Annotated in this window: 57 protein-coding genes (2 of these 57 cut by a window edge); 29 read left to right on the forward strand and 28 right to left on the reverse strand. The window is 61.2% G+C overall.

All coding sequences use genetic code 11. From position 1 onward, the window contains the following. On the forward strand, positions 1 to 155 hold the 3' end of the coding sequence (locus RLEG4DRAFT_RS25450) for a GrpB family protein (protein ID WP_037094143.1). 361 nt of this gene lie to the left of the window's left edge; the window shows 155 of its 516 coding nt (coding positions 362-516); its start codon lies off the left edge, out of view; it ends in the stop codon at positions 153 to 155. Positions 156 to 157: 2 nt separating this feature from the next. Here the strand turns inward: RLEG4DRAFT_RS25450 and RLEG4DRAFT_RS25455 are convergent, their stop codons facing one another. Next, a complete protein-coding gene (locus RLEG4DRAFT_RS25455) occupies positions 158 to 439 on the reverse strand; it encodes a DUF2188 domain-containing protein (RefSeq protein ID WP_003581099.1) in 282 nt (93 codons plus the stop codon). A 231-nt stretch (positions 440 to 670) separates the two neighbouring features. On the opposite strand from RLEG4DRAFT_RS25455, the gene RLEG4DRAFT_RS25460 reads away from it, so the two are divergent. Continuing rightward, on the forward strand, positions 671 to 1,768 hold the full coding sequence (locus RLEG4DRAFT_RS25460) for a calcium:proton antiporter (protein WP_003581100.1): 1,098 nt from the start codon (positions 671 to 673) through the stop codon (positions 1,766 to 1,768). A 63-nt stretch (positions 1,769 to 1,831) separates the two neighbouring features. Here RLEG4DRAFT_RS25460 and RLEG4DRAFT_RS25465 read toward each other — a convergent pair whose 3' ends face one another. The 6 genes from RLEG4DRAFT_RS25465 to RLEG4DRAFT_RS25490 form a co-directional block, all read right to left on the reverse strand. After that, positions 1,832 to 2,521: a hypothetical protein gene (locus RLEG4DRAFT_RS25465; protein ID WP_003581102.1), complete on the reverse strand. Its 690-nt coding sequence runs from the start codon at positions 2,519 to 2,521 to the stop codon at positions 1,832 to 1,834. A 68-nt stretch (positions 2,522 to 2,589) separates the two neighbouring features. Further along, positions 2,590 to 3,447: a hypothetical protein gene (locus RLEG4DRAFT_RS25470; protein ID WP_003581103.1), complete on the reverse strand. Its 858-nt coding sequence runs from the start codon at positions 3,445 to 3,447 to the stop codon at positions 2,590 to 2,592. 47 nt (positions 3,448 to 3,494) lie between these two features. Further along, a complete protein-coding gene (locus RLEG4DRAFT_RS25475) occupies positions 3,495 to 4,400 on the reverse strand; it encodes a glycosyltransferase (protein ID WP_085061939.1) in 906 nt (301 codons plus the stop codon). Positions 4,401 to 4,579: 179 nt separating this feature from the next. Further along, positions 4,580 to 4,966 (reverse strand): type II toxin-antitoxin system VapC family toxin, encoded by a 387-nt coding sequence (locus RLEG4DRAFT_RS25480; protein WP_003581106.1) that lies wholly within the window; start codon positions 4,964 to 4,966, stop codon positions 4,580 to 4,582. Between the two features lie 2 nt (positions 4,967 to 4,968). Continuing rightward, the gene (locus tag RLEG4DRAFT_RS25485; RefSeq protein ID WP_037094794.1) at positions 4,969 to 5,229 is read right to left on the reverse strand and encodes a type II toxin-antitoxin system Phd/YefM family antitoxin; all 261 of its coding nucleotides are present in this window, start codon (positions 5,227 to 5,229) and stop codon (positions 4,969 to 4,971) included. A gap of 98 nt (positions 5,230 to 5,327) precedes the next feature. Beyond that, positions 5,328 to 6,530: a pyridoxal phosphate-dependent aminotransferase gene (locus tag RLEG4DRAFT_RS25490; RefSeq protein WP_003581110.1), complete on the reverse strand. Its 1,203-nt coding sequence runs from the start codon at positions 6,528 to 6,530 to the stop codon at positions 5,328 to 5,330. A gap of 384 nt (positions 6,531 to 6,914) precedes the next feature. On the opposite strand from RLEG4DRAFT_RS25490, the gene RLEG4DRAFT_RS25495 reads away from it, so the two are divergent. Genes RLEG4DRAFT_RS25495 through RLEG4DRAFT_RS25505 form a run of 3 tightly spaced genes read left to right on the forward strand, consistent with a single transcriptional unit; the run spans position 6,915 to position 11,264 of the window. Next, the gene (locus RLEG4DRAFT_RS25495) at positions 6,915 to 9,299 is read left to right on the forward strand and encodes a marine proteobacterial sortase target protein (RefSeq protein WP_003581111.1); all 2,385 of its coding nucleotides are present in this window, start codon (positions 6,915 to 6,917) and stop codon (positions 9,297 to 9,299) included. Continuing rightward, positions 9,289 to 10,062, forward strand: a complete 774-nt coding sequence (locus tag RLEG4DRAFT_RS25500) for a class GN sortase (RefSeq protein WP_003581113.1) — start codon at positions 9,289 to 9,291, stop codon at positions 10,060 to 10,062. The genes RLEG4DRAFT_RS25495 and RLEG4DRAFT_RS25500 overlap by 11 nt, the downstream gene beginning before the upstream one ends. Before the next feature lie 59 nt (positions 10,063 to 10,121). Beyond that, positions 10,122 to 11,264 (forward strand): PQQ-dependent sugar dehydrogenase, encoded by a 1,143-nt coding sequence (locus RLEG4DRAFT_RS25505; RefSeq protein WP_003581114.1) that lies wholly within the window; start codon positions 10,122 to 10,124, stop codon positions 11,262 to 11,264. Positions 11,265 to 11,266: 2 nt separating this feature from the next. Here the strand turns inward: RLEG4DRAFT_RS25505 and RLEG4DRAFT_RS25510 are convergent, their stop codons facing one another. Beyond that, on the reverse strand, positions 11,267 to 11,737 hold the full coding sequence (locus tag RLEG4DRAFT_RS25510; protein WP_003581116.1) for a hypothetical protein: 471 nt from the start codon (positions 11,735 to 11,737) through the stop codon (positions 11,267 to 11,269). 102 nt (positions 11,738 to 11,839) lie between these two features. On the opposite strand from RLEG4DRAFT_RS25510, the gene RLEG4DRAFT_RS25515 reads away from it, so the two are divergent. The 3 genes from RLEG4DRAFT_RS25515 to RLEG4DRAFT_RS25525 all read left to right on the forward strand — a co-directional run bounded on the left by RLEG4DRAFT_RS25515 (position 11,840) and on the right by RLEG4DRAFT_RS25525 (position 14,050). After that, a complete protein-coding gene (locus tag RLEG4DRAFT_RS25515; RefSeq protein ID WP_003581118.1) occupies positions 11,840 to 12,730 on the forward strand; it encodes a DMT family transporter in 891 nt (296 codons plus the stop codon). 486 nt (positions 12,731 to 13,216) lie between these two features. Then, on the forward strand, positions 13,217 to 13,432 hold the full coding sequence (locus RLEG4DRAFT_RS25520) for a cold-shock protein (RefSeq protein ID WP_003581120.1): 216 nt from the start codon (positions 13,217 to 13,219) through the stop codon (positions 13,430 to 13,432). A gap of 141 nt (positions 13,433 to 13,573) precedes the next feature. Next, on the forward strand, positions 13,574 to 14,050 hold the full coding sequence (locus RLEG4DRAFT_RS25525; RefSeq protein WP_171898238.1) for a BA14K family protein: 477 nt from the start codon (positions 13,574 to 13,576) through the stop codon (positions 14,048 to 14,050). A gap of 62 nt (positions 14,051 to 14,112) precedes the next feature. Here RLEG4DRAFT_RS25525 and RLEG4DRAFT_RS25530 read toward each other — a convergent pair whose 3' ends face one another. Beyond that, the gene (locus tag RLEG4DRAFT_RS25530) at positions 14,113 to 14,985 is read right to left on the reverse strand and encodes an oxidoreductase (protein WP_003581124.1); all 873 of its coding nucleotides are present in this window, start codon (positions 14,983 to 14,985) and stop codon (positions 14,113 to 14,115) included. A 35-nt stretch (positions 14,986 to 15,020) separates the two neighbouring features. Between RLEG4DRAFT_RS25530 and RLEG4DRAFT_RS25535 the strand changes: the two genes are divergently transcribed. Continuing rightward, a complete protein-coding gene (locus RLEG4DRAFT_RS25535; protein WP_003581125.1) occupies positions 15,021 to 15,479 on the forward strand; it encodes a winged helix-turn-helix transcriptional regulator in 459 nt (152 codons plus the stop codon). On the opposite strand, the gene RLEG4DRAFT_RS25540 is transcribed toward RLEG4DRAFT_RS25535, so the two are convergent. From RLEG4DRAFT_RS25540 to RLEG4DRAFT_RS25560, 5 genes are all read right to left on the reverse strand, one after another. Next, positions 15,476 to 16,852: an ATP-binding protein gene (locus tag RLEG4DRAFT_RS25540; RefSeq protein WP_003581127.1), complete on the reverse strand. Its 1,377-nt coding sequence runs from the start codon at positions 16,850 to 16,852 to the stop codon at positions 15,476 to 15,478. The two genes, RLEG4DRAFT_RS25535 and RLEG4DRAFT_RS25540, sit on opposite strands and share 4 nt — an antisense overlap. 30 nt (positions 16,853 to 16,882) lie before the next feature. Continuing rightward, positions 16,883 to 17,584, reverse strand: coding sequence for a response regulator (locus RLEG4DRAFT_RS25545; protein WP_003581129.1), 702 nt, complete (start codon positions 17,582 to 17,584; stop codon positions 16,883 to 16,885). Continuing rightward, positions 17,585 to 18,076: a MarR family winged helix-turn-helix transcriptional regulator gene (locus RLEG4DRAFT_RS25550; RefSeq protein ID WP_003581131.1), complete on the reverse strand. Its 492-nt coding sequence runs from the start codon at positions 18,074 to 18,076 to the stop codon at positions 17,585 to 17,587. A 420-nt stretch (positions 18,077 to 18,496) separates the two neighbouring features. Continuing rightward, positions 18,497 to 18,766 carry a hypothetical protein gene (locus RLEG4DRAFT_RS25555; protein ID WP_003581133.1) on the reverse strand — a complete coding sequence of 90 codons (270 nt, stop codon included), beginning with the start codon at positions 18,764 to 18,766 and terminating at the stop codon, positions 18,497 to 18,499. A gap of 184 nt (positions 18,767 to 18,950) precedes the next feature. After that, a complete protein-coding gene (locus tag RLEG4DRAFT_RS25560) occupies positions 18,951 to 19,568 on the reverse strand; it encodes a DUF1236 domain-containing protein (protein WP_003581135.1) in 618 nt (205 codons plus the stop codon). A gap of 287 nt (positions 19,569 to 19,855) precedes the next feature. On the opposite strand from RLEG4DRAFT_RS25560, the gene RLEG4DRAFT_RS25565 reads away from it, so the two are divergent. After that, positions 19,856 to 20,557, forward strand: coding sequence for an MBL fold metallo-hydrolase (locus RLEG4DRAFT_RS25565; RefSeq protein WP_003581137.1), 702 nt, complete (start codon positions 19,856 to 19,858; stop codon positions 20,555 to 20,557). A gap of 8 nt (positions 20,558 to 20,565) precedes the next feature. Here the strand turns inward: RLEG4DRAFT_RS25565 and RLEG4DRAFT_RS25570 are convergent, their stop codons facing one another. The 4 genes from RLEG4DRAFT_RS25570 to RLEG4DRAFT_RS25585 all read right to left on the reverse strand — a co-directional run bounded on the left by RLEG4DRAFT_RS25570 (position 20,566) and on the right by RLEG4DRAFT_RS25585 (position 22,995). Further along, complete coding sequence (locus RLEG4DRAFT_RS25570) at positions 20,566 to 20,907, reverse strand: tRNA-binding protein (protein ID WP_003581139.1); 342 nt, start codon at positions 20,905 to 20,907, stop codon at positions 20,566 to 20,568. Between the two features lie 10 nt (positions 20,908 to 20,917). Then, positions 20,918 to 21,745, reverse strand: coding sequence for a pyrroline-5-carboxylate reductase (proC, locus tag RLEG4DRAFT_RS25575; protein ID WP_003581140.1), 828 nt, complete (start codon positions 21,743 to 21,745; stop codon positions 20,918 to 20,920). Between the two features lies 1 nt (position 21,746). Continuing rightward, positions 21,747 to 22,247: a YbjN domain-containing protein gene (locus tag RLEG4DRAFT_RS25580; RefSeq protein WP_003581141.1), complete on the reverse strand. Its 501-nt coding sequence runs from the start codon at positions 22,245 to 22,247 to the stop codon at positions 21,747 to 21,749. Between the two features lie 487 nt (positions 22,248 to 22,734). Next, positions 22,735 to 22,995 (reverse strand): accessory factor UbiK family protein, encoded by a 261-nt coding sequence (locus tag RLEG4DRAFT_RS25585; protein ID WP_003581142.1) that lies wholly within the window; start codon positions 22,993 to 22,995, stop codon positions 22,735 to 22,737. A gap of 203 nt (positions 22,996 to 23,198) precedes the next feature. Between RLEG4DRAFT_RS25585 and lgt the strand changes: the two genes are divergently transcribed. The 6 genes from lgt (at position 23,199) to RLEG4DRAFT_RS25615 (ending at position 29,179) form a co-directional block, all read left to right on the forward strand. Then, positions 23,199 to 24,047: a prolipoprotein diacylglyceryl transferase gene (gene lgt, locus RLEG4DRAFT_RS25590; protein ID WP_003581144.1), complete on the forward strand. Its 849-nt coding sequence runs from the start codon at positions 23,199 to 23,201 to the stop codon at positions 24,045 to 24,047. A 19-nt stretch (positions 24,048 to 24,066) separates the two neighbouring features. After that, positions 24,067 to 25,167 (forward strand): class I SAM-dependent methyltransferase, encoded by a 1,101-nt coding sequence (locus RLEG4DRAFT_RS25595; protein ID WP_003581146.1) that lies wholly within the window; start codon positions 24,067 to 24,069, stop codon positions 25,165 to 25,167. Between the two features lie 110 nt (positions 25,168 to 25,277). Then, positions 25,278 to 26,072 (forward strand): peptidoglycan editing factor PgeF, encoded by a 795-nt coding sequence (pgeF, locus tag RLEG4DRAFT_RS25600; protein ID WP_003581147.1) that lies wholly within the window; start codon positions 25,278 to 25,280, stop codon positions 26,070 to 26,072. A gap of 5 nt (positions 26,073 to 26,077) precedes the next feature. After that, positions 26,078 to 27,229, forward strand: coding sequence for a M24 family metallopeptidase (locus tag RLEG4DRAFT_RS25605; RefSeq protein ID WP_003581149.1), 1,152 nt, complete (start codon positions 26,078 to 26,080; stop codon positions 27,227 to 27,229). Between the two features lie 90 nt (positions 27,230 to 27,319). Beyond that, positions 27,320 to 28,141, forward strand: a complete 822-nt coding sequence (locus tag RLEG4DRAFT_RS25610) for a hypothetical protein (protein WP_003581150.1) — start codon at positions 27,320 to 27,322, stop codon at positions 28,139 to 28,141. Positions 28,142 to 28,246: 105 nt separating this feature from the next. Then, positions 28,247 to 29,179 (forward strand): ribose-phosphate pyrophosphokinase, encoded by a 933-nt coding sequence (locus RLEG4DRAFT_RS25615; protein ID WP_003581151.1) that lies wholly within the window; start codon positions 28,247 to 28,249, stop codon positions 29,177 to 29,179. A 209-nt stretch (positions 29,180 to 29,388) separates the two neighbouring features. Here the strand turns inward: RLEG4DRAFT_RS25615 and RLEG4DRAFT_RS25620 are convergent, their stop codons facing one another. Beyond that, positions 29,389 to 30,933, reverse strand: coding sequence for a hypothetical protein (locus RLEG4DRAFT_RS25620; RefSeq protein WP_003581152.1), 1,545 nt, complete (start codon positions 30,931 to 30,933; stop codon positions 29,389 to 29,391). A 413-nt stretch (positions 30,934 to 31,346) separates the two neighbouring features. On the opposite strand from RLEG4DRAFT_RS25620, the gene RLEG4DRAFT_RS25625 reads away from it, so the two are divergent. The 5 genes from RLEG4DRAFT_RS25625 to RLEG4DRAFT_RS25645 all read left to right on the forward strand — a co-directional run bounded on the left by RLEG4DRAFT_RS25625 (position 31,347) and on the right by RLEG4DRAFT_RS25645 (position 36,506). Next, complete coding sequence (locus RLEG4DRAFT_RS25625) at positions 31,347 to 31,955, forward strand: 50S ribosomal protein L25/general stress protein Ctc (protein WP_003581154.1); 609 nt, start codon at positions 31,347 to 31,349, stop codon at positions 31,953 to 31,955. Positions 31,956 to 32,146: 191 nt separating this feature from the next. Continuing rightward, the gene (locus tag RLEG4DRAFT_RS25630; RefSeq protein WP_003581155.1) at positions 32,147 to 34,498 is read left to right on the forward strand and encodes an EAL domain-containing protein; all 2,352 of its coding nucleotides are present in this window, start codon (positions 32,147 to 32,149) and stop codon (positions 34,496 to 34,498) included. 17 nt (positions 34,499 to 34,515) lie between these two features. After that, complete coding sequence (locus tag RLEG4DRAFT_RS25635) at positions 34,516 to 35,229, forward strand: substrate-binding periplasmic protein (protein ID WP_037094795.1); 714 nt, start codon at positions 34,516 to 34,518, stop codon at positions 35,227 to 35,229. An 87-nt stretch (positions 35,230 to 35,316) separates the two neighbouring features. Next, positions 35,317 to 36,048: an aminoacyl-tRNA hydrolase gene (pth, locus tag RLEG4DRAFT_RS25640; RefSeq protein ID WP_003581157.1), complete on the forward strand. Its 732-nt coding sequence runs from the start codon at positions 35,317 to 35,319 to the stop codon at positions 36,046 to 36,048. Next, entirely contained in the window at positions 36,045 to 36,506 is a 462-nt protein-coding gene (locus RLEG4DRAFT_RS25645) for a GNAT family N-acetyltransferase (RefSeq protein WP_003581158.1), read from the forward strand. The genes pth and RLEG4DRAFT_RS25645 overlap by 4 nt, the downstream gene beginning before the upstream one ends. Before the next feature lie 12 nt (positions 36,507 to 36,518). Here RLEG4DRAFT_RS25645 and clpS read toward each other — a convergent pair whose 3' ends face one another. Beyond that, a complete protein-coding gene (gene clpS, locus RLEG4DRAFT_RS25650) occupies positions 36,519 to 36,830 on the reverse strand; it encodes an ATP-dependent Clp protease adapter ClpS (protein ID WP_003581159.1) in 312 nt (103 codons plus the stop codon). A 320-nt stretch (positions 36,831 to 37,150) separates the two neighbouring features. On the opposite strand from clpS, the gene ychF reads away from it, so the two are divergent. Beyond that, entirely contained in the window at positions 37,151 to 38,254 is a 1,104-nt protein-coding gene (ychF, locus tag RLEG4DRAFT_RS25655) for a redox-regulated ATPase YchF (RefSeq protein WP_003581160.1), read from the forward strand. Between the two features lie 18 nt (positions 38,255 to 38,272). Here ychF and RLEG4DRAFT_RS25660 read toward each other — a convergent pair whose 3' ends face one another. After that, complete coding sequence (locus RLEG4DRAFT_RS25660; RefSeq protein ID WP_003581161.1) at positions 38,273 to 39,343, reverse strand: hypothetical protein; 1,071 nt, start codon at positions 39,341 to 39,343, stop codon at positions 38,273 to 38,275. Positions 39,344 to 39,534: 191 nt separating this feature from the next. Between RLEG4DRAFT_RS25660 and RLEG4DRAFT_RS25665 the strand changes: the two genes are divergently transcribed. After that, positions 39,535 to 39,999, forward strand: coding sequence for a MaoC family dehydratase (locus RLEG4DRAFT_RS25665; protein WP_003581162.1), 465 nt, complete (start codon positions 39,535 to 39,537; stop codon positions 39,997 to 39,999). Next, positions 39,996 to 40,463: a MaoC family dehydratase gene (locus RLEG4DRAFT_RS25670; RefSeq protein WP_003581164.1), complete on the forward strand. Its 468-nt coding sequence runs from the start codon at positions 39,996 to 39,998 to the stop codon at positions 40,461 to 40,463. Before RLEG4DRAFT_RS25665 ends, RLEG4DRAFT_RS25670 begins: the two co-directional genes overlap by 4 nt. An 18-nt stretch (positions 40,464 to 40,481) precedes the next feature. Here the strand turns inward: RLEG4DRAFT_RS25670 and RLEG4DRAFT_RS25675 are convergent, their stop codons facing one another. From RLEG4DRAFT_RS25675 to petA, 4 genes are all read right to left on the reverse strand, one after another. After that, positions 40,482 to 41,027 (reverse strand): adenine phosphoribosyltransferase, encoded by a 546-nt coding sequence (locus tag RLEG4DRAFT_RS25675; protein WP_003581166.1) that lies wholly within the window; start codon positions 41,025 to 41,027, stop codon positions 40,482 to 40,484. Positions 41,028 to 41,214: 187 nt separating this feature from the next. Further along, positions 41,215 to 42,099 (reverse strand): cytochrome c1, encoded by an 885-nt coding sequence (locus RLEG4DRAFT_RS25680; RefSeq protein ID WP_003581168.1) that lies wholly within the window; start codon positions 42,097 to 42,099, stop codon positions 41,215 to 41,217. A 25-nt stretch (positions 42,100 to 42,124) separates the two neighbouring features. Beyond that, positions 42,125 to 43,405, reverse strand: a complete 1,281-nt coding sequence (locus RLEG4DRAFT_RS25685; protein WP_003565522.1) for a cytochrome b — start codon at positions 43,403 to 43,405, stop codon at positions 42,125 to 42,127. A 14-nt stretch (positions 43,406 to 43,419) separates the two neighbouring features. Beyond that, positions 43,420 to 43,998 carry a ubiquinol-cytochrome c reductase iron-sulfur subunit gene (gene petA, locus RLEG4DRAFT_RS25690; RefSeq protein WP_003565524.1) on the reverse strand — a complete coding sequence of 193 codons (579 nt, stop codon included), beginning with the start codon at positions 43,996 to 43,998 and terminating at the stop codon, positions 43,420 to 43,422. 285 nt (positions 43,999 to 44,283) lie between these two features. Here petA and RLEG4DRAFT_RS25695 point away from each other — a divergent pair, with 285 nt between their 5' ends. Further along, positions 44,284 to 45,216, forward strand: a complete 933-nt coding sequence (locus RLEG4DRAFT_RS25695; protein WP_003581170.1) for an endonuclease/exonuclease/phosphatase family protein — start codon at positions 44,284 to 44,286, stop codon at positions 45,214 to 45,216. Here RLEG4DRAFT_RS25695 and RLEG4DRAFT_RS25700 read toward each other — a convergent pair. Beyond that, positions 45,172 to 47,085: an ABC transporter ATP-binding protein gene (locus tag RLEG4DRAFT_RS25700; protein WP_003581171.1), complete on the reverse strand. Its 1,914-nt coding sequence runs from the start codon at positions 47,083 to 47,085 to the stop codon at positions 45,172 to 45,174. The two genes, RLEG4DRAFT_RS25695 and RLEG4DRAFT_RS25700, sit on opposite strands and share 45 nt — an antisense overlap. 160 nt (positions 47,086 to 47,245) lie before the next feature. Between RLEG4DRAFT_RS25700 and RLEG4DRAFT_RS25705 the strand changes: the two genes are divergently transcribed. Further along, positions 47,246 to 47,476: a CopG family ribbon-helix-helix protein gene (locus RLEG4DRAFT_RS25705; protein WP_003581172.1), complete on the forward strand. Its 231-nt coding sequence runs from the start codon at positions 47,246 to 47,248 to the stop codon at positions 47,474 to 47,476. Between the two features lie 111 nt (positions 47,477 to 47,587). Here the strand turns inward: RLEG4DRAFT_RS25705 and RLEG4DRAFT_RS25710 are convergent, their stop codons facing one another. Next, positions 47,588 to 49,444: an ABC transporter ATP-binding protein gene (locus tag RLEG4DRAFT_RS25710; protein WP_003581173.1), complete on the reverse strand. Its 1,857-nt coding sequence runs from the start codon at positions 49,442 to 49,444 to the stop codon at positions 47,588 to 47,590. 385 nt (positions 49,445 to 49,829) lie between these two features. Between RLEG4DRAFT_RS25710 and RLEG4DRAFT_RS25715 the strand changes: the two genes are divergently transcribed. Both RLEG4DRAFT_RS25715 and RLEG4DRAFT_RS25720 read left to right on the forward strand, forming a co-directional pair. After that, entirely contained in the window at positions 49,830 to 50,291 is a 462-nt protein-coding gene (locus tag RLEG4DRAFT_RS25715) for a tRNA (cytidine(34)-2'-O)-methyltransferase (protein WP_003581174.1), read from the forward strand. A gap of 208 nt (positions 50,292 to 50,499) precedes the next feature. Next, positions 50,500 to 52,146: a Na/Pi cotransporter family protein gene (locus tag RLEG4DRAFT_RS25720; RefSeq protein ID WP_003581175.1), complete on the forward strand. Its 1,647-nt coding sequence runs from the start codon at positions 50,500 to 50,502 to the stop codon at positions 52,144 to 52,146. A gap of 3 nt (positions 52,147 to 52,149) precedes the next feature. On the opposite strand, the gene RLEG4DRAFT_RS25725 is transcribed toward RLEG4DRAFT_RS25720, so the two are convergent. Next, positions 52,150 to 52,410: a hypothetical protein gene (locus RLEG4DRAFT_RS25725; protein WP_003581176.1), complete on the reverse strand. Its 261-nt coding sequence runs from the start codon at positions 52,408 to 52,410 to the stop codon at positions 52,150 to 52,152. Between the two features lie 176 nt (positions 52,411 to 52,586). Here RLEG4DRAFT_RS25725 and hemF point away from each other — a divergent pair, with 176 nt between their 5' ends. Beyond that, positions 52,587 to 53,497: the 5' portion of an oxygen-dependent coproporphyrinogen oxidase gene (gene hemF / locus RLEG4DRAFT_RS25730; RefSeq protein WP_003581177.1), read on the forward strand. It continues 1 nt past the right edge of the window; the window shows 911 of its 912 coding nt (coding positions 1-911); its start codon is at positions 52,587 to 52,589; its stop codon straddles the right edge of the window (only 2 of its three bases are visible, at positions 53,496 to 53,497).

The following is a 53,497-nucleotide window of genomic DNA, read 5'->3' on the forward strand; positions in this document are numbered from 1 at the left end:
ACCATCTCATCGCGCATCCCGAGGCTGCGGCCGAATATGCCGCACTCAAACGCAGGCTGGCAGGCGAATTCAGGATGGATGGCGACGGCTATACCGCGCATAAGCGCGAGTTCGTCGACACGATCGTCGCGCGGGCATTGGCAGACGATCGTTAACTTCAAATGCCTGGCGAGGCCCCGGCCGCGCGATCCTTCCACTGGCCGTCTACCACCTCGGTTTCCGGCCGGTCGCCGCCCTCGGCATATTCCTCATGCCATTTGCCGTTCTCGTCCTGCCAGCTGATCTCGGCGGAATCGCCGCCGACCTGCTGTTCGGCCGCGACGATGCGCGCAGCTTCGAGCGCCTCGGCGTGGGTCGGGAATGCCTCGGAGTAGACGCCTCCCAGCCTGTAGGCCCAGCCGCCGTCATGCGGCACGACTTCATAGACCACCTTGATCATGCATCCGTCTCCTCATCTTCTTGTTGCGCATTCGCATGCTTCCGGACAGGGTCCGGGTCATCGCGGCCGCGTGACGAGAATTCGAGGACGCCGCGATCTGCTTTCCGGCCCCGATGGTGTTCAGTATTCCATTAAACGCCGAAGACTGCAAATGGCACCAGATCACGGCTTCCTTGATATGCGAAATCAGTGGCTTAGATAAAACGCATGAATCGGGACAGGAGCTGAAACTTGGCGATTGCGTCACGCTTAAAAGAAGAGAAGTTTCTGGTCGTCGCACTTGCCGTTGCGGCGATCGCCTATCTCTTGGAACATGCGGTGATCGAGATGGGGCGCGGCGTCGCGCTGATCGCCGCCGCCGCCCTGGTCGGCACCATCGTTCTCGCCTCGATCCGCGTAGCCCATCATGCCGAACTGCTCGCCGTCAAGGTCGGCGACCCCTATGGCACGATGATCCTGACGCTGTCGGCCGTCGCCGTCGAGGTCATCATCCTCGCCATCATGATGAGCGGAGAAAGTTCGCCGACACTGGTGCGCGACACGATCTATTCCGCCCTGATGCTCGATATCAACGGCATTCTGGGTCTCGCCGCCCTGCTCGGCGGCCTCAAGCATGGAGAACAGCCCTACAACGACAATTCAGGCAAGACCTACGGGGTGATGATCCTCACTGCCATGGGCATCTCGATGATCGTGCCGGAATTCGTGCCGCATGATAAATGGCACTATTATTCCGCTTTCACCATCGTCGCGATGATTGCGCTCTACGGCCTCTTCCTGCGCATGCAAGTCGGCCAGCACAGCTATTTCTTCAGCTACAGCTACCCGCGCTCCGAACGGAAGAAAGAAAGTCCGGGCGAGCATGGCTCAGACGAGCCGACCGCGCTGTCGATCGCCACCATTCTCGTCGGCGTCGTCATCATCGGCTTGCTGGCCGAGTTCATGGCCGCCTTCATGTCCGAGGGTCTGCGTGACAGCGGCGCGCCGATCGCGGTGACCGCCGTCGTCGTCGCGGCGATTTCAGCCGCCCCCGAGATCCTGACCGCCTTGAGGGCAGCGCTCAGGAACCGGATGCAGGCGACCGTCAACATCGCCATGGGCGCCTCGCTGTCGACGGTGATCCTGACGGTGCCGGTCATGGAGGCGATCGCGCTCTATACCGGCCAGCCCTTCATCATGGCGATGACCCCGGTGCAGACGGTGATGGTGACGATCACGCTGATTGCCGCGGCGATCAACCTCAACGACGGCGAGACCAACGCCATCGAAGGCATGACGCATTTCATCCTCTTCGCCACTTTCGTCATGCTGACGGCGCTGAGCCTTTGAGGGCCTCGCTCCCCTGCGGGAAGGAAAGGACAGTGTCCAGAGAGCAAAAGTGCGCAGCGGTTTCTAGGCGCGCTGTTGGACGAAAAGCAGGCGTTCGCGGGTTGCGAACCACTCCTCGGCGTAATCGTCGTTCTTGTATTCCTCGAAATACGGCCCGCCATCGGTGAAATGGACGATCTTGGCGTCTTCGCGGTAGTCGTATTCATTGACCAGGTAGTTCCAGGTCACCGGCAATTCGCCGATGAGGTCTTCGTTCTCCAGCCACTTGAACTGATGCAGTTGCAGCCCGGTCGCCGTATTGACGTAGTCGGGCGTCAGCGCGCGGCATTCGTCATTGTTGAAGAGGATGAAGCTCGACCAGTTCTTCTTTTCGTACTTGGTTTGCGTCTGGCCGAGGAACTTGGTTTCGACCTTCGGCTGGTAGTCGTGCTTGACGCACATCACGGCGTAACGATGGTCGCGCAATGCCCAAAGCTCGGCGATATCGGCACGCATCAGCATGTCGCAATCCATGAAGATGCTCCAGCCCTGGTAGTCGCTGAGATAGGGCGTCAGGAAGCGCGAGAAGGAGAACTCCGTCGATTGCAGCGTATTGCGCTCGCGGGTGAAAATCCCGCCAAGATTGGAAAGCGCAATGGGCGAGAACTCGACCGGGATTGACGACTTCTCGATGATGCTCTGCACGAGAACGTGGTAGGCGACCACCTCCTTGGGATCAAATCCGACGAAAATTCGAACGTTCTGTTGTTCCATTGTCCACTCGATCGCCAGTATTGAGCAACGTTTTCTTGGCCACGCCTGTCGGCAACGCCTTGCGACAGTCACTCCTTCGATTTTTCAAGAAAACGCTCCTTGCGGGTTTTTGGTTTGAACCGCCGAAAGAAATTGTCGACGGAGCGGATGAATTTAGTAACTGACATCAGTCTGTCGATCTGCGTATTCGTATTGTCGAGCCGCTCCGACAAGACCTCTGCCGCGGTCATCGCGATCTCGATCGGCGGCACGTCGGGAAACCGTTTGGCGAGCGCCGAATAGGGGCTGGCATCGACACCGCCCATCATCGAGATCGAACCCATGCGCGCAAAGAGACGCAGGAAGATTTGCTCGAACGTCCAGTCGTGAACGTCGAAGACCTTCCACTTCTCGCTCCGTTTTGCGGAGAAGCCGGAAAGCAGTATCTTAGCCGGCAGTTGCAGATCGGCCAGCCACAGCGCTACCGCAAAGCCGCTCGTCGCGATCTTGCCGATCGGATAGACACCGACGAGCATCTGCGCAAGATCAAGGTGACGGACCTGAGCGCCTTCGAAGCGGCCGCTTTCGCTGAGATTTTCCTCCACGGACACCCGGATGTTGACGACGCCGAGGAAATCGTCGCCGCTAAAGAAGCGCAAGACATCCGCCACCTCGCGCCGGTGGACGATATGGGCGCCCATCACGTCACTGCGGGCAACCAGCATCGAATGGCCGACAAAGGGCTCGTCGAGCACCTTGTAGACCTTGTTGAAGAAAACGTAGAGTGCCGTCTCCGGCAATTCGCTCCGCAGCCACTCGAGATCGACCGCCTCGCTGTTTGCCACCAACACGATGTGGGAATACCGCGACAGCAGCGCCTTCCACGCGTCCGGGGTCAGGAAATTGAAGCCGGTCAAAGCTTTGTTATCGCTGGGGATTGCTTCCATATCGCCTCACATGCACTTTCCAAGGACGATGCGCTCTGACCGCCCGACTAGCTGTTGCTGAAATAGGCGCGCATCCGTCCAAGCCGCGTCAGCCCGCCGATCTGCTTTCCCACATGCGAAAGGAAGCCCGTCACCCGGCCCGTCATCGACGGCTGCCTGCAGAAGGAAGCCCAGGGCGTGTTACGAAGATCTTCGGCATAGCGCTTGGCCATCCGCCGGTGCACCCAGGGCACGGTTGCCTGCCAGGGCTTCTTCCGGCCGGTGAAATGGAAGATGGCCGGTCGGGCGACAAAAGGCAGGAGCCCCGTCTGCGTATTCCAGCGTGGATCGAGCACCAGCCAGTCGCCATCGAAAGTGACGTTCAGGGCATCCTGGTCGTTGTTCTCGAACAGATGCGACCGCTCCTCGAAGACTTCCCGGGTCCTGGCAAACAGCCCTTTCGCCCGACAGGCCGACCAGTCGAACAGCAGTACGCCGGCATTGAAGTAGCGGCCGCCCTCGCCCATGCCGATCTTGCGCTGCCGTGCGCCGGCCTTCTCGGGAAAGGCCATGACATAATCGTCGACAGCGGCGAGCGCTTTGCCCTGGAGATCTCTCGTAAAGAGTTCATCGACGGGCGCCACCGCAAGCACATCGGCATCGAGGTAAAGCAGGCGCTCGATATAATCTGGGATATCCCGATCCATATAGAGCCGCGCCAGCGTCGCGGCGGACCAACGGCCCCGCGCCTGGAGACCGGTATCCGGCGTGTTATAGGGCAGCACCCTGATCGCCATACCGTGAAGCCGCCCAAAATTGTCGACCTCGGCGACCTCGTTCGGCTTGAGGTCGATGCCGAGAAGCAGGAACTCGACAGCGGAATCGCCGAGATTGCGTTTGACGGAAAGCAGGGTGCAACAGGCGGCCGGGAGCATGTTGACATCCGAACATACGATGACGGCACTCTGTTGCAAAATCCGGCTCCCGAAGCGGCAAATTGAACTTGATGCCGGATATCTAGTTGGTTTGGCGTCCGCCCGCAACCGCAGACCACCCTCCCCAGCGGCACTCGTCCTCACCTTTTGAATCGAAATTCAACGACTTGCGAGGCGAAGCGGATTCAATGGGGCAACGCGTTGAATCGGGATATGAACTATAGCCTCAGCGCCAGCGGATGGCCGACAAGCAGCCGGTCGACCGTGGCAAGCTGCAGGTCCTCGACCTTGCACTGCGCCAGCAGCAGGCGATCGAAGGGATCGCGTGTCTCTGGCTCGGGGTCTGCGGCGGTGATGACGTGCGGGATGTCGATGGCCAGGATCGTCAGGCCGATCACCCTGAGATAATTGGGAATGGTCTCAAGGGGTAATCCCGGCTGCAGTTTGCCAAGCCTGGTCTTGATCGCAATTTCCCAGAGGCTGGCGACGCTGACGAAACCGCTGGCGGCACTATCCGAAAGTAACTGCTCGACACGCGGAAAACGCTCCGCCAGTTTCTTCTGCGCAACGGCGATCACCACATGCGTGTCAAGCAGCACGCGCATGGTCACGGCAGCGGCTTGAGAAGAAAATCTTCCGGTAAAGGATCGTCGAAGTCGTCGGCGATATACATGTCCGTCCTCGTGATGCCCTTAGAACGAAGATAGGCCTCGCCGGCCTCGAGGTTCAAACCGCCGTGCTTCTGGTGCGGCACGAGATCGAACACCGGCCGGCCGTTCCGCGTCACGACAATGGTCTCGCCTTCCTCGACTTCGCGGGCAAGCTCGGTCAGGCGGTTTTTCGCATCGCGGATTGAAACGGTCTTCATGACGCCAAATGTAGCCACATGCAGCCACATCGTCAACGCCGGATAACAAAAGGCCCGCCGTCACCGGCAGGCCTTCGATCGATATTGCGGCAATCAGCTTACTTGCAGGCGGCGCAGAAACGCTGGATGCGACGGCAGGCCTCTTCTAGAAGATCTTCCGACGTCGCATAGGAGATGCGGAAGTTCGGGCCGAGGCCGAAGGCCGAGCCGTGAACGACGGCAACGCCTTCGGATTCCAGCAGTTCGGAAACGAAATCCTCGTCGGTCTCGATGACCTTGCCCGACGGAGCCGTCTTGCCGATCAGGCCCCTGCAGGAAGGGTAGACATAGAAGGCGCCTTCCGGCACCGGGCAGACGATGCCTTTGGCCTGGTTCAGCATGGAAACGACGAGATCGCGGCGGCCTTCGAAGATCTTCTTATTCGCCGGAATGAAGTCCTGGGTGCCGTTCAGCGCCTCGACAGCCGCCCACTGGGCGATCGACGTCGCACCCGAGGTCTGCTGACCCTGGATCATGTCCATGGCCTTGATGAGCTGGAGCGGGCCGGCGGCATAACCGATACGCCAGCCGGTCATTGCATAGGCCTTGGAAACGCCATTCATCGTCAGCGTCCGGTCGTAGAGGCTGGGCTCGACTTCGACTGGCGTGGCGAACTTGAAGTCGCCATAAGTCAGGTGCTCGTACATGTCGTCGGTCAGCACCCAGACATGGGGATGCTTGACCAGCACGTCGGTCAGCGCCTTCAACTCGGCATGCGTATAGGCAGCCCCCGTCGGGTTGGACGGCGAGTTGAAGATGAACCACTTGGTCTTCGGCGTGATCGCCTTTTCCAGATCGGCCGGCTGCAGCTTGAAATCATGTTCCTGGGTGGCCGAAACGAAAACCGGCGTGCCGCCGCACAGCGCCACCATCTCGGGATAGGAAACCCAGTAAGGCGCCGGGACGACGACTTCGTCGCCGGGGTTCAGCGTCGCCATGAAGGCGTTGAACAGGATCTGCTTGCCGCCGGTGCCGACGATCGTCTGTTCCCAGGAATATTCGAGACCGTTTTCGCGCTTGAACTTGGCGGCGATCGCCTTGCGCAGCTCAGGGATACCGGAAACCGGCGTGTACTTCGTCTCGCCGCGATTGATCGCGTCGATGGCGGCGTTCTTAATATTGTCGGGCGTATCGAAATCCGGCTCACCCGCACCGAGGCCAATGACGTCACGTCCTTTCGCTTTCAGCTCACGCGCTTTCTGGGAGACGGCGATGGTGGCTGAAGGCTTCACACGGGAAAGAGCATCGGCAAGGAAGGCCATGATATCGGTCCTAATGGTTGAAACGGGCAGAAAGCCGGGACCGGAGTTCTGCGGTTAGCTCTATGTCCAAAGTATGACGGCATTTCAAGCGCAAAGGCGTCATGGCGACATGATTCTTATTGATCGGTTCGCCGCGCGACCAGCGTGGCACACCGATCCTGTCCGATGCACTTTGAATATGCGCTTGGATCTCCTTGCCAGGATCTTGGATCAATCTCCGCAATCGTCGGAATTTACCCTCTGAAATCAGAGAGATCGTCGGATTTCGTCGTTGCCACGAATAAGCCGCAACAAATGCCGGGCCGCGCCGCAATTCGGTCGCGAGCGCGCCGAGATCGAAGCCGCATCATTCTGTCTCCGAAATTGGTTATTGAGGGTATGCCAATGTTCCTGGAAGACGAATATGCCATAGGGCGCATACGCGCGCGCCGTATTTCCATTTCATTTCTTGTCGCCATCACCGCCTTTGCAGCCTGCATCGCCGCGATGCTGGGGCTTGCCTCCACCGCCCGCGCCGAGGCACGGCAGGGTTCCGGCCAGCTCGCGGCCCTCGTCCGGCCGAACGACGTAAACAGCGGCTCGCTGCTCTTCCCGTCGAAGGAACCGGGCTTCTATGTCGAAGCGCCGCGGCTGAAGACCGACGTTGCAATCGATGTCTCCGGCCCGATCGCCAGAGTGAAGATGACGCAACGCTTCCGAAACCCGAGCCAGGGCTGGGTCGAGGGCACCTACGTCTTCCCGCTGCCGGACAATTCAGCCGTCGATGCGCTGAAAATGCAGATCGGCCAACGCTTCATCGAAGGCCAGATCAAGCCGCGCCAGGAAGCCCGCGAAATCTACGAACAGGCCAAGGCCGAGGGCAAGAAGACGGCGCTGCTCGAACAGCAGCGGCCGAACATCTTCACCAACCAGGTCGCCAATATCGGCCCCGGCGAAGAGATCGTCGTGCAGATCGAATATCAGCAGACCGTCCACCAGTCGGGCGGCGAGTTCTCGCTGCGCTTCCCGATGGTCGTCGCCCCGCGCTACAATCCGGCGCCGATCGTCCAGACCGTCGAGTTCAACAACGGCGCCGGTTTCGCCACGCCGCGCGATCCGGTGGAAAACCGGGAGAAGATCGAGGCCCCGGTGCTCGATCCGCGCGACAATGCCAAGATCAATCCGGTTTCGCTGACCGTCAATCTCAAGGCCGGCTTCCCGCTCGGCGAGGTCAAATCCTCCTTCCACGAGGTCGATATCCGCCAAGACGGCGACCAGGCAAGAACGGTCAGCCTGAAAGGCGAAGCCGTTCCCGCCGACAAGGATTTCGAGTTCACCTGGAAACCCGCGCCCGGCAAGCTGCCGAGCGCCGGCCTCTTTCGCGAAGTGAAGGACGGTAAGACCTATTTGCTCGCCTTTGTCACTCCGCCCACGGCGCCGGATGCGGCAGCGCCCCCGGCAAAACGTGAAGTAGTCTTCGTCATCGACAATTCCGGCTCCATGTCCGGCCCGTCGATCGAGCAGGCAAGGCAGAGCCTGGCGCTCGCCATTTCCAGGCTGAACCCCGACGACCGCTTCAATGTCATCCGTTTCGACGACACGATGACCGACTATTTCAAGGGCCTGGTCGCTGGCACCCCAGACAACCGGGAAAAGGCGATCGCCTATGTCAGGGGCCTGACCGCCGACGGCGGCACGGAGATGCTGCCCGCGCTCGAGGATGCGCTGCGCAATCAAGGACCGGTTGCAACCCGAGCTCTGCGGCAGGTCGTGTTCCTGACCGATGGTGCGATCGGCAACGAACAGCAGCTCTTCCAGGAAATCACCGCAAACCGCGGCGATGCCCGCGTCTTTACCGTCGGTATCGGCTCGGCCCCGAACACCTATTTCATGACCAAGGCCGCCGAAATCGGCCGTGGTACCTTCACTCAGATCGGCTCGACCGATCAGGTGGCAAGCCGTATGGGCGAGCTTTTCGCCAAGCTGCAGAACCCCGCCATGACCGATATCGCCGCAAAATTCGAGGGCATCGCTGCTGAGGATATCACGCCGAACCCGATGCCGGACCTTTATAGCGGCGAGCCTGTCGTTCTAACCGCGGAACTGCCGGAGGTTAAGCCCTCCGGCAAGCTTGAGATCATCGGCAAGACCGGCGACCAGCCCTGGCGCGTCGAGATGGATATCGCCAATGCCGCCGAAGGCAGCGGCATCTCCAAGCTCTGGGCGCGGCGCAAGATCGATGATTTCGAAGCCCGCGCCTATGAGCGTCAGGATCCGGCCGGGCTCGACAAGGATATCGAGACGGTGGCGCTCGCCCACCATCTCGTCTCCCGCCTCACCAGCCTGGTCGCCGTCGACGTCACTCCGTCGCGGCCGGCAGGCGAGCCGCTCGGTTCGGCGAAGCTGCCGCTCAACCTGCCTGAGGGTTGGGATTTCGATAAGGTCTTCGGTGAAAACCTTATTCCTCCTGGCGGCGGAGAACGTCACGGCGCAGTTACCCCTGTAGGAAACGCCGGACCGCAGCAGGCCGCGGCCGAAACACGGGATCTTGCCGCATCGCCTGAGATCGCAAACATGATGGCCGCAGCCCCGACAGCCAAGGCCGCAACCCTGATCGCGCAGAGGAGCTCGACCGTAAACCTGCCGCAGACCGCGACGCGCGCCGACGAGCAGATCATCCGCGGGCTTACCATGCTGCTGCTGGCGCTGATGGCGGCAAGCGGGCTGGCCGTCTGGCGCCGGCGCATCAAGCGGATGATCGCGCTCGGAGCCAAGCCAAATGGTCTCTAGGCTCTCAGCAAGCCGGAACGAGGAAGCGGCCGAATTCGAGCCGCTTCCGACCTATCTGGAACTCGCCATGGCCGCCGCCACGGCCCACGACAGGCCCAAAGTGCGCCAGAGGAAGGGGTTCTTCCTCTGGCGTCTTTCCTCGATCGAAAAAACGATCGCAGTCGCTATCGCCGGCCTTGCTCTTTACGGCTTGGCGCTGATCGGCGAGGGCTTCCTGCTGAAGGCGAAGGCGGAACTCTCCCAGATCCTGCTGAAACGCGCCTTCGCCGCGGAACTCAACGGCGAGGAGAAAAAACCTTGGCCCTGGGCCGATTTCACCACGGAGGCCAAAGTGCGCGCACCGCGCCTCGGCAAGGAGGCGATCGTGCTCTCCGGCGCCTCCGGCGAAGCCCTCGCCTTCGGCCCGGCTTGGCTCACCGACACGCCGCAACCCGGCGAGGAAGGCACCTCGGTGATCGCCGCTCATCGCGACACACATTTCCGCTGGCTGCAATTTGTAAAGCCCGGCGATACGATCGAGGTCACCCGCCGTGACGGCAGACTATTGACCTTCAAGGCCGGCGAGGGCCGCATCGCCGCGTGGGATGCCAGCGGCATTGACCCCTCCTCCAACGGCCGCCGCCTGGTGCTGACCACCTGCTGGCCCTTCGATGCGACCGAACGCGGGCCGCTGCGCTACATCCTCGAGGCGGAACTGGTCGACGGCGAAGCAACCGGCTCCGTTCAACCGGCAAACACAAAGCCGTTATCCCAGACCGAATGAGGCTTGAAGCTATCCCCTGCCCGCTCCACGTTCGGGATGGAGAGACGACGGGGAAGCAAATGAAGAGAATGGCCAACTTCCATTTCGCCGCAGCGCTGGTCCTGTTTGGCGCGATACCCGCCGGTGCGGCCGATACCGTCAGCACGCAGGGTCCCGCGGTCCTCATCGAAAAACTCGCCGATGGCCTCGAACACCCCTGGGCGGTCGAGGTGTTGCCCGATGGCGCCTATCTCGTCACCGAGCGGCCGGGCCGCATGCGGATCGTCCGCGACGGCAAGGTCTCCGCCCCGATCGGCGGCGTGCCCAAGGTCAGCGCCCGTGGCCAGGGCGGCCTGATGGATGTGGCGCTCGCTCCGGACTTTGCGACATCTCGAAAGCTCTATTTCACCGCCGCCATCGCCAATGGGCAGGGCTCCGGCACCGAAGCCTTCAGCGCCACGCTGTCCGCCGACGAGAAGAGACTGGACGCCGTCACGCCTGTTTTCACCATGCGGCGTTTCACCTCGGGCAACATCCAATATGGTTCGCGCATCGCAATTGCCCCCGATGGCAGCCTGTTCATCAGCGTCGGTGACCGTGGCGACCGCGACCGCTCGCAGGACTGGCGGGACGACGCCGGCTCGATCATCCACATCAATGCCGATGGCAGCATCCCAGCCGACAACCCTTTTAAGGATGGCGGCAAGGCGCTGCCGGAAATCTGGTCGAAGGGCCACCGCAACCCGCAGGGCATCACCTTCGATACAAAGGACGGCAAGCTCTACACCGTCGAACACGGCGCGCGCGGCGGCGACGAGATCAACCAGCCCGAGGCCGGCAAGAATTACGGCTGGCCGATCATCACCTACGGCCGCGATTATTCAGGCGCCGAGATCGGCGAAGGCACCGCCAAGAAGGGGCTTGAACAGCCGTTGCATTACTGGGATCCGTCGATCGCCCCTGGTGCGCTCGCCGTTTATCGCGGCTCCATGTTTCCGGAGTGGGACGGCAATTTCCTCGTCGCAGCGCTGAAGTTCCAGCTGCTCTCGCGCATGCAGTGTGACGAGAGCGGCGCCTTCGTCGCCGAAGAGCGACTGTTCGAGGGCGAATACGGCCGCATCCGCGATGTGATCGTCGCCCCCGACGGCGCGCTACTGATGGTGACAGACGAAGATAACGGATCGCTGCTCAGAGTCTCGCGCGCCGAGGCCAGCAACGGCTGAGGTCACAACGCGCCGCGCAACTCCTTGCGGATGACGAATTTCAGTCCGGACCAGATCTCATCGATGGCACAGACCTTGACGTCGACAAGACCTGTCGGAAGGAGAATCTCTCGCAGCACACCCTCGGTGACATCGGTCGGCACCCGCGAACTCCTCTTCGGCCAGGAGATCCACAGCATGCCGTCCGGCTTGAGAACACCGAAGATCGTAGGCGCGACGGCGTCCAGCACCTCTCGTACAGTCACAAACAGATGCACATAGTCGAACGCCCGCCGAGGCGTTTCTGGAAGCGCAAAGGCGACCGAGGCAAACCCGTCGAAGCCATGGATGTCACCAACCGTTTCGGGAACGCCGAGAAGCGCAGCCGTCTGTCCGCGCACAAGGCCGAGCTTCCTGGCAAGCGGCGTGCCTGAATAGCCTGCCGTCCCGGGCGCCACCATTTTGCCGGCCAGCCGGCCTTCTTCGCGTCGCATGCATCACCTCCGTCGTCAGGTGTGAAGTCATCACCCTTGCCTCGAGCAAACGCAACTGCTAACCGCTTGGCCACATCTCCCCCTTCCCGATCGAGGATCGACATGACTCGCGCTCAGGCGAACCTCTTTCTATTGCTTGCAGCCGCCATTTGGGGCGGCGGCTTCGTTGCCCAGTCGACGGCGATGAAAGCGATCGGGCCCTTCTGGTTCATCGCCCTGCGTTTTGCCGTCGCCACATTGGCCGTGCTGCCCTTCGTCGTTTTTGAAGCGCGCAAAGCCAAGGCAAGGACAAGCGCCCGCCATGCGAAACTCTATATCCTCACCGGCCTTGCTCTTTTCAGCGGCGCAGCCACGCAGCAGGTCGGGTTGCAGACGACGACGGTGACGAATTCCAGCTTCATCACCGGCCTCTATGTCGTCTTCGTGCCGCTCATCGCCGTGTTCTTCCTCCGGCGTGCCCCACATTGGATCATCTGGCCGGGTGCGCTGATGGCCGTCGCCGGCATCTATCTCCTCTCCGGCGGTCAGCTCTCGGCCCTCACATCAGGCGATCTTCTGACGGTCGCCTGCGCCGTCTTCTGGGCAATCCAGATCACCCTTGCCGGCACAGCCGTTTCTGCGACCGGAAGGCCGCTCGCACTCTCGGCCACGCAATTCGCCGTCACCGCGGTCTGCGCGCTCACGATTGCCGCAGCCTTTGAACCGATCAGCCTATCGGCAATATGGGCCGCGGCGCCTGAGATCCTCTATGTCGGCATCTTCTCCTCCGGCCTCGCTTTCGTGCTGCAGGTGATCGCCCAGCGCTACACCACGCCGTCGCAGGCCGCGATTTTCCTCTCTTCCGAGGCATTGTTCGGCTCTTCGCTCGCGGCCCTCCTGCTCGGCGAGACGATGCCGGCAACCGGTTATGCAGGTTGCGCGCTCATGTTTATCGCTATGCTTGTGGTCGAACTCGTGCCCGAGCTCGCCCGGCGGCGCCTGCCCGCCGCTTGAACACGCGTCCAAATATGGGTGAGCCACGCATCGGAAAAAATTTTATCGGATGCGCAAAGACGCGTTCACGTTGCATTTTTGGGAAAATCTGCTCGGAACTTATATTGCAGACGATATAAAACGTTAATCATTCCCTATCTTCGAAGAAAATTTTGCGTTTTTGCGCAAATTGGATATTCGCAGGCGTCTGCCGCACACGAGACAATAAAAACTTTTGCTTGCCAAAATCCTTTAATCGCAGCAATCTCGGCGCGTTCGGGCATTTTGCGAGCATGGGAAGTCCTTAAGTATTTGCGCGCCGGGAACGCTAATATCCCGGTCAGCCGGTTCCGAAAATGGCGGGCGAAAGTCCTGTCTGGAGCAGGCCGAGGTAGAGGGGACCCTTTTTCTCACATTTCAAGAATTGCCTGCCAACCCCTCCTGCAAGGAGGCAATGCTATGATGCTGCCCGTGTGGATGGCGGGCAGAGAGAAAAGGACCTGACGCATGGCAGAGACTGGGACTGTAAAATTCTTCAATACCGACAAAGGCTTCGGCTTCATCAAGCCGGACCGCGGCGGCGCCGATATCTTCGTTCACATTTCTGCCGTTCAAGCCTCCGGGCTGGCCGGTCTGACGGAAAACCAGAAGGTAAGCTTCGACACGGAGCCGGATCGCCGTGGCAAAGGCCCGAAGGCCGTCAATCTGCAGATTTCGGGCTGAACGCTTAACAAGGCTGTCGAATTCGAGTTGAAGCCCGGCAGCAATGCCGGGTTTTGTCGTTCAGCCTTCGTTCAGCTGTAAGTCCTTAGTACTATGACCATCGAGAAGGAACCGGCGTTCGGTTTCCGGGATTAGGACTTTATGCTTATGAACAGGCTCGCCAAGACTCTTCTGCTGACGGCAACTGCTGCCGCACTCACGCTTTCTGCCATCGGCGAGGCATCGGCCGGCGATCGCCATTGGCGTCATAACAACCACCACGGCGGCAATGATGCATGGGTCGGCGGCGCCGTCGGCCTTGCGACCGGCCTGATCGTCGGTTCTGCCATTGCCAACGCCAATAACGGTCCTGCTTACGAAGAACGCCGCTACATCGACCCAGCCTACGAGCCGGATTACTACGAGCCCGCTCCTGTTTATCGCGCCCCGCGCCGCGTCTACGTCGAGCAGCCGGAATATGTCGAGCAGCCGCGATACTATGCGCCGGTCCGCGCGGCAGTCGAGCCCTGGTCGCCGCAATGGCAGCGCTATTGCTCGTATCGCTACCGCTCCTTCGATCCGCGCAGCGGCACCTATATCGGCAATGACGGCCGCAGCCACTTCTGCACCGCCGGTTGATTGCTCCTCTATTCCTGATACGAAGCGCCGCTTTTCAGCGGCGCTTTTGTTTTTGGCCCTGTTCAGCCAACCTTCTTTTCCCAGGGCATCGGCCCCACCTCGGCATCCGGGTCGAAATCGGTCGAGACGCTGACGGCGCGCCATTCGCGATCGGCCTCGATCCGCGCGGCGTCCGCTTTCTCGACGTTGCGCACAGCATCGCTGCCGAGCAGCAGCCGGAACGGTGGCGCATCGAGACCGGCAATGTGGATGATAACCGCAGCCGCTTTCGAGGGATCGCCGGGCTGGCGACCATCATACTCACGCTGGAAACGAACCGTGGCGCCGACCGTCTCCGCATACTCCGCCCGCCCTTCGGCAAGCACCGTCGAGGCGCCGGCGAAATCGGTCCTGAAGCCGCCGGGCTCGATCACCGTTACCTTGATCCCGAAGGACGCGACCTCCTTCGCCAACACTTCAGAAAAGCCCTCGACAGCGAATTTCGCCGCCGAATAGGCCCCGCGCCCGGCAGGCCCGATCCGCCCACCGACGGATGAGAACTGGATGATGTGCCCCGCCCCCTGTCTACGCATCAGGGCGATCACCGCCTTGGTCATGATAATCGTGCCGAACAAGTTGGTCTCGATCTGGGCCCGGAAGTCGGCGAGACTAGTATCTTCGATCGAGGAAACATTGCCGTAGCCGGCATTATTGACAAGCACGTCGATGCGCCCGAACCTCTTCACGCTAGCCTCGACCGCCGCCGCTGCCGCTGTCTCGTCGGTCACATCAAGCGCGATCGTCAGCACCTGGCCGCTATACCGGTCGGAGAGATCGGCAAGCCGGGCGGGATCGCGCGCTGTCGCCACCAGATTGTCGCCGGAGGCCAAAACCGCCTCCGCCAGCGCCCGGCCGAGACCGCGCGAACTTCCAGTAATCAACCAGACCCTGGACATCGGAAACCCTTCCTTTTTTGGTTCCCGGATCATGTATGGTCTATTGTATCCGATCGAAAGAAGGTACCCGGACGATCTATACACACCTTGAGGTAACTGACTTGACCAGCGACATGTTCGATTTCTGCTGCTCCATGACCGACGAACAGGATGCGCGCGCCCGCGAACTGATCGAGCGGGCGGCGGCGAAATGGCCGCTGCGCATCCTGCATGTGCTCTCAGACGCCGGCGCCCCCTTGCGCTTCTCGCGTCTTTTGGAACGGGTCGAGGGCATCAGCCAGAAAGTGCTGACGCAAACGCTCCGCACCCTCGAAAGAGACGGCCTCATCATCCGCACGCTCTATCCGCAAGTGCCGCCGCGTGTTGAATATGAGTTGACGCCGCTTGGACGCGACCTCCTCATGCAGGTCGCAACGCTTTGGCGCTGGATCGTCGAGCGCCTCAGCGATTTTGATGCGCGTAAAGCCGTAAAACTGACAGCGATCGGGGTTTAGGCCGGGATGCGGATCGTTGCCCTCAGTCCGCCGAGCGGGCTGTCGCCGAGGGTGACGTTGCCGCCATGGCTGCGTGCAATGTCGCGGGCGATCGCAAGGCCAAGGCCGGTGCCCGAGGCATCGAGATTGCGCGCCGTATCCAGCCGGAAGAACGGCTTGAACACGTCTTCGCGGTTCTTTTCGGGAATGCCCGGCCCGTCATCGTCAAAGATGACAGTCAGCCATTTGGCATTGTGCTTGGCCTCGATATCAAGCCTATCGGCATAACGGCGGGCATTCGAGGCGAGGTTGGTGACGAGACGCATGAAGGCGTTCGGCCTGACCGATATATCGTCGTCGCCTTCGATCGAGTAGTTGAAGCGTTTTCCGTGCAGAGCGAAATCGGCTTCCAGCTTGCCGAAGATTTCGCTGAGTTTCAGCTCGCCGACATCCTCTTCGACCTCGCCGCGCGCGAAGGCCATATAGGCCTCCAGCATGGTCTGCATATCGTTGACGTCGTCGTTGAGGCCATGCAGGTCGGGATTGTCGCCGGCAAGCGCCAACTGCAGCTTGAAGCGGGTGAGGATGGTGCGCAGATCATGGCTGACGCCGGACAGCATCGCAGTGCGCTGCTCGATCTGCCGCTCGATCCGCTCGCGCATCAGGATGAAGGCAAGGCCGGCGCGCCTGACCTCGTCGGCGCCGCGCGGATAGAAATTATCGGGTTTCTGCCCCTTGCCGAAGCTTTCGGCCGCTCGCGCCAAGGTCAGGATCGGCCGGATCTGCCCGCGCAGGAAGAGGATCGAGATGCCGATCAGCACCAGCGAGGTGCCAACCATCCAGACGATGAAGATATGTGTGTTCGAGGCATAGGTCTGGCTGCGCTTGGTCAGCACCCTGAGGATCTTGTTGTCGAGCTTGATGCGGATCTCGACGAGGTTCGAGTTGCCGACCGTGTCGATCCAGAAAGGCCGGTGGATCTCGTCGGTGATCTCGTCGCTGAGAATGCCGTCGAGGATCGAGAAGAACGGCTTGACGCGCGGCGGCGGCAGGTCGCCGTCCGGCTCGATCGAGATCTGCAGGCTGAGCTGATCGCGGGCGATGCGGATGATCTCGTTATAGTCGGAATTCTGCGGGTAGGTCTCGATGATCTCGATGATCGCGGCAATGTCACGGGTGACGGCAAGCGACAGCCGCTCCGTCACCATCTGCCAGTGGCGCTCCATGAAGACCGCGGCGACGACGGATTGCAGCAGCACCATCGGAATGATGATGATCAGCAGCGAGCGCGCGTAAAGCCCGGTCGGCAGCCGCCGACGCAGCCAGCGGAAGATCCAGCGCCAGCCCGGCGCAGAACTGCGGTCTTCCCGCCGCAAGCTTTCGATCGTCACCATCAGCGCCGGTCCTGGCCTCTATCCTCAGATCTAGTCGATGCTCAGCCTGTACCCGATCCCGCGCACGGTCTGCAGCCAGACGGGATTGGCCGGGTCATCCTCGATCTTACGCCGCAGCCGGTTGATCTGCACGTCGATCGTCCGCTCGCCCACCTCGGTGTCGTTGCCGATCAGTTCATGGCGGGGGATCGTGTCGCCGGCGCGCCTCGCAAAGAGCAGCATGATCTCCTGCTCACGGTCAGTGAGCCGGATGACCTCGCTGGCTTTCTTCAACTCCTTGCGGGTCAGCGAGAAGGTGTAGGGGCCGAACATGACCTGTTCGATCTTCGGTCCTTCCCCGCCGGCATTGCGCCGCAGGATGTTGTTGATGCGCAGCACCAGTTCGCGCGGGTCGAAGGGCTTGGAAAGATAGTCGTCGGCGCCGGCCTCGAGGCCTTCGATGCGGTTGCCGGACTCCGCCAGCGCCGTCAGCATGATGATCGGTACGTTCTTGATGGCGCGAAGCCCGCGGGTGACGTCGATGCCGGATTCGCCGGGCATCATCACATCCATGATGATCAGATCGAAATCGAGACCCGCGAGCTTGCGCTGCGCCTCGGCGCCGTCGGCGGCGACGGTAACGCGGAAACCGTTCTCGGCGAGATAACGATTGAGCAGCGCGCGGATGCGCGAGTCGTCGTCGACCACCAGCAGGTGCGCCGCATCGTCGGAAATACCTGTCTTGACCGCCATTCAATCCGCCTTCTGTCTGTCCCGCATCCCTCTGAGGAAAGCTTTTACGCCCTCCCGCACCTCCGCAGAAGCCCCTTCGAATGCCCGCTCAATGCGGCGCGATTGCGGCTCGGCAAGGGCAAGCGCCAGCTCTCGTCCCGATTTCGTTGGATAAAGCTTGCGCTGCCGCCGGTCCTCAGGCCCTGCCACCTGGCGAATATAGCCTGAATCGATCAACTGTTTCAGCACCCTTGCAAGGCTCTGCTTGGTGATCTTCAGCGTATCGAGAAGATCGGCCACCGTCATGCCGGGGTTGCGATTGACGAAATGCACGACGCGGTGATGCGCCCGCCCGAAACCGCTGGTTTCGAGGATGGCGTCGGGATCGGAAACGAAGTCGCGATAGGCGAAGAAGAACAGCTCGATGATCTCGAAATCGATGATGTCGGTATCTTCCATCGGCGTGGCCAGCGGCTCTGGCTTGCCTGTTTTCGGGCCGGTCTGTCGTGACACGCGGCATTTCCTTTCTCATCCCACACATTGCGGGAAACTGCTTTGCCGAACTTTACGGGAAACCGCCCGACCTCTCATTTCCCTGGATGTCTTCGGAAACCAAGGCTCGCCCGGAACTTCCGACGCAATAAAACAATTTCTCTTGCGTCTGTGGATAAAACGTAATGGGGATAACAATCAACAGGCATGGCGCTTGAAGCAGCTGAGGAGGTTCAGCAGGCCGCCGAAGCATCGGCTATGCGGATACCGGGATGCTCGATTATCGTGGCAAGATCGCTGAAGCGACAAAGCTAACGTCTTCGTCGTCAGAGACGGCGTCATAGAGGCGCCGACCCCGGATTGATGAACGACTACATGAAGGACGTCTCTCCGGCGGCGATCACCGCCGGATAAGACTATCGGTCCGGATAGCCGGGCCTTTTACCGATGCGCCCGTGCCATGACCAGTCCGGCGAGCGTCGAGAGAATGCCGCCGCCGATCAGGCCGCCGATGCCGTCGGCGATCAGGCCGGTCATAGCCGCTTCCCCACCGACCATGCCAAGCAGCATGCCGCCGGCGACACCGCCGATCGCGCCTGCGATCGTACGGGCGACGACATTGATCGCATGCTGTTTCAAGGCAGCACTCGCGGCGTTGCCGCCGATAGCACCTGATATCAATTGTATGACGAGCGGAAGTAGCGCTTCCATGACTTTCCTCCTGGCGATCTCCCCGATCGCCGTTATATGCCGAAGCTTCGGCATATTAGCATTTTATCATATTCAGGAGGAAAGCGTTAAGAAAAAATCAACCCATACGGGAGGCATGGAGAAAGCAGAAGGGCTGGAAATGAGGCGGCCGGCCGGCCGCCTCATTGTGTTTCTACCGGTTACATCACTGATAAACGTAGACGATCCGGCGGGTACCCGGATCGACCAGCACCGGCCGGTCGTTGATCCTGGTATAGCGGTACTCGTAATCCGGGATCGACTGGAAGGTAACATCGGCGGGCACTTCTGCGCCGACGACGACATCGCCGCCGAGCTGCACCGTCTGCCCGGGATTGGTCTCGATATAGGTGCTGACCGTCTCCGGCGGGGTGATGGTCTCGACAGCCCCGACCGGGCCGAGCAACTCGTCGCCCGGGGCCGGCTGCGGGTCAACGGGAACGACACTGGCGGTCGACTCGTAGGTCACGACCGGAACGCCGATCTCGGCGCGATGCTGTTCGACGATGACCGGGCTGCCGCCGCGGTCAACTTGCAGATAATCGGCATAGACCCAGCCGCGCATGCCGTTGACATCGACACGGCACCAGCGGCTGCCTTCGATGCAGCCGTCAAGCACTGCAGTCGAGCCACGCGTGGCAAGACCGACTGCCGGATATTGCGGGCCGGGGCCGGCGCGGACGTTGAGATCATTGACAGTCGTCGCCACCATCTCCGCCTGCGCAAGACCACCGCTCGCCAGGAGCACGGCTCCAGCCAGCAGAATATTTCTTTTCAAGGTCATGTGAGCGTCTCCTTGGTTTCGATGGCCGGACAACGCATGGCGTTCCACGATGTTCCCTTGCGCTTGTCACGAGGAAACGCCGCTCGCGAACGACTTCATACAAACAATTGAAAAAGCTTGGTAAAGCTGGATTTTTCGGCTCCATCTCAAGGAGGGAGAGACGCATAAACTCTTGTTGCAGCCCGTCATTTTGGCGTGAAACACACCGCAGCCGCGGAAAATTCAAGCTGCCCTTCCCGCCGTTTCGGACTATACCCGGAGCATCCGAGACACCAAGCGAGGCACTTATGGGCATACTCCAGGCCGGCATCATTCCGGTGACACCCTTCCAGCAGAACTGCACGATCTTCTTCGATCCCGAGACCAAGGAAGGTGTCGTCGTCGATCCCGGCGGAGATGTGCCGCTCATCCTCCAGGCGATCGCGCAAAACGGCCTGACCATCAAGGAAATTTGGCTGACGCATGGCCATCTCGATCATGCCGGTGGCGCCAGCGAACTGAAGGATGCCCTCGGCATCGACGTGGTCGGCCCGCATCAGGACGACCTGCCGCTGCTGCAGCGGATCGAATCCCAGGCCGCAAACTATGGGATATCGGGATTGCGCAACATCATGCCCGACCGCTGGCTGGAGGATGGCGACAGGATCTCTTTCGGCGCCCACGAATTCGAGGTCTATCATGCGCCGGGTCATGCCCCCGGCCACGTGATCTATTTCAACCGCGCGCAGAATTTCGCCCATCTCGGCGACGTGCTTTTCAACGGCTCGATCGGCCGCACCGACCTGCCGGGCGGCAATCATCAGCAGCTTCTCGATTCGATCCGCGACAAGGTATTGCCGCTCGGCGACGACGTCGGCTTCATCTGCGGCCACGGCCCCGGCAGCCGCATCGGCGACGAGCGGCGCAGCAATCCATTTCTGCAGGAAATCAGGGCCGGTGGAGCATCCGGCGCGGGCCCATCAGGCCAAACGCCTGATAAAACGATGTGAGCTGAGGCTCACATCATCTTCCGGCCGTTCGGCACCGGCTGCCCGACGGCCGCAAGCACGATCGCGCCGTTCTCGTCCTCGAATCCCAGTGTCAGCACTTCCGAGCGGAACGGCCCGATCTGTCGCGGCGGGAAATTGACGACGCCGAGCACCTGCCGGCCGACCAAGCTTTCCGGCGTATAATGCACGGTGATCTGCGCTGAGGATTTTTTTATGCCGATGTCGGGGCCGAAATCGATCACCAGCTTGAATGCCGGCTTGCGCGCTTCCGGAAAGGCACTGACCTCGACGATCGTGCCGACGCGGATGTCGACGCGCTCGAAATCGCCATAGGTGATCTCTTCGGCCATATCGTCTCCGTCAGCCGGCCAGTTCCTCGGCCCGCTTGCGCGCCGCCGCGAGTGCCGCGTCGAACAGAGGCTGCATGCCGTTTTCGGCCATCAGTACGGCGAGTGCGGCCGCCGTCGTGCCGCCGGGAGAGGTCACATTCTGCCGCAGTCGCGAAGCGTCGTCGGGGGACTGGTGCAAGAGTTCACCAGCCCCCGCGACTGTTTCCCGCGCAAGACGCATGGCGAGGTCCGCCTGCAGGCCGAGTTTACGGCCTGCCTCCGCCATACATTCGACGAGATAGAACACATAGGCAGGACCGCTGCCCGAAAGCGCCGTCACCGCATCGATATCGGCCTCTGCAGGCACCCATTCGACCGGACCCGAGACGCTGAGAAGGGAATGCACACGCTCGCGCTGCTGACTGTTGACCCCAGCATTCGCAAAGGCGCCGGTGACGCCGCGCCCGACCATGGCCGGCGTATTCGGCATAGCCCGCACCATGGCGGCTTTGCCCAGATGCTTCTCGAGAAAACCGAGCGTCTTGCCGGCAGCCACCGAGACGACGACCGTTTCCGCCCCGACGGCACTTTTCACCGCCGGCAGCACGGTCTCCATCACCTGCGGCTTGACCGCGAGAAACAGCACGCTTGCCTTCAAATCCGCGGGAATCGCGACCAAATGCGTCGCGCCGGCCTCACTGATCGTCGCCAGCATCGCCGGCGACGGGCCGGGATCGACGACAATGACAGCCGAGCCCGGAACGCCGCTTTTCAGCCAGCCGGAAAGCATTGCCCCGCCCATGTTGCCGGCGCCAATGAGGACGACGGGATTTGTCGAGGAGAAAGTGTTCGCGGGCATCTTATGCCTCGCCGACGGTTTCAAACAACACGGCTTCCATCGCCTTTGTCGCTTCCATGCCGGACCAGACGACGAACTGGAATGCCTGGAAATAAGCTTCGCAGGTATCGAGCGCGCTGGAAAGCAGCACTTCCACCTGGCGGTTGGTAGGCTCCGCACCGCCGGCGAGCAGCAGCGATTGGCGGAAGATGACGACATCTTCCTGGCGCCAGAGATCGAAATGCCCCATCAGCACCTGCCCGTTGATCGCCGAGAGCAGCTTGACCACCTCGTTGACCCTGATGTCGGGAACTTTGATATCGAAGGCGCAGCCAAGGTGCAGCGCCTCGAATTCCTCCATCCAGGAGAAGGAGACGTGGTAGTCCGTCCAGCGCCCCTCGACCGTCATCGCGATCTCGTCCTCGCCGGAGCGTTCGAACGACCAGTCGTTGTTGGAGGCAACGTACTCGATCATATCGACCGGGTTCGACTGACGCTCGAATTCCAATTCCATCAGGTTCATGCAGCACCTTCTTGACCGGAACGAATGCGACTAACTTGGTGTACGAACACAAGAAAAGACACACGCAAATACCGGAACCACCACTCGGATGATCGTTGAACCGCTGCCAGACTTAACGCAGATAACCTGCCCGGAGCTTACCAAGTCGCTTCGAATCATCATTTAAAATCAGTCTATAATGCCCCTTGCCCCCTGCCAGCCCCCTGAGGGGAAAATAGGCCGGGCCACTGTGGAAAGGCTCTTCGAAATTCAATTCAGAAGGGAGAATAAGCGACTCTGCGAATTGGCTTTTTTGGCAGTGTCCACAGGTGGAAAACTCACCTGAATTTTTTGTGACGGATGCGGCGTGTGGCATGAAGGCAACGCCGCATCTGTGTCATATCGGGACTTGAAAGCAGATCGCGCAAGAGTGTTCAGCGGTTTTGCGCGGCATGCGGAAAACAAAACCTGAAGCGCAAGGAGCGAATCCGGAAGATCGCGACGCGCTTTAATGCCCCTCGCCGGCCAGCCTCGCCTCGAGCGCCGCGATGCGGGCGGCAAGCGCTTCGTTCTCGTCGCGCGCCTTGATCGCCATCTCGCGCACGGCCTCAAACTCCTCGCGCTTGACGATATCCATGCTGTTCAGCCAACGCTCGGCCTGGGCGTTAAAGGCGGTTTCGATCTCCTTGCGGACGCCCTGCGCGGCACCGGCCGCATCGGTCATCAGCTTGGCGAATTCGTCCATGATGCGGTTCGTTCCGGTCGTCATGGCGTTTTTCTCCCTTCGCATGAGGTGAATTCAGCCCTTCGGGGCCTCAAGGATTGAGGTAGGGCTTCGCCACCCTCTATGCAAGCGCTTTGCATGGGATAGCCCCTGCCGGAACCGGCAGCCAAAGAGCCATCACGAACAATGGACTTGACCGTCCGGGATCGCGGCGGCATGTTCCGCGCAACCAAACAGGTGGGAAAACCTTGCCGACAGCAGCCAATCTCCTTGCCATCATGCCTTTTCCAGACATCGATCCGATCGCCTTTTCGATCGGCCCGCTGGCGATTCATTGGTACGGTCTCGCTTATGTCGCCGGCATCCTGCTCGGCTGGGCCTATGCGCGCCGCCTCGCCGCCAATGAAACTCTCTGGCCCGGCAATACCTCGCCAATGACAAGGACGCAGCTCGACGATTTCATCGTCTGGGCGGCCCTTGGCGTCGTCCTCGGCGGTCGTCTCGGCTATATCTTCTTCTATGATCTCCCCGCCGTCCTGCGCAGTCCGGTCCGTGCGCTCGAGATCTGGAACGGCGGCATGTCCTTCCATGGCGGCCTGACCGGCACGACGATCGCCATGATCCTCTTTGCCCGCCGCAACGGTATTCCGATCTGGAGCCTGTTCGACATCGTCGCCACGGTCGTTCCCTTCGGCCTCTTCTTCGGCCGCATCGCCAATTTCATCAATGGCGAGCTTTGGGGCCGGTTGACCGACGTGCCTTGGGCCGTGGTCTTCCCCACAGGCGGCCCCTTCGCCCGCCATCCGAGTCAGCTTTACGAAGCGGGCCTGGAAGGCATCGTTCTTCTGCTGGTGCTGGCCGCCCTGGTTTACGGCATGCGCGCGCTGAAAAGCCCCGGCTTCATCACCGGCGTCTTCGTCTGCGGTTACGCCCTGTCGCGCATCTTCGTCGAATTCTTCCGCGAGCCCGACGCCCAGCTCGGTTATCTCCTCGGCACGAACTGGCTGACCATGGGCATGGTGCTCTCCTCCCCGATGATCCTGCTCGGCCTCTGGGCGATGCTCAGGGCCCGCCGCCAGGCTGCGCTGCAGCTCTGAAAACGGCAGGACGCGCGACATGACCACCGCTCTAGGCGAAAAGATCAAGGCGATCATCCAGGCCAACGGCCCGATCAGCGTCACCGATTATTTCTCGCTCTGCCTGGCCGATCCCGAACACGGCTATTACCGCACCCGCGAGCCCTTCGGCCGTTCGGGTGATTTCGTCACCGCGCCCGAGGTCAGCCAGATCTTCGGCGAGATGATCGGCGTCTTCATCGTCCATGCCTGGCAGCGTCACGGCACGCCGGCGGGCGTCCGCCTCGTCGAGATCGGCCCCGGCCGCGGCACCATGATGGCAGATATGCTGCGTGTCATCTCCCGCATCGCTCCGCCGCTGCTGGAGGCGATGACCGTGCATCTCGTCGAAACCAGCGAGCGCCTGCGCGACGTCCAGAGCCAGACGCTCGAGGCTTACGGTGAAAAGATCGCCTGGCACGACGGCTTCGACGAAGTACCGCCAGGCTTCACGCTGATAGCCGCCAACGAATTGTTCGACGCCATCCCGATTCGCCAGTTTATCCGCACGTCGACCGGTTTTCGCGAGCGCATGATCGGCATCGATGCCGATGGCGAGCTGACCTTCGCCGCCGGCGTCGCCGGCCTCGATCCTGCCCTCCTGCCCGAACCGGTGCAGAACCTGCCGCTCGGCATGCTCTTCGAGATCTCGCCCGCCCGCCAGGCGGTGATGATGGCGATCTGCGAACGGCTGCGCGCCTTCGGCGGCACGGCGCTCGCGATCGATTACGGCCATCTCGTCACCGGCTTTGGCGATACGCTGCAGGCCGTGCGCATGCATGAATTCGATCCGCCGCTCGCCCACCCCGGTGAAGCCGATCTGACGAGCCATGTCGACTTTCAGCAGCTCGCCGAAACCGCGCTTGCAGCCGGCGTCCATCTGAACGGCGCTCTGCATCAGGGTGATTTTCTGACCGGCCTCGGCATCCTCGAACGTGCCGCCGCCCTCGGTCAAGATCGCGAACCGCAGACCCAGCAGGTCATCCAGGCGGCGGTCGAACGGCTCGCCGGCGCTGGTGAAGGCCGGATGGGCGAACTCTTCAAGGTAATGGCGGTCTCGCATCCCGCGGTCGACCTCATGCCCTTTCGTCCGGTGGATTGACAGGGCGCACGCGGCTGGTTCAACATCCCAGCGAACAAGAACTTGAAGCGCGCCGCCTGTGCGATGCGCTTGGGATAAGAACAAACCCCTTAAAAAACCCGGAAGCACAGATGCAGGACGCGGCCTCTCCCGCACCGATCGAAAGCGCGCTGCTGAACGCAGCGGCAGGTAGCACTATCCGCCACGGTTATTTCACCCGCGCCGGCGGCATTTCCGAAGGGCTGTATCGCGGCCTCAATGTCGGCCTCGGCTCCAATGACGAACGCGACAAGGTCCTGGAAAACCGCCGCCGCGTCGCGGCCTGGTTCGACCTGCCGGTCGAGCGGCTGGCGACCGTGCATCAGGTCCATTCCCCTGATGTCGTGACCATCGATGCCGATTACGACGGCGCCCGCCCCGAGGCGGATGCGATGGTAACGCGCACCCCCGGCATCGCGCTTGGCGTGCTTGCCGCCGATTGCGGCCCGATCCTGTTTGCCGACCCGGACAATCGCGTCGTCGGCGCCGCCCATGCCGGCTGGAAGGGCGCGCTGACCGGCGTGCTCGAAAATACCATCGCCGCCATGGAAGCGCTGGGTGCTGACCGCGCGCGCATTGTCGCCTGCCTCGGCCCCTCGATCAGCCAGTCAAGCTATGAGGTCGGTCCTGAGTTCGTCGAGCGTTTCGTCGCCGAGAACCCGGAAGATGCGCGTTTTTTCGTGCCTTCCGCAACCTCCGGCCACGCAATGTTCGACCTGCCGGCGCTGACCGTCGACCGGCTGACGAAAGCCGGCGTGCGGGCCGAAAGCCTCGGCCTCTGCACCTATCCGGACAGCGAGCGCTTCTTTTCCTACCGCAGGACCACACATCGCAAGGAGCCGGACTACGGCCGCCAGATTTCCGCGATATCAATCAGGGAGACGTGAGCAGAATGGCACTGCATTTCGAAAAGGCCGAATTCGCAAGCCGGCTTGCGCGCCTCACCGAGAAGATGAAGGAAGAAAAGCTCGACGCCCTGCTGCTCTTCGCTCAGGAAAGCATGTACTGGCTGAGCGGCTACGACACCTTCGGTTACTGCTTCTTCCAGACGCTGGTCGTCAAGAGCGACGGCACCATGGCGCTGCTGACCCGCTCGGCCGATCTTCGTCAGGCCAGACATACCTCGATCCTCGAGGACATCCATATCTGGGTCGACCGGGTCAATGCAGATCCGACGCTCGACCTGAAGAACCTGCTGGTCGAGATGGATCTGCTCGGCGCCCGCATCGGTGTCGAATATGACACGCACGGCATGACCGGCCGTATCTCGCGCCTGCTCGACGCGCAGCTGACCACCTTCGGCCAGATCGTCGATGCATCCTATCTCGTCAGCCGCCTCCGCCTCGTCAAAAGCCCGACTGAGGTTGCCTATGTCGAGCGCGCTGCCGTTCTCGCCGACGATGCGCTCGACGCCGCAATCCGGCTGACGAAGCCCGGTGCCGACGAGGCCGATATTCTCGCCGCCATGCAGGGTGCAATCTTTTCCGGCGGCGGCGATTATCCCGCCAACGAGTTCATCATCGGCTCCGGCGCCGATGCCCTGCTTTGCCGCTACAAGGCCGGCCGCCGCAAGCTCGACGCCACCGACCAGCTGACGCTCGAATGGGCCGGCGCTTACGCGCATTATCATGCCGCAATGATGCGCACGATCGTCATCGGCGAGCCGATGCAACGCCACCGCGAGCTCTATAATGCCTGCCGCGAAACCATCGAGGCGATCGAAACCGTGCTGAAGCCCGGCCACAGCTTCGGCGACGTCTTCGACATGCATGCCAGGATCATGGACGAACGCGGCCTCGCCCGCCACCGGCTGAATGCCTGCGGCTATTCGCTTGGCGCCCGCTTCTCGCCCTCCTGGATGGAGCACCAGATGTTCCATGTCGGCAATCCGCAGCCGATCGAGCCGAACATGTCGCTCTTCGTTCACATGATTATTGCCGATTCCGACACGGGCACGGCGATGACGCTCGGCCAGACCTATCTGACGACGGCGGATGCGCCGCGGGCGCTATCCCGCCATCCGCTCGATTTCATCGGTCTTTGACCGATGAGAATCCGGAATTGACAGACGCCCGCCGCCGCCCGCATAAATTCGGGCGGGGCTGATGCGATTGTGGGAAGGACGGATCAAGGGATGACGCGAGCTGCGATTGTGCCCACGCTCCTGGTCGTCACAGCTCTGCTGACTGCCTGCAACACCACCGATGCGCTGACGCCGCAGGTCGATATCGGCGATTCCTCCGCACGTGCGTCGTCGAGCCCGGTGACGCAGAGCGAGGCCGAGCGTCTGGCGGGCTCCCGCCAGCGGGTCTTCGCCGAAAACCCCCAGCCGAGAGGCTACCATCCAGCCTATGATCAGTCGCAGCCGGCCTATCGGCCCGGCACCGGCGCACCGCCGACGACGATGCAGGAACAGGCCGACGCCCTGTCGAGGAGCAGTTCCTCGCCGGCCGCCTCCGCCCCGATTGAGGAACAATCGCTGCCGCCGCCGGCTTCCGGCGGTGGACTTGACGCGCAATCAGCTCAGCCCGCCGAAGCGCAACAGTCGGAGCAGACCGCTGCCCGCACCCCCAGTTCTTCTTCCGCTCGCGGCAACACCGTGCGTTTCCTGCCGATCATCGGCGCGCCGGTGCAGGCGGTGACCCCGCTCTCGCGCCAGCTCGGCGCCGAGGCGCGCGCCCACGGCCTTTCCATCAAGAGTTCGACCGATGCGAGCAGCGATTACATCCTCAAAGGTTATCTCTCCGCGTTCAGCGACGACGGTAAGGTCACTGTCGTCTATGTCTGGGATATTCTCGACAGCGGCGGCGGCCGCCTGCATCGCATCCAGGGGCAGGAAAGCGTGCCGACGGCGGCGGCCGACCCCTGGGCCGGCGTTCCGGCCTCGGTGATGCAGCAGATCGGCTCGAAAACCATCGCGGAATTCTCCTCCTGGCGGCAGACGCGGGGCGGTTAGTCACAAACTTTTTGCAAATATCAAAGCCTGTGGCGCCTTTGCCCTTGCATTCACGGGGAAGCTGGCTAAAAAGCGCGGCTATCAGCGCATAACAGGCGGACCAAAATGAAGGTTTTCGCAGGCAATTCGAACCGGCAACTCGCCGAAGCGATCTGCACCTATCTCAACGTTCCCTTGGGGAGAGCCAGTGTTCGAAGGTTTGCCGATCAGGAAATCTTCGTGGAAATCCAGGAAAATGTGCGCGGCGAGGACGTATTCCTCGTCCAGCCAACCGCCTTTCCTGCCAACGACCACTTGATGGAACTGCTGATCATGATCGACGCGATGCGTCGTTCTTCAGCCCGTCGCATCACCGCGGTGCTTCCCTATTTCGGCTATGCGCGTCAGGACCGTCGCGCCTCAGGCCGCACACCGATCTCCGCCAAGCTGGTCGCAAACCTCATTACCGAAGCCGGCGCCGACCGCGTCATGACACTCGATCTCCATGCGGGGCAGATTCAGGGCTTCTTCGATATCCCCACTGACAACCTCTTCGCCCTGCCCGTGCTGACGCGCGACATCAAGAGCCATTACGACCTCAGCAACGTCATGGTCGTCTCGCCGGATGTCGGCGGCGTCGTTCGCGCCCGCGCGCTTGCCAAGCGGCTGGACTGTCTTCTGGCCATCGTCGACAAACGTCGCGATCGGCCGGGTGAATCCGAAGTGATGAACATCATCGGCGACATCACCGGCAAGGATTGCCTGCTGATCGACGACATCGTCGATTCCGGCGGCACGCTCTGCAACGCCGCCGACGCGATGCTGGCCCAAGGCGCAGCCAGCGTCACCGCCTATATCACCCACGGCGTGCTCTCCGGCGGCGCGGTCACCCGCGTCACCTCCTCGAAGCTGCGCGAACTCGTCATTACGGATTCGATCCAGCCGACCACGGCCGTGCTTTCGGCGCACAATATCCGCATCGTGACGACGGCGCCGCTGATCGGTGAAGCCATCAGCCGAACGGCCCAGGAAGAGTCTGTCTCCAGCCTCTTCGACTAAGAAGAGCCGGCATTCGTCCGGCTCTTTCAATTTCTCCATCAGATGAAACAGCCATTGCCGGGCATGCTCTCCGAGCCGCATGAATTCCCGGCCATTGCTTGTCACGAAGCTGCGTTCCCCGACGGCGAAGGCTCAGCGCCTCGCCGATCGTTGACGCAAAAGGGCGGCACAAGGCCGGCCTCTTCATTTCTGATCCCGATTGCTAGCGCTTAAGGCTGCTGCGGCGGTGCAGGCAGCGCATCCTGACCCTGATCCGGCTCCTGCTCCTGGTCTGTCTCCAGCCCCGGAGCCTGATCCGGACCATCCGGTCCCTTGATCTGCTGGCCATTGACCGCCACGGAACCATCGCGGCTGACGCTGATGTCCCAGCGCGAACGACCGTCCGCATCAGTCTTGGCAAAGCCCTTCACCATCATGATACCGAAGGAGACCTGGTTGAGGTCGGGATCCGTCTTGGCCAGTTCCTGAACCGCGGCAATCGTCTTGTCGAGATCGCGGGCAAAGATGGTCGCTTCCATCGAATAGTCCTTCTCGGTGTCGACCCGTCCTTCGATCTTGCCCGTCATGTCGATGTCGTAGACCTCCGACTTGGCGCTGATCTTCGGAAACTCGACGGTGAGCCGACCATCGCGGAAGAGCTTCTTCGCCATCTCCTCACCGCTCGTCTCCGGCGCCTTATCGTTGAAATCCAGCGCCATGAGGGCGTCGCCCAAGCTGGCGAAATTCAGATTCGGAAGAGCAAGCTGGAAATCGAGGTTGGTCGGCATGAAGGCCGAATAGTTTGCCGGCATTAGCGGCGTGTCGAGGCTGATCTCCTGCGCGTTCATGCCGAAGCCGAAACGCATGGCGTCACTCGGCCCGTCGATGGCGAGGTTATAGCCGAATGCCTTGGCGCCGCCCTTGCCCATCTCGCTGCTGATAGTGAGATTGTTGACCCCGATCGTCTCGCTGAACGAGGTAAGAAGCGGGAAGGCCTCCTTCACTATTCCCTTTATTTTGTCGCTGTTTTCCGGACTCAATTCTTTCTCTTCGAGATGCTCGAGCACGAAGAAGACCATCTCGCGAATCTGCTTTGCCGGCAGGCCGTTCACCTTGGCCTCGACATTGATCGAGCCGGAACGGATTTCAACGGGCGGCATTTGCAGGCCGGAAACCTGCTCGACGAAATCAGACATCGAGCCGCTGCCGACAAAATCGACACGTCCGTTGCCGCCTGCGCTGTCCGTCGAACTCAGCTTCTGGTCCATGCTGGCAATGGTGGCATGGACCTCCTCGGTTTCGGACTTGCTGGAGATCTTGATGTCCTTGGCTGCGAAGGTGCCCGAGCGCAGATAGCTGATCGCCGGGTCGAAGACGCCGGTATAAACAAGCGAAGCGATGGAATAGGCGAAATCCGTCGGCTTCTGATCCGCGCCTTTGAAATGGCCGGAGACGTTGAATTTGTTGTCGCCTTCGACGTTCCAGAGCCCGCTGTCGAGTGGCGTGGCGAACATCGAGAACGGGGTCAGCCCGTTGATCGTGAAGGTCGCCGGATCGGCTTTGACAAGCAGCTTCGCCAGATCGTAAATGATCTCATAGCGCGTACCCGCCGGATTGACGGTAATAAGACCGCTCTTCGCCAGTTCCTCCGGAAGCAGCTTCGTCAGAGTCTCCTTGACGGCATTGGCGCCGTCCTGGTTGATCTCCGCGCCGTCGGCCGAAGTGAAAAGGCAAAGAGCAAGCAAGCTCGTTGCCGTGACAAGTTTAAGACGCATAGTCTGTTATTCTCCTCAGCCGCCCTTTTTGATTGCGGCATCCAAAGATGCGAAGCGCGCCGATGTCAAGCCAAGTGGCGGCAGATCTTAGCAATTTTGCCGCTTGGACAAGCGCCGACTACGACGATTCAACGAGCTTCATTTGCTCGAGGCGGGAGGTGCGGCGCACGCCGTCGATCTCAGCAGATTTGCCGTTCGCGATAATTGAGCACGCCGGCGAAAGCCTGTACACCACCGAAAAACCGCCGCAATCCGCAACTTGCGTTTCCGATCGACTTATAATATAGGCCACCGGTCCGTGTAGACACCCTTGGAGGCAACGCGGATGAGGTAAGGGAAACCCGCCTCCGGTTCGACGGAACAAGGCTTTTGCCCGCCGACGAACTCTCCAAATAACCTCGAAAGGAATAGCCATGAGCCAGGAAACTTACGAGCTCAAGGCCGAGGCGCGCGAACGGGTTGGTAAGGGGTCCGCCCGTGAACTTCGCCGCAACGGTTTGATTCCCGCTGTCATCTATGGTGACAAGCAGGCCCCCATTGCCATCGCTCTCAACACCAATGAGGTGACGAAGCGCATTCATGCCGGTGGTTTCATGACCACCGTGGCGACGATCGAAGTCGACGGCAAGAAGTTCAAGGTTCTGCCGAAGGACTATCAGCTCGATCCGGTCCGTGACTTCACCATGCATGTCGACTTTCTGCGCGTCTCCGGCAACACTCAGGTGACCGTCGAAATCCCGGTTCACTTCATCAACGAAGAGAAGTCCCAGGGCCTCAAGGTCGGCGGCGTTCTGAACATCGTTCGTCACCAAGTCGAAGTTCACTGCCCGGCCGATGCGATCCCGGAATTCTTCAACGTTGACCTCAGCGGCAAGAAGATCGGCGACAGCATCCATATTTCGGAAGTCACCCTTCCGAAGGGCGTCACCACCGTCATCGACCGCGACTTCACGATCGCGACCATCATCGCTCCGGCTGCCGGCATCGACGAGAGCGCCGCGGAAGGCGAAGCCGAAGCCTGATCGCTTCGACCGATTTGTAAAGCATACGGCCCGCTTTCCCGTGAACCGGAAAAGCGGGCTTTTCGTTGCCCGGCAAGCCCCCGTTTCAGCAACATTTAACGTATTCGTGAAAGCATGCTTCGTCAGCTGCGAAGAAGCCCGCCTTAGCGCGCGACAGCAGATAAGGTCGGCCTGGGGGAGTAGACGGAACCATGAACAATTCCGTTGAGAACAGATTTTTTGGAATTGTTTGCGGAGCGCTGCTGGTTTTTGTCGCTCCCCTCTTTGTTCTCTTCCTTTTTCTTTCCTCGGAACGAGCCGACAAGGAAATACGCGATCATATTTCCGTTCTTCTTGTCGCCAACGCCCAGGCGCTGGCAAAGCCGCTCTGGGATCTCGACGAGGAGAGTGTGACCCAGATCAGCGCGACGGTGGTTTCCCAGGGCGCTATCGTCAAGGTCGAGGTGCGCGACCAGTCCGGCCAACTCGACATCAGTCAATCCACCATTCCGCGCTCCTTCGACGGCAAGCTCGTCCAGGTGTCGCGCGCCATTATCTACAACACCGTCGACGGCCCGAAGAATCTCGGCAGCATCAGCGTCTACTATCCCGCGCTCGGCTTGTTTTCCGGCCTGAAGCAGGAAGAGGTCGTCTTCATCTCGATCTTCATCTTCGCCGTGCTGACCGTTTTCGGCACGGCGCTGATCGGCAACCGGTTCTTCGTCATCCAGCCGCTGATGCGGCTGACGGCGGCGATCGAGGCCACCCGTCAACTCGGCTCCCGCCACCATGTCGACTGGCAATCGAACGACGAGATGGGACGGCTTGCCCGCAGCTTCAACGAGATGCAGACCAAGCTCGAAAGCGAGGAAAAGGAGCTGAAGCTCGCCCACCGCCGCGCCACCGACATCTACAATCTGACGCCCGCCATGCTCTTTTCGCTCGACGAGGAAGACCGCATCACCGCCGTCAGTGATTACTGGCTGCTTGCCACGGGTTATAGCCGTGCCGCCGTGATCGGCCGCAATTTCGCCGATCTTGTCACCTCGACCACCCGCGACAAGTTCGTCAAACGCCGCCAGGCTGAAAGCGGCATGAGCGTCACCGTCAAGTTCGTCTGCCTGGACGGCCGCACCATGGACGTCCTCATCATGGAGTCGGAGGCGGAAGCCGGCGCTCACGACCGCCTCTCGCTGTCGGTCATGACCGATGTCACCGAACTCAAGGCCTCCGAGGACCGCAACCACCGCCAGGCGATCACCGATCACCTGACCGGGCTGCTCAATCGCCAGGGCTTCGAAGCCGTCCTCGACAACAAGATCGCCGCCGCCGACGCGGCCGGCCAGGAGCTCGCCTGCCTCTTCGTCGATCTCGATCGCTTCAAGTGGATCAACGACAATATGGGCCATGCCGCCGGCGACATGGCGCTAATCGAGCTCGTCGAGCGCCTGAAGACCTATCTTGCTCCGTCCGATGAGGCGGCCCGTCTCGGCGGCGACGAATTTGCCATTCTACTGCCGGCGAAGGACGCCGAAAAACGCGCCAGGATGATGTGCGAACAGATCGCCTCGATCTTCGAAACGCCGTTCGCCCCCGACATGCATCTGAGTGCTTCCGTCGGCATCGCCATCTATCCGCACCATGCCGCAACCGCGGCCGAACTGCTGCAGAAATCCGACCTGGCAATGTATGCCAAGAAACGCGACGGCAAGAATGGCGCGCAGCTTTTCGACAACGCCATGCTCGACCGCGCCCGCAGCCGCGCCGAGATCGAAGCCAATATCGAAGCCGGTCTCGTCGACAACTGGTTCGAGGCCTTCCTGCAGCCAATCGTCAATCTGAACGGTCGCGGCATTGCCGGTTTCGAGGCACTGATGCGCCTCAACCATCCGCAGAAGGGCTTGATGCCGCCGGCCGAGATCATCAGCGTCGCCGAAGAGACGGCAAAGATCGTCCGCGTCGGCAATGTCATCATCGAAAAGGCGATCGCCAACCTCGCCAAGATTTCCCGCATATCAGGCATGCAGGACACCTATCTCGCCATCAACTTCTCGCCGCTGCAGTTCGAGCCGGCGCTGCCGGCCCGTCTTGCCGCCATCGTCGGCCGCAATGGCATCCGCCCCGAGCGCATCGTCGTCGAGATCACCGAAGCCGTGCTGATGCACGACAACCCTGAGATTCGCATGATCGTCACCGAGCTTCGCCGCTTCGGCTGCCGCATCGCGCTCGACGATTTCGGCACCGGCTATTCGTCGCTGAGCTATCTCAACCGCTTCCCTGTCGACATTATCAAGATCGACCAGTCCTTCACCCGTGCGATCAACGACGGCGACGACGACGTGCGCCAGAAGAGCCGCATGCTGATCGAAGGCATTACGACGCTCTCGCACAAGATGAACTGCACCGTCATCGCCGAGGGCATCGAGACCGAAGAGGAATGCCGCACGCTCCACCAGATGGGGCTCGATTATGGCCAGGGCTACCTCTTCCACCGTCCGCAGCACGCAGCCGTGCTCATCGAGGAACTGATGGCCTCGGACTCGGCCGTCGCAAGGGCCTCGTGAACGAAGGAGATGAGATGATGAAAAAGCTTCTGCTTCTCGCATGCCTGGCGCTGCCCTGTGCTGCCCATGCGCAAACGGTGACCTTCACCACTGAGGACTATGCCCCCTTCAACTATCGCGAAGGCAAGGAGATCAAGGGCGCGACCGTCGAGCAGGTCGAAAAGGTAATGGCCGCGATCGGCGTCGACTACACGATCGAGATCATGCCCTGGGCACGCGCTTTCGGCCTTGCCCGCACGGCGCCGATGACCTGCGTCTTCGCGACCGCCCATAATGGCGCACGCAACCCGTTGTTCAAATGGGTCGAGCCGCTGCTCATCGATCGCAACATCCTGATCACCCGCAAGGGTTCCGGAGTTACCGCCAGCAGTCTGGACGAAGCGAAGAAATATACGATCGGCACCCAACGCGAGGATTATACCGAGACGATCCTGAAGGAGAAGGGTTTCACCAAGCTCGATGTCGCCAGCGACTTCAACGCGACGCTGCGCAAATTGCTGGGCGGCCGCATCGACATGATGCCGATCTCCGAACTCTATTTCGAAAAGCTGAAGGCCGACCAGCCGTTGGAAATGGTCACCGTGCTCTCCGCCCAGCCGATGAGCATCGCCTGCGAGAAGAGCTTTCCGGACGATCTGCTCGCCAGGATGCAGGCGGCCCTCGACAAGCTGATCGCCGATGGCGTCCAGAAGCAGATCTTCCTGAAATATGGCATGAACCTGACGGAGTGACTCCGACGGACGCTGCCCTTTCGACTTGACTTTGGGTTCATTTCCAGATGGTGAACGGCGGGAAGTTCTAGCGAGGGAAGACAGACCATGCTGATCATCGCGGGTCTCGGCAATCCCGGCGGCAAATACGCCGGCAACCGCCACAATATTGGCTTCATGGCCGTCGACGCCATCCATCGGCGCCACGGCTTCTCGCCCTGGTCGAAAAAATTCAGGGCCGAGATCGCCGACGGCGAACTCGGCGGCGAGAAGGTGCTGCTGATCAAGCCGCAGACCTTCATGAACCTCTCCGGCGAAGCCGTCGGCGAGGCGATGCGCTTCTACAAGCTCCAGCCCGCCGATCTTGTTGCAATCTACGACGAACTCGATCTTCCCCAGGGCAAGGCGCGGCTGAAGACCGGCGGCGGCCATGGTGGCCATAACGGCATCAAGTCGCTGGACGCCCATTGCGGCAAGGAGTACCGGCGGCTGCGCCTCGGCATCGGCCATCCCGGCGTCAAGGAAATGGTGCAGAACCACGTGCTCGGCGATTTCGCCAAGGCCGACAGGGCCTGGGTGGAGCCACTTCTCGATACGCTTGCCGACAATGCCGACATGCTGGTGCGACGCGAAGATTCGCAGCTGATGAACAAGATCGCGCTGGCGCTCGGCGGCAAGGCCGAGGAGGAGAAGCCGCGGAAGGAACCCAAGGATAGCGAGAAGAAGCCGGCCGGCCAGTCGCATATCCGCCAGGCCCGCAACCACAATCAGCCGAAGGTGCTGGCCACCGGCCCGATGGCCGATATTCTGAAGAAGATGTTCGGCAACAAGGGGGAATGAGGCCGGTGCCGGATCAGAATTTCGCCATCCGCCACGCCGCACCAAGCGACCTTCCCGGGCTGACCACCCTCTACCGGCATTTGAATCCGACGGATCCGCTGCTCGACGAAGCCGTGGCCCAAGAGCGTTTCTCCGCCATCCTGGCTCAGCCAGGCATGACCCTATTCATCGGCTTTGCCGGTGATCTCGCCACTGCCACCGCTACGCTGATCGTCGTACCGAACCTGACGCGGGGCGCCGCCTCCTATGCGCTCATCGAAAACGTCGTCACCCACGCAGATCACCGCCGGCACGGTTACGCCGGCGCTGTCATCGGCCATGCAGTGACTGAGGCTTGGAAGGCTGGCTGCTATAAGGTGATGCTGCTGACTGGCTCGAAGAACCCGGCGACCCTGCGCTTCTACGAGAATTGCGGCTTCATCAGCGACAAGACCGGCTATCAGATCCGCCGCCCCTGAGACCCAGGGGGCCTATTCCTCCGGCTCGGTGGTGAACATCAGCGGAAAGCCCATCTCCTTGGCGAGATCGATACCCTCCTTGGCCTTGGTCTCGGCGATGTCCCTGGCACAGACCACGACCACGCAGGAACCGAGCTTGTGGGCGGTCATCATCACCCGGTAACCCGCTTCCTCGCTCATGCGGAAGACGACCTTCAGGATCACGATGACGAATTCGCGCGGCGTATAATCGTCATTGACGAGAATGACCTTGTAGAGCTTCGGCTTGTCCAGCTTCGGCTTCACCTTGCTCTTCGGTTTCAGGGCAACGTCGTTGTCACTCATCGGAAAAATCCACCGGTTGATGACATGGGGTCAAGAATCTTCAAAACCAATTAATCGAGATCGATGACGAATTTTCGACAGCCATCAGTCGCGGTTCCCGGCCTTAAACAGGCCGGAACTGGCCACTGGCTTTGACATCGAGATAGTCAGCCGCATTCTGGCGAAATCCGCAATGCGTCAAAATCATCGTCGCTTTCAAGAATAGGACAGCACCGATCGATCGACAAGTCAGCGACGCTAAAAGCTCTCTAAGACTTGACCATATTGCTCCTTTATCCCATAGGCAGCCACAAGGAATTCAAGAACAGCAGGTTTTAGCCATGGGCTTCAAATGCGGCATCGTCGGTCTGCCGAACGTCGGCAAATCGACCCTCTTCAACGCACTCACCAAGACGGCGGCGGCACAGGCGGCGAATTACCCCTTCTGCACCATCGAGCCGAACACCGGCGAAGTCGCCGTTCCCGATCCGCGCATGCGCAAGCTTGCCGACATCGCCAAGTCGAAAGAACTGATCCCGACCCGCATCTCCTTCGTCGACATCGCCGGTCTTGTGCGCGGCGCCTCGAAGGGTGAAGGCCTCGGCAACCAGTTCCTTGCCAACATCCGCGAAGTGGATGCCATCGTCCATGTGCTGCGCTGCTTCGAAGACAGCGACATCACCCATGTCGAGGGCCGCATCAACCCGGTCGCCGATGCCGAGACGATCGAGACCGAGCTGATGCTCGCCGACCTCGAAAGTCTGGAGCGCCGCACCGAGCAGACGCGAAAGCGCGCCACCAGCAAGGACAAGGAATCGATGGCGATGCTGCCGATCATGGAAGCGTCGCTGAAGCTGCTCAATGAAGGCAAGCCGGTTCGCACGCTGCTGTCGACGCTCGATGCCGAGGAGATCGTCATCCTCAAGGGCCTCAATCTCCTGACCTCGCATCCGGTGCTCTATGTCTGCAACGTCGCTGAGGCCGAGGCTTCGACCGGCAATGAATTCACCGAGGCCGTCGCCGTCATGGCAAGGGAACAGGGTGCCGAAACCGTCGTCATCTCGGCGGCGATCGAGGCTGAGGTCGCCCAACTTCCCGAGGATGAGGCCAAGGAATTCCTCTCCGCCCTCGACCTTGATGAGGCCGGCCTCGACCGGCTGATCCGCGCCGGCTACAAGCTGCTCCACCTCATCACCTATTTCACCGTCGGCCCTAAGGAAACGCGCGCCTGGACGATCGAGCGCGGCACCAAGGCGCCGCAGGCCGCCGGCGTCATCCATTCGGATTTCGAGCGCGGTTTCATCCGCGCCAACACCATCGCCTATGACGACTACATCAAATACAACGGCGAAGTCGGCGCCAAGGATGCCGGCAAGGCGCGCGACGAAGGCAAGGAATACGTCGTCCAGGACGGCGACGTCATCCACTTCCGTTTCAATACCTGATCGGAATTGACTGCCGCCTCAACCGGGCGGCAGTCTCTGTGAAATAGCGGCCGGCAGCGCGCGTAGCACAAGACGGCGCAGCGGCATCCATCCCGTTCCGACAATGAGCACGATGGCGCCGACGACGATCAGCGTCGTGTAGATGTAGGTGTCGACAGTCGCGCTCCCGTGTCGGAAGACGCTGAAGATCGCAGCGCCGAGCGACAGCAGCCCCGAGGTGACGAAGGCGCGGCGGTCGATGACGAGGCCGATCAGCATCAGCGCCGCCACCGTCGCGACGACCACGGGCGTCCGGGCCGACACGTTCGCCAAGTCGAAGATATGGCCGCCTTCCCCCAGAGACAGCAGGGAAACAGTGCTGTAAAGCAGCGCCGGCGCGGCGCCGAGATGCAGCCAGAAAGCGATATCCGAACGCGTCGTCCGGCGCAGCCGGTCGCCAAGATCGAAATAGAGCGCCGTCGCGAAAAGCCCGAGCGCGCAAACGAGGGAGACCGCAGCCAGCACGGCAAGATGGTCGACGAAAAATGCAGGATTGCCGCTCAGCCACTGCACCAAGCGCAAAAGCAGGGTGAGGACCAAGGCAAGCGTCGACATGATCGAGAGCGCCAGCGACAAGGGCACGCGATAGCGGGCATAGTAGAGGCCGAGAAGGATCGGGAAACCGGCGACGAACTGCGTCAGCTCCGACCCGATTTCGGAGGTCCACGGCGTGAAGACGTGGGACATCAGCAAAAACGTCCAGCAGAACAGCGCGATCGTCAGCGCGACGGCCGGCAAGGCGAGCCGCTGGCGGCGGACCAGGATTTCCGAAAGCACGATAATGGCAGGCGGCACGGCATAAAGCGGCGCAAGGCCCCAGAGGCCGACGAGCGCGACGATGACGCCGATGGTGATCAGCACGTCGTGGAAGCCGCGCACGAAGCGCGGCGTCTCGGTATCCGACCAGGCCGGCCCCTCGGCCGCCAGTGCCGGTGCCTCGGCGACGGCCACGCCCCGATCGATGAGGAACGGCAACAGGCGCCCGCCCGCCTCCGGCGAAATCAACCCTTGGCGCGCCGCCTCGTCGAGTATCGACCTTAGTTCCGTCATACCGGTTTATCTCCCCGGAATCATTGAGCCCGCGCGGATGCTATTGTAAGCACTAGAGCATGATGCCAAAAAGTGTAAGCGGTTTTCGGACGACATCCTGCTCTAACTCTTTAATGTAGAACAGGATTCAGATTTTTGGGCCGACCGGCCTAAACACCTGTTCTAGGCGCTGCATATGGCGGGAGGAGCGAATGTCCGCAGAAAAGCTTTCCCTCGAGGATTTTGAGCCTGGTCGCCGCTTCACCCTCGGGCCGAAGCTGGTGCTGGCCGAGGAAATCATAGAGTTTGCCCGGGAATTCGACCCGCAGCCGATGCATCTCGACGAGGCCGCAGGCCGCGCCAGCATTCTCGGCGGGCTTGCCGCCTCCGGCTGGCACACGTCTGCGATGCTGATGCGCATGATGGCCGACAGCTATATTCTAAACGCGCTCTGCGAGGGTGCGCCGGGCATCGATCTGATGGAATGGCGAAAGCCGGTGCTGGCCGGCGATACGCTGCAGGGTCACTCGACCGTGCTCGAAGCCCGGCCGATGCGCTCGCGTCCCGGCATCGGCATTGCCAAGCTCCGCCACGAGGTGGAAAACCAGCGCGGCGAACTCGTTTGTCTCTCGGAGAACTCGGTGATGATCCGCATGCGCCCGGAGATTACAGCATGAGAATGTCCGAGCTTTACGCCATCGGCGAGACGGCCGAGATCGGCAGCTACACCTTCACCGAAGACAACATCATCCGCTTCGCAGAGCGCTACGATCCGCAGCGTTTTCACGTCGACAAGGACGCCGCCAAGGACACCCTTTTCGGCGGCCTCTGCGCTTCCGGCTGGCACACCACCGCTGCCTGGATGCGGACCTTCCTCGCCTTCTGGAAAAGTCAGAGCGTCGCGCTTGCGCAAAAGGGCCTGAAGGCGCCGAACCTCGGCCCCTCGCCGGGCTTCCAGAAACTGCAATGGCTGCGGCCGATTTTCCCGGGCGACGTCGTGAGCTATTCCGTCGCCCTCCTCTCCAGCCGGCCGCTCGCGTCGCGGCCGGGCTGGCACCTCAACACCATCCTTTGCGAGGGCGTCAATCAGAACGGCGAACCCGTCATGCGCTTCGAAAGCGGTGTGCTGGAATTCGACTAACCTCGTCGGAATGCCGGCTCAGTGGCCGGAGAATTCGACCAGCGTGTGCACGACGACACCAAGCTCTTCCAGTTTTTTGCGACCGCCAAGATCCGGCAGGTCGATGACGAAGCAGGCGCCGACTACCTCAGCGCCAATCTGGCGCAGCAGCTTGGTCGCGCCCACGGCCGTACCGCCGGTGGCGATCAGGTCGTCGACCAGGATCACCTTCTCGCCGGGCTGTACCGCATCGCGATGCATCTCCATCTCGTCGACGCCATATTCCAGGCTGTAGGCGATGCGCACCGTCTCATGCGGCAGCTTGCCCTTCTTGCGGATCGGCACGAAGCCGGAGGAAAGCTGATGCGCCACCGCGCCACCGAGAATGAAGCCGCGCGCCTCCATGCCGGCGATCTTATCGATCTTCGTGCCCGCATAGGGTTGCACGAGTTCATCGACCGCCCGGCGAAACGCACGGGGGTTGCCGAGCAAGGTGGTGATGTCGCGGAAAATGATGCCGGGCTTGGGGTAATCTGGAATGGAGCGGATGCTGGCTGCGAGTTCCGAAGTTGTATTCTTGTCCATGGAAAGTCCATATCTGCGTGCGCATGAAATCTGAGCATGATGCCGAAAAGTGTGAGCGGCTTTCGGACGACATCATGCCCTAACCATTAAATTGGAACAGGATGGCGGCACCCTATCAATTGCCAGGGGCGGAACCAACAAAAAAGGCGGCTCTCAAGCCGCCTTTCAAAATTCCGGCAAGGAGCGCTCAATGCTCCTTATTGGCGTAGACCGAGCGCTTCGTCAGATAGATCAGCACCGTGAAGATCGCCAGGAAGACCATGACCATGAAACCGGTACGCTTGCGCTCCTCAAGATGCGGCTCGGCGGCCCACATCAGGAAGGAAGAGACGTCCTTGGAATACTGGTCGACGGTCTGCGGCGCGCCGTCGTCATAGGTCACTTGGCCGTCCGACAGCGGCTTCGGCATGGCGAGGACGGCGGCAGCATGGAAATACGGGTTGTAATGTCCACCCTGCGGCACCTGGAAACCGGCCGGCGGCTCTTCATAACCAGTCAGCAGCGCGTGGATATAGTCCGGGCCGTTTTCCTGATACTGGGTGAAGATGTCGAAGACGAATTGCGGGAAGCCGCGTTCGACTTCGCGGGCCTTGGCGATCAGCGAAAAGTCAGGCGGCGCCGCGCCGTTGTTCGAAGCGGCGGCCGCCTCGGCATTGGCGAAAGGCGCCGGGAAGTGATCGGAAGGGACCGCCTTGCGGGTAAACATCTCGCCGGCAGCATTCGGCCCGTCCTGGACCTCGTAATTCGCGGCGAAAGCCTTGACCTGCGCCTCGTTATAGCCGAGCTCGTCGAGCATGCGGAAAGGCACGAGGTTCATCGAATGACAGGCCGAACAGACTTCGGTGTAGACCTTGAGGCCGCGCTGAAGCTGAGCCTTGTCGTAATGGCCGAACGGGCCGGCAAAACTCCACTCCTCCTCTTTCGGCTCCTTCAGCGGATAGTGCGGCGTCGCACCTTCCTCGTGATGGGCGGGTGCTGCTCCATTGGCGGGTGTCGCTTCCTGGGCGAAGGCGGCGCTGCCGAGGACGGCAGCGACTGCGAGCGAAAGAATGCTTGCAACAAGCGTTTTCATATTTCTGTTTCCTTCCGCCGCGCGCTTATGCATTGGCCGCTGCATTGGCAGCAACTGTCTTGTTGCGCTTTTCGAGCACCGCTTCGGTGATCGAGTTCGGGATGCGACGCGGTGTTTCCACCAGGCCGAGAACTGGCATCGCGACCAGGAAGAAAGCGAAGTAGAGCAGCGTGCAGATCTGCGAAATCGTCGTGAACAGGCCTTCCGCCGGTTGCGAACCGAGCCAGCCGAGGATGATCGCATTGATCACGAACAGCCAGTAGAACAGCTTGTACCAGGGACGGTAGACGGCAGAGCGGACCTTGGAGGTGTCGAGCCAGGGCAGGAAGAACAGCACGATGATCGCGCCGAACATCACCAGCACGCCGCCGAGCTTGGAGTCGATCGGACCGACGTTGAAGGTGATCGAGCGCAGCATCGCGTAAAACGGCAGGAAGTACCATTCCGGAACGATGTGGGCCGGCGTCTTCAGCGGGTCGGCCGGAATGTAGTTGTCGGCGTGACCGAGGAAGTTCGGCAGGTAGAAGACGAAATAAGCATAGACCAGCAGGAAGACGGAGACGCCGAGCGCATCCTTCATCGTCGCATAAGGCGTGAAACGCACCGTGTCCGTTTTCGTCTTGACCTCGATGCCGGTCGGGTTCGTCTGGCCGGTGACGTGCAGCGCCCAGATGTGGAGGACGACGACGCCGGCGATCATGAAGGGCAGCAGGTAGTGCAGCGAGAAGAAGCGGTTCAGCGTCGGCTGATCGACGGCGAAGCCGCCAAGCAGGAACTGCTGGATCCATTCGCCGACCAGCGGGAAGGCCGAGAAGAAGCCGGTGATGACGGTCGCGCCCCAGAAGGACATCTGCCCCCAGGGCAGAACATAACCCATGAAGCCGGTCGCCATCATCAGGAGGTAGATGACGACGCCGAGGATCCAGAGGATCTCGCGGGGCGCCTTGTAGGAACCGTAATAGAGACCGCGGGCAATGTGCAGGTAAACGGCGACAAAGAAGAAGGAGGCGCCGTTGGCATGCATATAGCGCAGCAGCCAGCCGTGGTTGACGTCGCGCATGATCTTTTCAACGGAGTTGAAGGCCAGCGTCGTGTCGGCGGCATAATGCATGGCGAGCGTCACGCCCGTCAGGATCTGCACGATCAGCATGACGGCGAGCATGGCGCCGAACGTATAGGCATAGTTCAGGTTTCTGGGAACCGGATATGCGATGAAGCTGTCATAGACCATGCGCGGCAAAGGCAGGCGCGCATCGACCCATTTCTCAAGGCCGGTTGACGGCTCGTAGCTGGAATGGCCACTCATTAATCAGTCTCCCCTCAACCGATCTTGATTTTGGTATCGGATATAAATGAAAAGGTTGGAATCGCCAGATTCTGCGGCGCAGGACCCTTACGAATGCGGCCGGCCGTATCGTAGACCGAGCCATGGCAAGGACAGAACCAACCATTATATTCGCCGGCCTGGCCGAGCGGCACGCAGCCGAGATGGGTGCAGGTGCCGATCATGACGATCCAGTTTTCCTTGTCCTTGCCACCGGACCGGTCGACACCCGTTGCCTGAGCCTCTGGAGGCAGGTTGGCATTGCGGGCGACCGGGTCCTTGAGATCGGCCAGCGGAACATCGGCGGCGGCCTTCACTTCTTCAGGCGTACGGTTGCGAATGAAGATCGGCTTGCCGCGCCACTTGACCGTCAATGACATGCCGGGCTCGAGGCTCGCGACATCGACTTCGATGGAGGCCAGCGCCAGCGTCGACGCATCCGGGCGCATCTGGTCGATGAACGGCCAGGCAACCGCGACGGCGCCGACAGCGCCCGCCATACCAGTGGTGAGATAAAGGAAATCACGGCGAGTAGGCTCTGTCGAAGCCTCGCTTGTCGTTACGTGTTCGCTCACGGCCTAACCATCCTCTGCGCAATTATTGCGGAATTCCGCCCTGCCCCCTCTGCCGGCGAATCGATCTGGACACAATTCGGCCATAGATTCCCCGGCAATCCGGCGCGTTCTAAGCTTGATCGCAAATTATGTCCAGCCTTGGCAAGGGGACGAGGGCACAATGTCGCGGGAATTTCCGATGAATTTTTTAAGGCAAACACGAGCTTGCCCTTATGCTGCATTGCAACAAAAACCCCACCATGATAGGCGCAGTCGCAGCCACGCCAGCAAGCCGGACCGGAGCGGATGAGAGACACGATTTTTTGCGTATTCAGCGTTCTCACCACCCTCGTGCTCGCCATCGTCTCGCTGCGCTACGTCAAAGATTTCTATCTGCTTTCTTTCTTTTACAGCTTCCAGGTCCATCTGGCAGTGGCCGCAGCGGCGGCATCTGTCGCAGCCTTTCTCGTCAAGCGGCACTGGTATGCGCTGCTGACGCTTGGAGTATCCGTGGTCCTTGCCACCCACGGTGTCGTGATGATGCGCGAATTCGTCGAACCCGCCGTCGAAAAAAACCGCCCGGCCCTGTTCAAGCTGATGTCCTTCAATATCGAGAATGATAATTTCGCCAACGGCCCGGCAATTGCCGACATGGCCATCGCCTCCGGCGCCGATGTCGTCAACATTCTCGAGGCCGAACCGCTGCTGTCGGAACTGCCGCGGTTGCTGAAGACATATCCCTATTACATCGGCTGCGGCGTCGGCATGCAGGAATGCGATACGCTGGTCCTGTCAAAGCGCCCGCTGATCGAGCCCCGCATCCGCAATCTCGGCCTGCTCTGGCGCAACCGGCTGACGATCTCGACGATCGATTTCGACGGTCAGAAGGTCAATTTCCTCGCCGCGCACCTGACCAAACCCTATTATGACGAATTCCACGGCCTTGAGATCGAAGATCTCGCCGAGATCATCCCCACCCTGCCGGGACCGCTCGTCCTCGCCGGTGATTTCAATACGTCTATCCTGGCGCCTGACGTACAGTATCTTATGCGCAGCCAGGGCTTGGGCACGGTATCGCTGGAGCCGGCGACATGGCCGATTGCTGCCGGCGCCTTCGGCATTCCGATCGATCACATCTTCAGCAAAGCGCCACTGCGGCTGACATCGGTGAGCCGCATCAAAGACGGCTTCGGATCAAATCATTTTGGCCTCATGGCGGAATTCGCCATCGCCCCTTGAGACCGCATCCTCGTCCGCCGCGAGGAAGCCGCCGGACTGGCGCGCCCAGAGCTCGGCATAGAGCCCGCCGCGGCGAAGCAGCTGATCATGGCTGCCCTCCTCGATAATGCGGCCGAGATCGACGACGATCAGCCGGTCGAGTGCTGCAATCGTCGACAGCCGATGAGCGATCGCAAGCACAGTCTTGCCCTCCATGATCCGATGGAGATTGGACTGGATCGCTTCCTCGACTTCCGAATCGAGCGCCGAGGTCGCTTCGTCAAGGACGAGGATCGGAGCGTCCTTCAGCATGACGCGGGCAATGGCGATGCGCTGCCGCTGGCCGCCTGACAGTTTCACGCCGCGTTCGCCGACATGCGCATCGAAACCTCTGCGCCCCTGCTGATCCTGCAGGCGCTCGATGAAGTCGATGGCTTCGGCGCGCCTGGCCGCCTCGACCAACCGCTCCTCACCGGCATCCGGCCGTCCGAACAGGATATTGTCGCGCACCGAACGATGCAGCAGCGAGGTATCCTGGCTGACGACGCCGATCTGCATCCTGAGCGATTCCTGCGTCACGGCCGCAATATCCTGGCCGTCGATGAGAATGCGGCCGTCCTGAATGTCATAGAGGCGCAGCAGCAGGTTCATCAGCGTGGACTTGCCCGCACCAGAACGGCCGACGATCCCGACTTTTTCGCCCGGGCGGATTGTCAGGGAGAAATTCTCGACGACCGGCAAGTGACCCTTGCCGTAGCGGAACGAAACATTGTCGAAGCGGATGCCGGGCTGCCGGATCGTCAAGCTCTTTGCATCCGGCCGATCGACGAGCCCCAGAGGCTGGGAGATCAGCTCGGCGGCGTTCTGGATGGTGCCGAGATTGCGCATGATGCCGTTGAACTGCGTCATCAGCCGCCCGAGCAGGAAATTCAGCCTGAGCACCAGCGCCAGCGAGAAGGCCACGGCACCCGAACTGACCATGCCGCGCAGCCAGAGATCGACGCTCAACCCCGCCATCGTCACGATCATCAGGCCGGAGAGCAGCGCCATGGAAGCCCGGACGCCAGTGATGAAGCGGGTGAAGCGCAGCACCGTATCCTGATAGATATCGAAGCCCTCCCGCATGTAGCGGTCGCTTTCCTCGTCGCGGGCAAACAGCTTCAGCGTCTGCATATTGCTGTAGGAATCGACCATCCGGCCGTTCAGCATCGATCCGGCCTCCGCCGTTTCGCGGGAATGACGGCGGATCCTCGGAACAAAGTGGCGGGCAAGCAGGCTGAAGGCGCCAAGCCAGAACAGCACGACGGCGGCGAGCGAAAAGTCCAGCCGGGCGACAAGCACGAGCGTCGTCACCGCATAAATTCCGACGAACCAGACGCTTTCCATCAGCGAGGTGACGAGATCGCCGGTCGCCTGCCCGGCCGACCAGACCTTGGTAACGATGCGTCCGGAGAAATCGCTCTGGAAGAACGATAAAGACTGCCTGGAGACATGGAGATAGGATTGCCAACGTGCTAGATTATAAAAACCAGGCGTGATCACCTGCTGATCGACGAGCGCGATCAGGAAGGCGACGACGAAACGCACCAGGCCGATGAGAGCGAGCATGCCGAACAGCTCGCCGCCATGGGCAGCCAGAAGACCGCTCCAGCCGGCGCCGGGCGTGATACTGCCGAGGATATCGACCAGCCGGCCGACGAACCAGAAAAGTGCCGCCTCGATTGCCGCCGATGTGCCGCCGAGAACGAGCATGGCGACGAAGGGCATCTTCGCCTGGCCGATATAGAACCGAATGAATCCGAGCGTGGAGCCCGGCGGCTGAAGATTGGCGCGCGGACGGAACGGATCGATCCAGGTTTCGAACAGGCGAAGGATGGGGCGCAGGAACATGGAAGCGATATAGGCGGATCGGGAGGAACGGCAAAGAGAAGGAAATGCCGACAAACCTTATATTTTTGTAATGATCGATAACATCGGCGGCATCGCTATTGTTTGCCCCCGAACCGGTCACAATCTGACACTACAATCAAGGCTCACCGGAGAGAGGCCCATGGAAACGAAAATGCTCGATGCGCATATTCCGCTCCCGCTCGCAGCGAGGCTCGAGGCCTTGGCCTTCGATCTGGCGCTGCCGCGCGACGAGATCGTTGCCGAGGCCATCGCCGCCTGGCTCGACCAGGAGGAGCGCCGCCGCATCGTGGCGCTGCGCACGATCGCCGCCGCCAACACCATCGTCCTCATCGAACATGACCGGGTGATCGACTGGGCCGACAGTCTTTGAACGGCATTGGCGGCGAGGCGACGGTCCCGCCTCCCAACAACCGCGTGGCTTGCAAATAGTCCCTGAAAATCAAACGGCCCTCCTCGCTTTCACAGGGAGGGCCAATTTCATTTATTCCGCCGCCTCTTCCGCCTCCTCGGCGTGATCGGAGAGGAAGCCGCCGGACTGGCGGTTCCAGAGGTCGGCGTAGATGCCGCCGCTCTCGACCAGTTCGCTGTGCGAGCCGGCCTCGATGATCCGGCCCTTGTCGAGCACGATCAGCCGGTCCATCTCCGTCAGCGTCGACAGCCGGTGGGCGATCGCGATCACCGTCTTGCCCTCCATCAGGGCGAAGAGGTTTTCCTGGATCGCCGCCTCGACTTCCGAATCGAGCGCCGAAGTCGCCTCGTCGAGCACCAGGATCGGCGCGTCCTTCAGGAAGACGCGGGCGATCGCGATGCGCTGCCGCTGGCCGCCGGAGAGCTTGACGCCGCGTTCGCCGACCTGCGCGTCGAGCCCCGCTCGGCCCTTCATGTCGACGAGCCCTTCGACGAACTCCCAGGCATTCGCGCGCTTGGCAGCCTCGACGATTTCGGCATCCGAGGCGTCGGGACGGCCATAGGCGATGTTGTCGCGGATCGAGCGATGCAGCAGCGAGGTGTCCTGCGTCACCACGCCGATCAGCGAGCGCAGGCTTTCCTGCGAGACACCGGCAATATCCTGCCCGTCGATGGTGATGCGGCCGCCCTCCAGATCGTAGAAACGCAGCAGCAGGGTCATCAGCGTCGTCTTGCCGGCGCCGGAGCGCCCGACGAGGCCGACCTTCTCGCCCGCCTTGATGTCGAGCGACAGGTTGTCGATGACGACTTTGCTCTTGCCGTAGTGGAAGCGGATGCGGTCGTAGTGGATCGCACCCTTCTTCGCCGTCAAGACAGGCGCTCCCGGCTTGTCGACGATGTCGTGCTGTTTGCTCATCATCTCCATGCCGTCATAGACCGTGCCAATATTCTCAAACAGCGCCGAGACTTCCCACATGATCCATTGCGACATGCCGTTGACGCGCATCGCAAGGCCGATGGCGATGGCGATGGCGCCGACCGAGATCGCCCCGTTCAGCCAGAACCAGAGCGACAGGCTGGAGACGACGAAGAGCGCAACGCAGTTGTTCAGGTAGACGCTGATGTGGAACAGCGTCACCTTGCGCATCTGCTTGTGCACGGTCTGCAGGAACTCGTCCATGCCCTCCTTGGCATAGACCTCCTCGCGGCCGGCATGCGAAAACAGCTTGACGGTGGCGATGTTGGTGTAGCTGTCGACCACGCGCCCCGTCATCATCGAGCGTGCATCCGCCTGCGCCGCCGCGATCTTGCGAAGCCGCGGCACAAAATAGGCGACGATGCCGATATAGATGGCGAGCCAGACGAGGATCGGGATCATCAGCCGCCAGTCGGCCGCGGCAATCACGATGATCATCGTCAGGAAATAGCTGACGACATAGACGAAGACGTCGAGGATCTTCATCACCGTTTCGCGCACGGCAAGCGAGGTCTGCATCACCTTGGTCGCGACACGCCCGGCAAACTCGTTGGCGAAGAACGTCATGCTGTGGCGCAGCAGGAAGCGGTGCATCTGCCAGCGCGCGCTCATCGGATAATTGCCGAGCAGCATCTGGTGCATGATGAGGGAATCGAGCCCGGCCGCCAGCGGCAAGCCAACCAACACCAGCGCCGCCATCCAGAAAAGCTTGTGGCCCTCCGTCTGCAGGAAGGTGGCGCGGTCGGCATTCGTCAGCCAGTCGACGATATCGCCGAGGAACTGGAAGAGCGCCACTTCGCCGACGGCGATCGAGGCCGTCAGCATCGCCATCAGGCAGAGCCAGGGCGCTGCCGGCTTGCTGTAATGCCAGCAAAAGGCAAAAAGACCCTTCGGCGGAGCGACAGGCTCCTCGCTCGGAAAGGGGTTGAGTCGCTGTTCGAACCAGCCAAACATGAAATTGCTCCGAAACGTCAGCGTTTCGGCTCCCGGCTTCGCGCCATCCCAGCGCCATGCAAGCACATATGGGAACCGAACGTTCAAGGGGCGAGGCTGAAACAGCCGCACAATGGATCAAAAAGGGGGATTCAGTAGGAAAGGCGCACTAGCGGCGGCGTGTCGCCGTAATCGGCATCACGGCGGGAAAGCGCATATCGAGCAAAATATTCATGACGGCCCTCCCTGCTGGCGATTGAAGCTGTGCATGGATAACGCGAAAATCGCGAAATTTCCAGCCCTATAATGACGTAAATGGAACGTGTCCGGGCCAAACCGTGCCCTGTTGCGGCAAAATCGCAGTTGCTTTAGGTCTCACCCGTTCAAACGAAATAAGCGGCGTGTGATGACCGACCTCAGATTGGCACTCTACCAGCCGGATATCCCCGGCAATACCGGCACGATCCTGCGTCTTGCCGCCTGCCTGGGCTTTACGGTCGATCTGATCGAACCGGCCGGGTTCGACGTTTCCGACCGCAACCTGAAGCGATCAGGCATGGATTATATCGCCGCCGCCGCGCTGACCCGCCATGTCAACTGGGAGCGCTTCGAGGCGTGGCGCGCCACGACCGGCCGCCGCCTGATCCTCGCCTCAACCAAGGCGGCCGATCGTTACACCGACCTGGTCTTCCGTTCGGACGACATCCTGCTTTTCGGGCGCGAAAGCGCCGGCGTGCCGGATCATGTGCGGGAAACCGCCGATGCCCGCATCCTGATCCCGATGGTCGAGGGCCAGCGGTCCATCAACGTCGCCGTCTCCGCCGCAATGATCGTCGGCGAAGCGATGCGCCAGACGGTCTGGGCTTGACCGTCTGGACGTGACCCGGCGCCGGCGGAATGTCCGATAGGCTCCGGCCTGCGTCGGAAAAGGCCGTTGTCAATCCGTCAAATCGGTCTATATTTATTAGCCGAGCAAACAAAAATATCGCATAGCCTCCGTGTTTTCAACAGCTTGCGGAGACTCTGCCCAGGCCAGCGCTTCTGCACACAGATGAAAGAAGAATAAAAACAAGAAAATGGATTCCACAGTCATCATGATCAACCTGTTCGGTGCCGTGGCCTTGCTGCTGTTCGGCCTTGCGCAGGTGAAGGACGGCGTGTCCAGGGCCTTCGGCGCACGGCTCAGAACAGGGTTGGCCACCGGCACGCGCGGCGGTTTTCGTTCGTTTCTGTCCGGTCTCGTCGCGACCATCGCGCTGCAGAGCTCCACGGCGACGGCGCTGATGACCGCATCCTTCGTCGAGCGTGATCTGATCAAGCCGCGTATGGCGCAGATCGTCCTGCTCGGCGCCAATGTCGGCACCGCGATCACCGCCTGGATTGTCGCCACCGGCATCGAATGGCTCTCCCCCCTCCTGATCCTCTTTGGCATCGTGCTTTACCGCGGCCGCTCCAGCACGCGTCAGGGCGGCGGCGCAGCGCTGATCGGCATCGGGTTGATGCTGCTGTCGCTGCATCTCCTCGGCCTTGCGACCGAGCCGATGCGCGCCTCCCCCGCTCTCGCCGCCTTTATCGGCCTGCTGGACGGCGCCCTGCCCGTGGCGCTGCTCTTCTCGGCAGCCCTCGCCTTCCTATCCTCGTCCAGCCTGGCAGTGGTGGTGCTTATCCTGTCGCTCGCCTCGGCGGGCCTCGTCTCGGCTGAACTCGTTATCGTGCTCGTGCTCGGCGCCAACCTCGGCGGTGCGATCCCGCCCGTTATCGCGACATTGTCCGGCCCGGTTTCGGCGCGACGCGTCACCCTCGGCAATCTCGCGGTCCGCGCGCTCGGCTGCTTCATCGCCTTGCCGCTGGCCGGCTATGGCGCCGAACTCATCCAGATGCTGCCCTTCGGCCCGGCCAAGCTGCCGGTCGACGCGCATCTCGCCTTCAACCTTCTGCTCGCAGCCTTGGCCTGGCCTTTTTCCCGGCCGCTCGCCACCTTGATGGCCCGGCTGGTGCCGGATCAGCCGGAGCCTGACAACGCCCCGAAATATCTCGATGCGCAGGAGCTTTCGACACCCGTCATTGCCCTGACCAGCGCCACCCGCGAAGTGCTCGGCGTCGGCGACCTGATCGAGCGCATGCTGGTCAGGGTCTCAGAAGCCTTCGAGCAGAATGATGCCGGCAAACTTGCCGAAATCCCGGCTCTCGAAGAGCGCGTCGACCGGCTGCAGCAGGCGGTGAAGGTCTATCTCTCGAAGCTCGGCCGCGAGGGGCTCAGCGACGAAAACGCCCGCCGCTCGATTGTCGTCATCGACTACGCGATCAATCTCGAACATATGGGCGACATCATCGAGAAAGGCTTGCGGGAGGAGGTGGCGAAGAAGATCTCGCTCGGCCTGAAATTCTCCGACGACGGCCATCAGGAACTGCGCAAGCTGTTCGATTTGACGATCGACAATCTGCGCGTCGCCCAGACGATCTTCGTCACCCGCGATTTCAATCTCGCGCGTCAGATGATGGAGGTAAAGGTCGAGGTGCGCCGGATGGAGAAGCAATCGGCCGAGCGCCATCTCGAACGCCTGCGCGACGGCCGCGCCGACAGCCTGCAGACGAGTTCGCTGCATCTCGACATGCTGCGCGACCTGAAGCGCATCAACGCCCATATCGTCTCGGTGGCGCATCCGATCATGGACGAGAGCGGCCTCTTGATCGAAAGCCGCGTGCGGCCCGCGGCCGAGTGACGGTCAGTCGGCCGAAGGCAGACGGCGCATGGTGAATTCGATGTGGTCGCCGTCGAGCTGGCGCCAGCTCTCCACCTCGGTCCAATAGGCCGCCTTCGGATATTCGTCGAACCATTCGCGCGCCTTGGCGCGTGCGTCGATCAGGCCGAGGCAATATGTCTCACGAACAAAATGGTCTTTCCTGCGGGGAGGATTTTCCGCACGGTGTCTCGCCATTCTGCGCTTCAGGCCGTCGAAGGACGGAGGTCCCGGAATTTTTGCCATCAAACCTACCTCTTGGGAAAAGGTAGTATCGAAATCCTTGATTTGCGAGTCGAATCTTGGCTGCACATGCCCGTACCGGCCGCTTGGCGAGATGCGGCGCCACCTGCTAAACCGGAAGCGTAATCAAGAATGAGCGAGTCGTGTCCTGAGCGGATGCCGGCCGCTGGAGGCGTGACATGGAAAGACCGGAACTGCCGATCGGCTTGCCTGACGATATTGAAGAGAAGAAGGCGTCCGCCCGCAACTGGTTCGAAGGACTGCGCGATACGATCTGCGCCTCCTTTGAAGCCCTCGAAGACGAGCTGGAAGGTCCGCTCTCCGACCAGGAGCCCGGCCGCTTTGCCGCCAAGAACTGGTCGCGCGAAAACGGCGCCGGCGGCGGTGGCCGCATGTCGATGATGGAAGGCCGGGTCTTCGAGAAGGTCGGCGTCCACACCTCCACCGTCCACGGCGAGTTCTCCCCGGACTTCCGAGCTCAGATACCCGGCGCCAAGGACGATCCGCGTTTCTGGGCCTCGGGTATTTCGCTGATCGCCCATCCCGTGAACCCCAACGTCCCGGCCGTGCACATGAACACCCGCATGGTGGTGACCACCAGCCGCTGGTTCGGCGGCGGGGCCGACCTGACGCCGGTGCTGTCGCGCCGCCGCACCCAGGAGGACGAGGACAGCCAGCTCTTCCACAAGGCCATGGAGATCGCCTGCCGCAATCATGCCGTCGCCGATTACGATGCCTACAAGGCCTGGTGCGACGAATATTTCTTCCTGAAGCACCGCAACGAGGCCCGCGGCATCGGCGGCATCTTCTATGACTGGCTGCATTCGAGCGAGGATGCCGGCGGCTGGGACGCCGATTTCGCCTTCACCCGCGATGTCGGCCGGGCCTTCGCCATGGTCTATCCGAAGATCGTCCGCTCCAACTTCAATAAGCTGTGGACGGAGGCCGACCGCGACGAACAATTGATCCGCCGCGGCCGCTACGTCGAATTCAATCTGCTGTATGATCGCGGCACGATCTTCGGCCTGAAGACCGGCGGCAACGTTGAATCCATTCTTTCGTCCTTGCCCCCGGTCGTTCGCTGGCCATG

It is taken from the genome of Rhizobium leguminosarum bv. trifolii WSM2297, assembly GCF_000271845.1.

What these genes read in the sequence shown, in the direction of transcription:
- proC (WP_003581140.1), bottom strand. Translation starts at nt 21,745, where the DNA reads ATGCCCGCGAACACTTTCTCCTCGACAAATCCCGTCGTCCTCATTGGC.
- RLEG4DRAFT_RS25545 (WP_003581129.1), bottom strand. Translation starts at nt 17,584, where the DNA reads ATGGCGGTCAAGACAGGTATTTCCGACGATGCGGCGCACCTGCTGGTG.
- RLEG4DRAFT_RS25670 (WP_003581164.1), top strand. Translation starts at nt 39,996, where the DNA reads ATGAGAATGTCCGAGCTTTACGCCATCGGCGAGACGGCCGAGATCGGC.
- RLEG4DRAFT_RS25610 (WP_003581150.1), top strand. Translation starts at nt 27,320, where the DNA reads ATGACGCGAGCTGCGATTGTGCCCACGCTCCTGGTCGTCACAGCTCTG.
- RLEG4DRAFT_RS25505 (WP_003581114.1), top strand. Translation starts at nt 10,122, where the DNA reads ATGAAGAGAATGGCCAACTTCCATTTCGCCGCAGCGCTGGTCCTGTTT.
- RLEG4DRAFT_RS25495 (WP_003581111.1), top strand. Translation starts at nt 6,915, where the DNA reads ATGTTCCTGGAAGACGAATATGCCATAGGGCGCATACGCGCGCGCCGT.
- RLEG4DRAFT_RS25695 (WP_003581170.1), top strand. Translation starts at nt 44,284, where the DNA reads ATGAGAGACACGATTTTTTGCGTATTCAGCGTTCTCACCACCCTCGTG.
- RLEG4DRAFT_RS25630 (WP_003581155.1), top strand. Translation starts at nt 32,147, where the DNA reads ATGAACAATTCCGTTGAGAACAGATTTTTTGGAATTGTTTGCGGAGCG.
- RLEG4DRAFT_RS25625 (WP_003581154.1), top strand. Translation starts at nt 31,347, where the DNA reads ATGAGCCAGGAAACTTACGAGCTCAAGGCCGAGGCGCGCGAACGGGTT.
- RLEG4DRAFT_RS25645 (WP_003581158.1), top strand. Translation starts at nt 36,045, where the DNA reads ATGAGGCCGGTGCCGGATCAGAATTTCGCCATCCGCCACGCCGCACCA.
- RLEG4DRAFT_RS25685 (WP_003565522.1), bottom strand. Translation starts at nt 43,405, where the DNA reads ATGAGTGGCCATTCCAGCTACGAGCCGTCAACCGGCCTTGAGAAATGG.
- RLEG4DRAFT_RS25455 (WP_003581099.1), bottom strand. Translation starts at nt 439, where the DNA reads ATGATCAAGGTGGTCTATGAAGTCGTGCCGCATGACGGCGGCTGGGCC.
- RLEG4DRAFT_RS25700 (WP_003581171.1), bottom strand. Translation starts at nt 47,085, where the DNA reads ATGTTCCTGCGCCCCATCCTTCGCCTGTTCGAAACCTGGATCGATCCG.
- RLEG4DRAFT_RS25720 (WP_003581175.1), top strand. Translation starts at nt 50,500, where the DNA reads ATGGATTCCACAGTCATCATGATCAACCTGTTCGGTGCCGTGGCCTTG.
- RLEG4DRAFT_RS25715 (WP_003581174.1), top strand. Translation starts at nt 49,830, where the DNA reads ATGACCGACCTCAGATTGGCACTCTACCAGCCGGATATCCCCGGCAAT.
- ychF (WP_003581160.1), top strand. Translation starts at nt 37,151, where the DNA reads ATGGGCTTCAAATGCGGCATCGTCGGTCTGCCGAACGTCGGCAAATCG.
- RLEG4DRAFT_RS25490 (WP_003581110.1), bottom strand. Translation starts at nt 6,530, where the DNA reads ATGGCCTTCCTTGCCGATGCTCTTTCCCGTGTGAAGCCTTCAGCCACC.
- RLEG4DRAFT_RS25705 (WP_003581172.1), top strand. Translation starts at nt 47,246, where the DNA reads ATGGAAACGAAAATGCTCGATGCGCATATTCCGCTCCCGCTCGCAGCG.
- RLEG4DRAFT_RS25540 (WP_003581127.1), bottom strand. Translation starts at nt 16,852, where the DNA reads ATGGTGACGATCGAAAGCTTGCGGCGGGAAGACCGCAGTTCTGCGCCG.
- pgeF (WP_003581147.1), top strand. Translation starts at nt 25,278, where the DNA reads ATGCAGGACGCGGCCTCTCCCGCACCGATCGAAAGCGCGCTGCTGAAC.
- RLEG4DRAFT_RS25615 (WP_003581151.1), top strand. Translation starts at nt 28,247, where the DNA reads ATGAAGGTTTTCGCAGGCAATTCGAACCGGCAACTCGCCGAAGCGATC.
- RLEG4DRAFT_RS25510 (WP_003581116.1), bottom strand. Translation starts at nt 11,737, where the DNA reads ATGCGACGCGAAGAAGGCCGGCTGGCCGGCAAAATGGTGGCGCCCGGG.
- RLEG4DRAFT_RS25485 (WP_037094794.1), bottom strand. Translation starts at nt 5,229, where the DNA reads ATGAAGACCGTTTCAATCCGCGATGCGAAAAACCGCCTGACCGAGCTT.
- RLEG4DRAFT_RS25620 (WP_003581152.1), bottom strand. Translation starts at nt 30,933, where the DNA reads ATGCGTCTTAAACTTGTCACGGCAACGAGCTTGCTTGCTCTTTGCCTT.
- RLEG4DRAFT_RS25635 (WP_037094795.1), top strand. Translation starts at nt 34,516, where the DNA reads ATGAAAAAGCTTCTGCTTCTCGCATGCCTGGCGCTGCCCTGTGCTGCC.
- RLEG4DRAFT_RS25480 (WP_003581106.1), bottom strand. Translation starts at nt 4,966, where the DNA reads ATGCGCGTGCTGCTTGACACGCATGTGGTGATCGCCGTTGCGCAGAAG.
- RLEG4DRAFT_RS25500 (WP_003581113.1), top strand. Translation starts at nt 9,289, where the DNA reads ATGGTCTCTAGGCTCTCAGCAAGCCGGAACGAGGAAGCGGCCGAATTC.
- RLEG4DRAFT_RS25660 (WP_003581161.1), bottom strand. Translation starts at nt 39,343, where the DNA reads ATGACGGAACTAAGGTCGATACTCGACGAGGCGGCGCGCCAAGGGTTG.
- clpS (WP_003581159.1), bottom strand. Translation starts at nt 36,830, where the DNA reads ATGAGTGACAACGACGTTGCCCTGAAACCGAAGAGCAAGGTGAAGCCG.
- RLEG4DRAFT_RS25665 (WP_003581162.1), top strand. Translation starts at nt 39,535, where the DNA reads ATGTCCGCAGAAAAGCTTTCCCTCGAGGATTTTGAGCCTGGTCGCCGC.
- RLEG4DRAFT_RS25515 (WP_003581118.1), top strand. Translation starts at nt 11,840, where the DNA reads ATGACTCGCGCTCAGGCGAACCTCTTTCTATTGCTTGCAGCCGCCATT.
- RLEG4DRAFT_RS25675 (WP_003581166.1), bottom strand. Translation starts at nt 41,027, where the DNA reads ATGGACAAGAATACAACTTCGGAACTCGCAGCCAGCATCCGCTCCATT.
- RLEG4DRAFT_RS25525 (WP_171898238.1), top strand. Translation starts at nt 13,574, where the DNA reads ATGCTTATGAACAGGCTCGCCAAGACTCTTCTGCTGACGGCAACTGCT.
- RLEG4DRAFT_RS25580 (WP_003581141.1), bottom strand. Translation starts at nt 22,247, where the DNA reads ATGAACCTGATGGAATTGGAATTCGAGCGTCAGTCGAACCCGGTCGAT.
- RLEG4DRAFT_RS25595 (WP_003581146.1), top strand. Translation starts at nt 24,067, where the DNA reads ATGACCACCGCTCTAGGCGAAAAGATCAAGGCGATCATCCAGGCCAAC.
- RLEG4DRAFT_RS25680 (WP_003581168.1), bottom strand. Translation starts at nt 42,099, where the DNA reads ATGAAAACGCTTGTTGCAAGCATTCTTTCGCTCGCAGTCGCTGCCGTC.
- RLEG4DRAFT_RS25565 (WP_003581137.1), top strand. Translation starts at nt 19,856, where the DNA reads ATGGGCATACTCCAGGCCGGCATCATTCCGGTGACACCCTTCCAGCAG.
- RLEG4DRAFT_RS25535 (WP_003581125.1), top strand. Translation starts at nt 15,021, where the DNA reads ATGGTCTATTGTATCCGATCGAAAGAAGGTACCCGGACGATCTATACA.
- RLEG4DRAFT_RS25570 (WP_003581139.1), bottom strand. Translation starts at nt 20,907, where the DNA reads ATGGCCGAAGAGATCACCTATGGCGATTTCGAGCGCGTCGACATCCGC.
- RLEG4DRAFT_RS25530 (WP_003581124.1), bottom strand. Translation starts at nt 14,985, where the DNA reads ATGTCCAGGGTCTGGTTGATTACTGGAAGTTCGCGCGGTCTCGGCCGG.
- RLEG4DRAFT_RS25725 (WP_003581176.1), bottom strand. Translation starts at nt 52,410, where the DNA reads ATGGCAAAAATTCCGGGACCTCCGTCCTTCGACGGCCTGAAGCGCAGA.
- RLEG4DRAFT_RS25710 (WP_003581173.1), bottom strand. Translation starts at nt 49,444, where the DNA reads ATGTTTGGCTGGTTCGAACAGCGACTCAACCCCTTTCCGAGCGAGGAG.
- RLEG4DRAFT_RS25465 (WP_003581102.1), bottom strand. Translation starts at nt 2,521, where the DNA reads ATGGAACAACAGAACGTTCGAATTTTCGTCGGATTTGATCCCAAGGAG.
- pth (WP_003581157.1), top strand. Translation starts at nt 35,317, where the DNA reads ATGCTGATCATCGCGGGTCTCGGCAATCCCGGCGGCAAATACGCCGGC.
- RLEG4DRAFT_RS25605 (WP_003581149.1), top strand. Translation starts at nt 26,078, where the DNA reads ATGGCACTGCATTTCGAAAAGGCCGAATTCGCAAGCCGGCTTGCGCGC.
- RLEG4DRAFT_RS25555 (WP_003581133.1), bottom strand. Translation starts at nt 18,766, where the DNA reads ATGGAAGCGCTACTTCCGCTCGTCATACAATTGATATCAGGTGCTATC.
- RLEG4DRAFT_RS25585 (WP_003581142.1), bottom strand. Translation starts at nt 22,995, where the DNA reads ATGACGACCGGAACGAACCGCATCATGGACGAATTCGCCAAGCTGATG.
- RLEG4DRAFT_RS25470 (WP_003581103.1), bottom strand. Translation starts at nt 3,447, where the DNA reads ATGGAAGCAATCCCCAGCGATAACAAAGCTTTGACCGGCTTCAATTTC.
- RLEG4DRAFT_RS25520 (WP_003581120.1), top strand. Translation starts at nt 13,217, where the DNA reads ATGGCAGAGACTGGGACTGTAAAATTCTTCAATACCGACAAAGGCTTC.
- RLEG4DRAFT_RS25560 (WP_003581135.1), bottom strand. Translation starts at nt 19,568, where the DNA reads ATGACCTTGAAAAGAAATATTCTGCTGGCTGGAGCCGTGCTCCTGGCG.